This is a genomic window from Bradyrhizobium sp. SSBR45G (genome assembly GCF_030159255.1).
Classification (GTDB): Bacteria; Pseudomonadota; Alphaproteobacteria; order Rhizobiales; family Xanthobacteraceae; genus Bradyrhizobium.
In genome coordinates this window covers 1-56,335 of the sequence record NZ_BSCT01000041.1, presented here as the reverse complement: position 1 = coordinate 56,335, position 56,335 = coordinate 1, and the positions used below count along the sequence as shown (strand labels likewise).

Here is a 56,335-nt window from a genome sequence, read left to right as displayed (position 1 = left end):
CGGCACGCGTTCCGGCCAGCTGATCGGCTTCGGCGCCTCGGTCGTCCTCACCGCGATCCCGTTCCTGCTGGTGATGACCGGCTCGCTCGACAAGCAGGCCACGGCGCTGATCATCATGGCGTTCGCGGCCGTGCAGGTCGTCGTCCACATGGTCTTCTTCCTGCACATGAACACCAAGGCCGAAGGCGGCTGGACCATGATGGCGCTGATCTTCACCATCATCATGGTGGTGATCGCGCTATCAGGCTCGCTGTGGGTCATGCATCATCTGACCACCAACATGATGCCAGTTCACGAGATGGGCCAGACGCCGTGATGTCAGCACCTGCCAGCGGGGCAGGGGAGAGAGGCGAGCCGGGCCGCACGCGGCCTGGCGCGCTGCGGCCGGCGGCGCTCGCGATTCGCGTGGCGTGGGTCGCCAGCGTCGCCATTCTGCTGGCGCTCGGCGTCTGGCAGGTCGAGCGCCGGGCCTGGAAGCTCGATCTGATCGACCGGGTCGAGCGCCGCGCGCATGCCGAGCCGGTGCCTGCCCCGGGACCGGCCGCGTGGCCCGCGATCAATCGGAGCGATGACGAATACCGGCGCGTGACCATCAGCGGTCGCTTCCTCAACGATCGCGAGACGCTGGTTCAGGCCGTGACGGTCGCCGGCCCCGGCTATTGGGTCGTGACGCCGCTGCAGACCGCCGACGGCACCATGCTGGTGAACCGCGGCTTCGTGCCGGCAGAGCGCCGCGAGCCGGCCACCCGTACTGCGGGGAACCCCGATGGCGCCGTCACCATCAGCGGCCTGCTACGCATCTCGGAACCGGGCGGCGGCTTCCTGCGCCACAATGATCCCGCCGGGAATCGCTGGTATTCACGTGACGTTGCCGCGATTGCCGTTGCGCGCGGCCTGTCGGGCGTCGCACCGTTCTTCGTCGATGCCGATGCAAGGCCGAATCCGGGCGGCTTTCCGGTCGGCGGACTGACCGTGATCGCGTTTCCGAACAACCATCTGGTTTACGCGCTGACCTGGTTTACATTGGCCTTGATGCTGGCCGGCGCCGGGCTGCAGCGGCTGCGCCGCCCGCGCCGCGACGCCGGCGCTTCGGCAGCGCAGGACACGGAATGGGATCATCGTCAGCAGGACATGCGGTCGTAGGCTCTGCCATCTTGAGCAGATGCGCCTCGCTGCAGGTCTGCACGCCAATCGCGGATGCCGCCGCATGAGGAATGAGGCGCCGAACCTGCCGATCGGCGCGGTGGCCGCGCTCGCGACACCCGAGATCAACGCCCCGCTGCCGACCAAGGATGCGACCAACCGCAAGAACATGGTGCTGCTGATCCAGCTGCGCTGGATCGCCGTGGTCGGGCAGATCGTCACCATCGCCTTCGTCACCTCCTGGTTCGGCATCGCGCTGCCGCTGGTGCCGATGGCGGCGATCATCTGCGCGCTGGTGGCGCTGAACGTCGCCAGCCACATCTGGCTGCGCTACAGGGACGACGTCAGCAATCGCGACCTGCTGCTTGCCTTGATGCTCGACGTGGTCGCCCTGACGGCCGAACTCTATCTCACCGGCGGCGCGTCCAATCCGTTTACCTGTCTCTATCTGCTGCAGGTGACGCTGGGCGCGGTGCTGCTGGACGCGCGCTCGTCCTGGTCGCTGGTTGCGCTCACGGTGCTCAGCTTCGCCTGGCTCACCATCGAGTACCGGCCGCTGGCGCTGCCGCAGCATCACGTGAGCGATCCGTTCAGCCTGCACATCACCGGCATGTTCGTCGGCTTCGTGCTCGACGCGGTGCTGCTCGTCGTGTTCGTGACGCGCATCAACCGGAACCTGCGCGAGCGCGACGCCAAGCTCGCCGACCTGCGCCAGCATGCCGCCGAGCAAGATCACATCATCCGCATGGGCCTCTTGGCCTCAGGCGCCGCGCATGAGCTCGGCACGCCGCTGGCGTCGATCTCGGTGATCCTGAACGACTGGCGGCGCATGACCGCCATCTCGGCCGATCCGGCGCTCGCGGAGGATTTCACCGAGATGCAAGCGGCCGTGCAGCGCTGCAAGTCGATCGTCACCGACATCCTGGTCTCCGCCGGGCAGGCGCGCGGCGAGGGCTCGGCGCCGACGACCTTGACGGCGTTCCTGACCACGCTGGTGGCCGAATGGAGCACGGCGCGCTCGGCGCGCAATCTGATGTTCCGCAACGAGTTCGGCTCGGATCCCGCGATCGTCTCCGACGTCGCCCTGAAGCAGGCCATCGTCAACGTGCTCGACAATGCCTTCGAGGTGTCGCGCGAGTGGGTCGAGTTCGTCGCCGAGCGCGACGGTGACCAGCTGCTGCTCAGCGTCAGCGATCGCGGGCCGGGGTTCGATCCGGCCATGCTGGCGCAGATCGGGCGCCCCTATCAGTCGAGCAAGGGCCGTCCTGGCCGCGGCCTCGGCCTGTTCCTGGTTGTCAACGTGATCCGCAAGCTCGGCGGCGGCGTTTCGGCCTGGAACCACCGGGGACGCGGGGCAACCGTGCGGCTGTCGCTGCCGCTGTCGATGCTTGCGATTGGAGAGCCCAGTGGAGATTGAACGCTCTCTTCTCATCGTCGAGGATGACGATGGCTTTGCCCGCACGTTGAAGCGCTCATTCGAGCGGCGTGGCTACGACGCGGTCATCGCCAGCGCGCTCGAGCAGGTCGACGAGATCATCAAGGACAAGACGTTCGGCTATGCCGTCGTCGACCTCAAGCTCGGCGGGGCCTCAGGCCTCGTCTGCGTCGAGAAACTGCATGCGCATGATCCCGAGATGCTGATCGTCGTCCTCACCGGCTTCGCCAGCATCGCCACAGCGGTCGAGGCGATCAAGCTCGGCGCCTGCCACTATCTCGCCAAGCCGTCGAACACCGACGACATCGAGGAGGCCTTCCGCAAGGCCGAAGGCAATGCGCAGGTCGCACTCCCCGAGCGCTCCACCTCGATCAAGACGCTCGAATGGGAGCGCATCCACCAGACGCTGATCGAGACCGACTTCAACATCTCGGAAGCGGCGCGGAGGCTCGGCATGCATCGGCGGACGCTCGCACGCAAGCTGGAAAAGCGGCCGGTAAAGTAGTCGCCTCGTCTTGTTTTTCAGTGATGGAAGTTACTGCCTCGGCATGAACGGTCTGCTCCCTCTCCCCGTTCTTACGGGGAGAGGGTTTGGGTGAGGGGCAGCCACGCGCACCGACCGTGCGGAGAGTCCCCCTCACCCGGATTGCATCTGACGATGCAATCCGACCTCTCAGCGCGACCGAAGCTCGTCGCGCCCCCGCAGGCGGGGCGAGGTGCACCGAGCAAGCCGTGAGATATTGGATTACTTCAGCGTAGCGGCCGATGGCTCACATCGGATGATGCGACATGTAGGCAGCGGTTTTCAGGATGACCAGCAACGTCAGCAGGCCGCTGGCGCCGGTCAGCACCAGGGTGAAGCGTGCGATCTGGCCGAGCAGGGCACGCGTCCGGTCCTCAGTCCGCTGGTCGCGACGCGACCATGACGCGCGGTGAAGGTGTTCGTTGGGAGCAGTGAGAAGCGACATCTGATCCATCCACCGGAGAGGGCCGGCGATCCGGCCGTTGATGGAATGGATATGCCTCGGCGAACCATAGGAATGCGAGACGCGGCCGCGTGCGGCCGCATAGGAAAACCATAAAGGCGTGACGGTGCAGGGCTACTGCGCGAGCGCGCGGTGCGCCGCGCTACTCCGCCGCCTCGCTCTTGCCCTCGATCAGCAGGATGTCGAGGCTCTCGATCTCCTGCATGGCGCGGCCGGCGATGCCCTGCAGATCGCCATACAAGCCCGCCGTCGAATCCAGCACGCCGCGCAGCTGCTCCTCGCGCTTCGCCCACAGACGCATCATGGTCTTGCGCTCACGGTCGAGGTCGGTCTGCATCTCGGTGAAGCGCTCGACGATGGCGTCGATGCGATGGCGGAAGCGGGGCCCGGTGAGATAGGCGTAGACCAACTCCATCTTGGTCTGCTGGCCCTTCTGCGCGAGCTTGCTCGAGGCGACGTCGATCAGCGACTGCCGCAGCGCGAGCGACAGGGGCAGCGCGAAGCGCGGCTCGGCGACCCAGACGCCGTCGATCAGGTCGAAGCCGTCGACGCCCTTGGGTAGCGCGGTGGAGACGATCAGCGCGATGTCGGCCTTGGCCGCGCGCAAATCGTCGCGCAGCTTCACGAGCCAGCCATCGCTCCAGTTCTTGGTGCGCTTGGATTCCCACAGGATCGCGCCGCAGACCTGGCCGCTGGGGGCCACGACCCGATGGATCACGTCGCCACCGAACTCGCCCTTCGGCACCGGCTCGACCAGGTCGCGCGGAAAGCGCGCGCGCAATTGCGACTCCAGCTCGATCTCGAGCGCCTCGCCCTGCAGCTGCTGCGAACCCTGCTCGGCCTTGCGGCGGAGCTCCTCGATCTGGCGCTGCATCCCGGCGATCTGGGTCTCCTTCTCGGCGACCTTGGCCTTCAGCGATTCCTCGCCTTCCAGCCGCGCCTTGTCACGCACGGCGACGAGACTCTCCTGCACCTTCTTCTCGATCGTGAGATCGATCTCGCGGCGGGCCTCGTCGAGCTCGCGCTGCTTGCGCATCATCTCGGCCTGCGCCTTCTGTGCATCGGCGAGCTTGGCGTCCTTGCTGACGATGGCCTGATGCAGCTCGGCGAGCTGCCGGTCGCGATTGCCCATCTCATCGGCGACGGCCTGGCGCGCCTTCGCCGCCTCGGCCTGCGCGATTCCGGCGCGCTCGGCCCTCAGCTTGGCGGCCACCTGCTGGTCGATGTCGGCCTTGGCCTGCGCGATCTGCTCCTGCGCCGCCTTGAGCTGCGCTTCGCGACGGCCGAAATCGGCCTCCTTCGCCTGGAGCTGCTTCTCGAACTGCCGGCGCGTCTCCGCAATCAGGGGCGCTGCGAGCTGCTCGGTCAGCTTGATCTCGGTGCGGCAGGAGGGGCAGACGATCTGAGGATCGGTCATGATTCGCATCCTTGCATGGGATGTGAATCTAACCGGCCGCCGCGTGGTGTTGAACCCACGCGAGCGGCTTATCCCGCGCAATTATCTGCGATTCCCGCCATTCGACGCCTCACGCGCCGTGCGGCGTGGCCTGCGGAGCCGCAGTCTTCTCCGGTGCCTTGATCCGGAACCAGGCGACGTAGAGCGCCGGCAGGAACAGGAGCGTGAGCACGGTGCCGACGATGATGCCGCCCATCATCGCATAGGCCATCGGGCCCCAGAACACCTCGCGCGCGATCGGGATCAGCGCGAGCGAGGCCGCCGCCGCCGTCAGCATGATCGGCCGCATGCGGTGCTCGGTCGCTTCCATCACGGCCTCCCATGGCGGCCGTCCCTCTTCGCGCAGATGCTCGATCTGCACGATCAGGATGACGGAGTTGCGGATCAGGATGCCGATCAGGGCGAGCACGCCGAGGATGGCGACGAAGCCCAGCGGCGCGCCGCTCGGCAGCAGCGCCGCGACGACGCCGATCAAAGCGAGCGGCGCCACCGCGAACACCAGGAACAGACGCTGGAAGCTCTGCAGCTGCAGCATCAGGATGGTGGCCATCGTGAACAGCATGATCGGCACGACGGCGACGATCGGCGCCTGGCTCTTGGCGCTCTCCTCGACGCTGCCGCCGGTGACGACCTTGAAGCCGGCCGGGAGCTTGGCGTTGAAGTCTGACATCGCGGGCTTCAGCTGATCGACCACCGTGTTCGGCTGCACCTGATCTTTCACGCTGGCCTTCAGGGTCAATGTCGGCAGCCGCGAGCGACGCCAGATCTCGGGCTGCTCGATCTGGTAGCGAAGGGTCGCCAGCGCTGCGAGCGGGATCGACTGGCCGTTCGATCCCGACAGCTGCAGGTCGCGCAGCGTCTCCAGCGATTGCCGCTCCGTGGCCTGGGCGCGGCCGCGGACGTCGATCAAATAGATGTCGTCGCGCACCTGGGTGATCGAGGTGCCGTCGAGCACGCTGTTCAGGGCGTTGGCGATGTCGGAGGAGGTGACGCCGAGCTGGCGCGCCTTGTCCTGCAGCACGTCGACCTTGACCACGCGCGCCGGCTCCATCCAGTCGAACACGACGGCGCCGAGATGGCTGTTGCCGCGCATGATGCCGGCGAACTCCTGGGCGATCTCGCGCACCTTGGCGGTGTCGGGGCCGCTGACGCGGTACTGCACGGGACGGCCGACCGGCGGGCCGATGTCGAGCAGATGCACATAGGCGTCGGTGCCGGGGAAGGTCTTGGTGAGATAGGCCTGCAGCCTGGCGCGGGCGCGGTCGCGCGCCTCCAGGCTCTTGGTCACGATGATGATCTGGCCGAACGACACGTCGGCCGGCTGCACGTCGAACGACAGCACGAAGCGCTGCGCGCCCGAGCCGACATAGGTCGACCAATGGTCGATGTCGGGATCGCCCTTCAACGCCTCCTGCTCGAACTTCGCCATCTGCGCATTGGTCTCGGCGATCGACGAGTTCTGCGGCAGGTTGAAGTCGATCACCAGTTCGTTGCGGTCGGAGGAGGGGAAGAACTGCTGCTGCACGAAGCGCATGCCGAACACCGACAGCGCGAAGATCAGGACGGTCGCGACGATGGTCGTCCAGCGATGCCGCATGCAGGCGTTCAGCATGCTGCGGAAGATGCGCGCCAGCCTGCCGCCCTCGGCGTGATGGCTGGGCAGCGAGGCGGGCAGGATGGTGACGCCGAGCAGCGGCGTGAACAGCACCGCCACGATCCACGACACCACCAGCGACACCGCGATCACCACGAACAGCGTGAAGGTGAACTCGCCGGCGGCGCTGTTGTTGAGGCCGATCGGAATGAAGCCGGCCACCGTGACCAGCGTGCCCGTCAGCATCGGGAACGCCGTGGAGGTGTAGACATAGGTCGCGGCCTTGCGCAGGGAGTCGCCGACCTCGAGCCGCGCCACCATCATCTCGACGGCGATCATGGCGTCGTCGACCAGCAGGCCGAGCGCGATGATCAGCGCGCCCAGCGAGATGCGCTGCAGCGAGATGCCGCTATAGGCCATGACCAGGAAGGTGATCGCGAGCACCAGCGGGATCGAGATCGCGACGACGAGGCCGGCGCGGACGCCGAGGCTGACGAAGCTGATCGCGAGCACGATGATCACGGCCTCATACAGCGCCTTGGTGAAGCCGCCGACCGCCTCCTCGACGATCTTGGGCTGGTCCGAGACGAGGTGCACGCCGACGCCGACCGGCAGATCGGCGATGACCTTGGTCATCTCCTCCTTCAGCGCCTCGCCGAAATCGAGCAGATTGGCGCCGGCCTTCATGCCGATGGCAAGCCCGATCGCCGGCTGGCCGTTGAAGCGGAACAGCGACGTCGGCGGATCCTCGTAGCCGCGGGTGATGGTGGCGACGTCGGTCAGCGGGAAGAAGCGGTCGTTGATGCGCAGGTTGATCGCCTTGACGCTCTCCTCCGAGGTGAACTGGCCGGAGACGCGCACCGCGATCCGCTCCGGGCCGGCCTGCAGCACTCCGGATGGCGACACCGCGTTCTGCGCCTGCAGCGCGTTGAGGATGGTGCGCTGGTCGATGCCGAGCGCGGCCACCTTGCGCGGTGAGAATTCGAGATAGATCACCTCGTTCTGGGCGCCGACGATGTCGACGCGGCCGACATTGGGAACGGTCAGCACCTTGGCGCGGACCTCCTCGACGCGGTCGCGCAGCTGGCGCTGGCTCAATCCGTCGCTGGTGAAGGCGTAGATGTTGCCGAACACGTCGCCGAAGCGGTCGTTGAAGCCGGGCCCGACCACGCCCGACGGGAAGTCGCCCTTGATGTCGTTGATCAGGTTGCGCACCTGCAGCCAGGTCGGCACCACGTCGCGCGCCTTGGTGGTGTCGCGCAAATTGACGAACACGGTGGTCTGGCCGGGCACGGTCAGGCTCTTGGTGTAGTCGAGCGCCGGCAGCTCCTCGAGCTTCTTCTCGATGCGGTCGGTGACCTGCCGCGTCATCTCCTCGGCCGAGGCGCCCGGCCATTTGGCCTGGATCAGCATCGTCTTGATGGTGAAGGAGGGATCCTCCTCGCGTCCGAGATGCAGGTAGGAGTAGAAGCCCGCCAGCATGAAGGCGATCATGAAATACCAGACGAGCGAGCGGTGCTCGAGCGCCCAGTCGGAGAGGTTGAAGGACTTCACGGCTGAGATTCCTGATCGATGCGGACGGACTGGCCATCCTTGAGACTGTTCACGCCGGCGGTGACGACGCGCTGTCCGGCTTCGAGGCCGCCGGTGACGCGGACGCTGCCGTCCTCGTTGGTGGCGATCGTGATCTGCTGTCGCTTGACGGTCTTGCCGGCGTCATCGACCAGCCACACGAAGCTCTTGTCGTTGTCAGTGAGGATCGCCGAGCGCGGCAGCCGGATGACGGTCTTCTGTTCGGTATCCAGCGTCGCGGCCACCGTGGTGCCGAGGCGCATGATCTCGGGCGGATTGTCGAGCGTGATGCGGATGCGGCGCGTGCGCGTCGTGGCATCGGCACGTGGTGCGATCTCGCGCACCCTGCCGGCCACGGCGACAGCGGGATCGACCTGCGGCCGCACCGTGAATGGCGTGCCGGCCTGCAGCCCGCCGGCGATGTCGTCGCCGACATCGATGACCGCCTCGCGGATGTCGGGCCGCGCGACGGTGACGACGCTCACGCCCGGCGAGACGACCTGTCCGACCTCCGCGCCGACGGCCGTGACGATGCCGGCGAAATCCGCCTTCAGCTGGGCGTAGCCGAGCTGCTCGCGCGCCTTGGCGAGATTGGCCTGCGCCTTGATGACGGAGGCCTGCGCGGCCGCGCGCGATTGCTCGGCGCTCTCCAGGGTGGCCTTGGTGGTGGCCTCGGTCTCCAGCAGGGTGCGCTGCCGGCCCTCGGTCCCGGTCGCATTGGTCAGCTGCGCCTGGCTGCGCGAGACCTCCGCGGCCGAGGCGCGGACCGCAAGCTCGAGGGCGGCCGGATCGATGGCGGCCACGACCTGACCCTGCTTGACCATGTCGCCGACATAGACCGGCCGCGCGATCAGCCGCCCCAGCACCCGGAAGCTCAGGTCGGCCTTGAACCGCGGCTCGATGGTGCCGGTCACGGTCGAGCCGTTGGCCGCCTGCGGCTCCACCTTCATCGACAGCACCGGCCGGACCGGATCGGGAGCGGCGGCCTTCTCGTTGCAGCCTGCGAGCACAGCGAGCGGAACAAGCGGAAGGATACAACGCATCGGCGTCATCACGACCGGGCCTCCTCGTTGAAAGTGATCTGTTGTCCGACGCTCAGCAGCTTGCCGCCCTCGGTCACGACGCGGTCGCCCGGCTTCAGCCCGGCGGAGACGACGATCGCGCCGGTTTCGTAGTCCTCGATCGTGACCGGCTGGAGCGAGACGGTCTTGTCGGCGGCATTCACCAGCCAGACGGCGGGCGCTTTCCCTGCGGCCGTCAGCGCACTCCATGGCAGCACGATGCGCTGCTCCGGCTTGATGAAGCCGGTGGCACTGACGGCGCTGCCGAGCGTCATCTCCGGCGGCGGATTTTCGATCGCGATCTTGATGCGGACGGTGCCGGACTTGGCATCGATGGTCGGCGAGACCTCGCGCACCGTGCCCTTGGCGGTCACCGAAGGATCTGACAGCAGCGCCAGCGCGACCTTGACGTCGTCGAACTTGAACGACAGCGCCCTCTCGTAGACGTCGAGCACGGCATCGCGGTCGCCATCATGCGCGAGCGTGAACACCGATTGCGCCGCCTGGGCGACCTGGCCGGCTTCGACGTTGCGCGCGGTGATGGTGCCGTCGGCGTCGGCGCGCAGCTCGGTGAAGGTCAGCGCGTCCTTGGCGGTGTCGCGCTGGGCCTTGGCGGACTCCAGCGATCCTTCCGCGGTCCGCAGGTTCTCCTGCGCCTGGTCGAAGGTCGCGCGGGTGGTGAAGCCGCTCGACAGCAGGGTCTGCTGCCGGTTGAAATTGGAGGTCGCGACCCTGACCTGGGACTCGGCTGCCGTGACGGCAGCCTCCGCCGAATCCAGATCGGCCTGCTGCTCGGCCGGATCGATCCTGGCAAGCAACTGGCCTGTCTTCACATGGGCGCCGACCTCGACAAGCCGCTCGGTGACGCGGCCGCTGACGCGGAATGACAGCTCGGCGAGGACGCGTGCCTGCACGTCTCCGGTCAGCGTGATCGATTGCCGCCGCTCCGACAGCTTCACGATCTGGGTCTGCACCAGCCGCGCCGGCTGTGCGGTCACGGCCGCCTTCTGGTCACAGCCCGCAAGCAGCAGCCCGATCGCGGTGCAGCCGGCCAGCGTCAGCAGGCGCGCGCCGGACGCGCGGGCAGGAGGTGGAGATCGCATGAGTGAGATCATGGTTGCACGTTCGAGCCCAAAGGAATGGTTCACGGATCGTCAATCCGACCGGGATCGAGAGCCGCCGGTCGTCTCTCGCGTCCGAAATTGCGGGGGACGGTGGCTGTCAGTCAGCCGTGAACCCGGCCGGCGGTCGCCGGTTGGAAGGATCACGGCCGTTGGGACCAGCACAGCATGTTCCCCTTGACAGCACCTGAACTAGACAATCATGTCTAGAAAAAAATGTCTAGTAACATTCGCGTTGGCGCGGTTAGAATTCCGTATGCCAGGAGTTGGCGTCGGCGGCCCGGCGTCCGGCGTCGTCTTTCGGCGTCGTCCCCGGACAACAGAACATGAGCTTGAGCGAGACGTGCGACGGAAAGATGTGACCAGCCGGGAAGCTGCTGCGCGGGCAACGGCTCGCGCGCCGCGCCAGGCGCGCGGGCGCGAGCGCCGCGAGCAGCTGCTCGACGCGGCTGCCGCCCTGATTGCGGAGTCCGGCCTCGGTGCCGTGAGCATGCATGCCGCCGCCGAGCGCGCCGGCGCATCGATCGGCTCGGTCTATCACTTCTTTCGCGACAAGAAGCAGATGCTCGATGCGCTCGCCGAGCGCCACGATGCCGAGCTGCAGCCGGCGTTCGATCGCGTGCTGCAGCGGAGCGATGCGGAGTGGGCGGACTTGTCGGCACCTGAGATCATCGAGCAGCTGATCGGCTGGGCGATCCGCTACTTCGTTCGTCATCCCGATGCGCTGGCCACGCTCGATCTGAGCGACCAGACCGTGCATGCCGAGTTCAAGGCCGTCATCTGTCGCGTCATGCGCGCCAGGCTCGGCGACGAGCTGGGTCCGCAGGCGGCCGCCACCTTCGATGCCGTCGTGCTCGGAACCTTGCTGTTCACGCGCGAGCAGGACCCGCGCAGCCGCGACGTGGTCGTTGCCGCTTTGCCGGAGATGATGGCCACCTATCTGATGGCGCTGGAGGCGAAGCGGAGGCCGGCGAAGCGGTGAGGTATGGGCGCCGGATCGACGCGATCAGTGCGGCTATTTGAACAGCCACTCGCTCTTCTTCCGATGGATCGCCACCGGGCGCGGTGGTGCCGTGTCCTCGAGGGGCTTCGCCGAGAGCACGATCTGGTCCTCGCTGTCCCAGCGGTCGAACTCGTAGCGCCATTTGCCATCCTCCGGCGTGCGATAGTGCCAGTCCTTCAGCGTCCGATCACGTTTGGCAGGAATGATGTCGATGCCGTCGGGCAGGCTCGACCCATCGAGGCGGGATGCGACCGACACCAGCCAGCGCCTCTCGGGTGAGTAGTGCGGCGGAGCGACGATGCCGATCTCGTCGCCCATGTCGGCGCGGACCAGGAGCCAGTCGATGCCTTCGGGACGGCCGCGCTCGAGCAGCAAGAGGTCATGATCGGGGAAGTATCCCGTCAGCTGATATTTGACGCAGGCTTTGTCGTCGCTGGCGCATTTGGCGTCCTGATTGCGATAGACGCGTGTGCGGCCGTTGCGGAACGTCAGTTTGAGTGCGCCGTCGCGGCGTTGCGCCAGATCCGGGATCTGCTCGAGGCAGGCGGCCTCCGATCGATCGAGGTCGCCCTTTCCGTTGTCACCGTTGCAGCGTCCATCCTGCGAGGGCTGATCGACGACCGCGAAGGCCGGCCGTTCAGCATGGGCCGCGCTGCCGAGCAGACAGCAGAGCGATGCCAGTCCGAGTGCAAGCGGCTTGCGCATTACAAGCTTCCCGCTGCCGTCGGCGCGTCGGGGCGATCCACTGTCGTCATCGACAGCTGCTGACTGCCATCGATGAGAGACGGACAGCGGCGACGACGGCCCCGGCGTCTTTCAGGCCCGCGGTGGCGTTTGCGGGCGAGCCTTTCCACCAGCCATGCCACGACGCCGACCACGGCAAAACTGAGCAGCAGCGAGATGCACAGCAGTCCCAGATACAGCTTGAGTACCGAGCCTGCGAAACAGGCAAGCGCGATGAGCGCGACAATGGCCAGCCGGCCTTTGACGGAGATCGACATTATGAGTGCGTTTCGCTGAGAGCTGATTGTGAGGTCACTCTAGCGTGAACTTCTGTGCGGCCAAGCCGCGTCCAGATCGGTGGTAAATTTTGCCGCAAGGACCTGCCGACAATCGAACGCGCTGGAACTCGATCGTATTCGTCGGTGCGAATGCTCAACTACACGTTGCGGATGTGCGGTTGTCCGGCCGGGTGCTTCACGCGTGCGGGATGAGATTTGTTCGATGATAGAACATTGCACTCGCGTGAACGCCGTCTCTGTCCACAACGTCATCGCGCGCGAAGCGACGCGAGCCAGTCGGTCGTCCACGAAACACTCTCAAGCGCTGCGGCGCAGCAGCGCCTCGCAGGGGCGACTTCGTCTGCCTGCGCGCAGCGACGGCGCGCCCGCGCCAGACCGCGAATATCGCGAATGCTTTCAAGCTGATTTGGCCTGTCCAGTCCCTCGCGAAAAAATAAATAGCTTTCGCTTTATCGGAAATCATGATTGTATCTCCACAGCCCGCCTCATGCAGAGGGACGTACGCGTCGTCACGATACGTGGAGGTGGGGAGCGGTGGCCGTGAACGGCAGGGCGTGACGAGCGCTGTCGGCGCGGACATGAAAGCGCGTGGTCCTGGCGCCCCGAAGCTGGCGCCAAGTCTTCGGGGGATGATGATCCCGAAGGCGACGGTGGCTCAAAAGCCGGACACCGGGGAGAGCGCGCCATAAATGTGAAAACCATCGCGCAGGGAGGGCCGGGTCTGTCCGGCTGTACCTGTGGTTCCTGCCCCGTGCATTTCTTTCGCACGGGGGCCACGGGCCTCAGCCGAGGTCCGGCCTTCCCTGCGCCCTCTGCATTTGAGAGAGGGACAAAATCGATGCATCACCCGGGCGCTGAGCGTCGCGGGACGACGAAGTCATGTCACGTGCTGAATGGCCAGGCTTGCGCTCTTTGAGATGTGAATCGACTGTTCCTCCATCGTCGTCCCGGGCAAGCCGCGACGCGCGCCAGCGCGGTGCGGCGCCGACCCGGGACCCATACGCCGCAGCAGTCGTGATGGGCAAAATGCCAAAGACCAGCGTGCCTCAAATCGCTCTCGGGGGGTATGGGTCCCGGCTCGGAGACCGGGACGACAGCGAGTTCGTAGCTGCGTCCGTTCAAGCAAAGCAGCAGCCTCCTGGACAGCTGCAACGGTCGCTCTTATTGCCCGCCGGCCCAGGCCGCGAGCACGGCGCGTTCGTCGGCGGTGATCTCGGTGATGTTGCCGGGCGGCATGGCGCTCGACCATGCCGCGTTGCGCGCGATCAGCCGCGCATTGCGCTGGATGTTGTCGGCATTGTCGAGCAGCACGCCCTTGGGCGCGGTGACGATGCCGTCCCACACCGGTTCGGCGGCATGGCACATGCTGCAGCGGGAGGTCACGATCTCCTCGACCTGCGCGAACGCCGGCTGCGCGCTCGCGGCCGCCGTCTTGGCGTCGCGCGGACCGGCGGCCGACAAGAGCAGGATCGCGATCATGCCGGCGGCGGCGACGCCCCACACCCACCACGGCGAGGCGTTGCCCTTGTGGCCCTCGTTGAAGAAGTGGCGGATGACAGGACCGAGCGCCAGCACGATGGCGACGATGGCCCAATTGTAGCGGGTGCCGAACAGCAGCGGATAATGATTGCTGATCATCAGCACCACGACCGGAAGGGTGAGGTAGTTGTTGTGGACCGAGCGCTCCTTGCCGGCCTTGCCGAGCTTGGGGTCGGGCGCCTCGCCCGCCAGCAGCGCGGCGACAATCTTCTTCTGGTTGGGGATGATCACCGTGAACACGTTGGCGACCATGATGGTGCCGATGATGGCGCCGATCTGGTTGAACGCGCCGCGGCCGCTCAGCACATGGGTGAAGGCGAAGGTCAGCGCGACCAGAAAGATGTAACCGCCGATCGCGAACGGCAGCTCATGTCTGGCAAGACCGCTGCGGCAGGCCGCCTCGTAGAGCAGCCACGCGAGCGCGAGCGAGCCCAGGCTGAACAGGCCGGCCTGGACGGGGCTGAGATCGAGGATCGACTTGTCGACCAGGAACAGGTCGGCGTTGAGATAATACACCACGATCATCAGCACGAAGCCGGACAGCCAGGTGGTGTAGGCCTCCCATTTGAACCAGGTCAGCTCGCTCGGCATCTGCGCCGGCGCCACCAGATATTTGACGATGTGGTAGAAGCCGCCGCCATGGACCTGCCAGGCCTCGCCCATCACGCCCTTCGGCAGACCCTCGCGCGGCTTCAGGCTGAGGTCGAGCGCGATGAAGTAGAACGAGCTGCCGATCCAGGCGACCGCGGCGATCACGTGCAGCCAGCGGAAGATCAGGCTCAGCCATTCCGATATGATCGAAGCCCACATCGCGCGCTCATCTCCTTACTTTGTTTGTTCGAGCCCACATCGCCCGGCCGGCGCGGTGCTCACCTCCCCCCGCTTGCGGGGAGAGGTCGGATTGCATCGCCAGATGCAATCCGGGTGAGGGGGATTCGCCGCGAGGTCGGTGTGCGTGGCTGCCCCTCACCCCAGCCCTCTCCCCGTAAGAACGGGGAGAGGGAGCGCACCGTCCGCGTGGCGCAGGACGCAGATCTTCAGAAATGTTCGTTGCGGTGGACTTCCGCAAAGCGATTGCGTTCAATGAGTTTGAAAGCAAAGCGGGACGGTAGTGATGAAGAGACTGGGTCTGATGATTCTCGTAGCGGCACAGGTGGCCCTGGCACAAGCCGCATTGGCCCAGACCGCTCCGAAGGGAGGCGCCAAGCGCGCCGATGCCTGCGCGCCGATCGGGCGCACCGAGGACGGCAAGCTGGTCTATTCGATGAAGTGCGAGAGCATTCCCAAGCCGGTCGCGCCCGCCGCGCCACAGGCGGCTGCGCAGCCGGCGCAGGCCGCGCCGGCCGCCGAGCCGGAGCCCGAGACCGAGCGCAGCGGGCTGTTTGGATGGTCCTACGACCGCCGGTCCAAGCAATAGCTCGGCCATCCGCCGCCTCAGACGTGCTGCGCGGACGACGCGGCGGCCGCAGCATCCGCTTCCGCGGCCTTGCCGCTGCCGAGGCCGTTGAAGAAGGCGTTCAGCAGCACGGCGACGACCGCGCACAGCAGGATGCCGGATTCCAGCAGCGGCTGCAGGTCATGCGGCAGGTTGGCGAAGAAGCGGGGCGCAACGAGCGGGATCAGGCCGAAGCCGACCGAGATCGCGACGATGAACAGGTTGAAGCGGTTGGTCTTGAAGTCGACATTGGCGAGAATGCGCGCGCCGGTCGCCGCCACCATGCCGAACATCACGAGACCGGCGCCGCCGAGCACGACCTGCGGTACGGCCTCCACCAGCGCCGCCATCTTCGGCAGCAGCCCGAGCAGCAGCATGATGCAGCCGCCGGTGATCGTGACCCAGCGCGTGCGCACGCCGGTGACCGAGACGAGACCGACATTCTGCGAGAACGAGGTGTAGGGGAAGGTGTTGAAGATGCCGCCGATCAGGGTGCCGACGCCGTCGGCGCGCAGGCCACGCGACAGCGCCTCGCGATCGACGGTCTTGCCGGTCATCTCGCCGAGCGCCAGGAACATGCCGAGCGATTCGATCATGACCACGATCATGACGATGCACATCGTGACGATCGGCACGAACTGGAATTGCGGCACGCCGAACTTGAACGGGATCACCAGCGCGCCCCAGGACGCGGCCGCGACCTTGTCGAAATGCATCACGCCGAGCACGGTCGCGAGCACCGCGCCGGCGACGATGCCGAGCAGCACCGAGACATTGGCGACGAAGCCGGTGCCCCATTTGATGAGGCCGAGGATGAACAGCAGCACGAACAGCGCGATGCCGAGGCCCTGCAGCTGGCCGTAGTTCGGATTGGGGAAGGCGCCGGGCACGCCGTCGACCACCTTGGTGATCGTCGGCAGGCCGCCGCCGGCCCAGTTGATGCCGACGCGCATCAGCGAGATGCCGATGATCATGATGATGGTGCCGGTCACCACGGGCGGAAACAGCGGCAGCAGCCGGCTGATGAAGGGTGCGACGATGATACCGAAAACGCCGGCGGCGATCACCGAGCCGTAGATGCCGAGCAGGCCGATCTCGGGCGAGGCCGCCATCGACAGCATCGGGCTGACCGAGGCGAAGGTGACGCCCATCATGACCGGCAGGCGGATGCCGACGCCGGGGAAGCCGATGCACTGCACGAGCGTGGCGAGGCCGCAGGCGAACAGATCGGCGCTGATCAGGAAGGCGACATCCTCGGGCGGCAGCTTCAGCGCGCGGCCGATGATCAGCGGCACCGCGACGGCACCCGCATACATCACCAGCACATGCTGCAGCCCGAGTGCCAGCAGCTTCGGGACCGGCAGCATCTCGTCGACCGGATGAATCTTGTCGCTCATGGTTCCCCCCACTTGATCCCCAGATTGTCGTCAGTCGCCGAACGTCTCCTGCAGGAGCGGAAACAGCCGGTCCGGCTTGAACGGCACGGCCGTGAAGCGAATGCCGGTTGCCGCGCGCAGCGCGTTGCCGAGCGCGGCGGCGACCGGATTGTACGGGCTCTCGCTCATGGACTTCGCCCCCAGCGGGCCGATGGCGTCATTGGTCTCAGCGAACAGCACCTCGGTGCGCGGCACGTCGGCATAGGACGGCAGATGATAGTCGCGGAAGCGCGGATTGACCACGCGTCCTGCATCATCGATCACAACCTCTTCGTAGAGGGCGGCGCCCAGCGATTGCGCCACGCCGCCCTCGATCTGGCCGCGGCACTGCATCGGGTTGGCGACGCGGCCGGCATCCGCCGCCTGCACGCTCTTGAGGATCCTGACCACGCCGGTGTGCTTGTTTACCGCGACGCGAAAGCCCTGGACGTTGAACGCCACCGAGCGCGGCGTCCCTTGCGAATTGCCGCTGGCGACGAGTGTCGCACCGCTCGTCTTGGCGAGGTCGGTGAAGGAGAGGCGGTGTGTGCCGCAGCTGATCGTATCGTCGGCGATCATGCAGTCGGCCGGAGCGACGTTCCAGCGCGCTGCGACGAACTGCTTGATGGTCTCCGCCAGGGCCTCGGCCGCGGCCTGCGTGGCGCGGCCGGCGACGAAGGTGCCGGTCGAGCCATAGGCACCGGTGTCGTGGCCGCCATGCGCGGTGTCGGATTGTCGGAGGGCAATGCGATCGACCGTCGTTCCGAGCACGGTGGCGGCGATCTGGCGATGCACGGTGCTGGTGCCATTGCCGAACTCGGCGGTGCCGACGGTGAGTGTGAAGCCGCCGTCGTCGCGCAGGCTGATCACGGCATCGGCGAAGTGGCCGTCGGGCGGCACGGTATCGATCATCGTCAGCGCGATGCCGTCGCCTGTGAGCCACTCCGCCGACAGCTCCGGCGCCGGCGTCGCCGCGGCCATGGCGCGCTCGACCAGATCGAGGCACTGGTCGAGGCCGTAGGAGCCGTACAGCACGTCGCTGTGCTCCGCGCCCGGCGGCGCCAGCATGGGATCCCCGGGCCTGACGATGTTGCGGCGGCGCATCTCAAAGGGATCGATGCCGAGCTGCAGCGCGAGCTCGTCGATCGCGGCTTCGACCGCGAAGGTCGTCTGCGGCAGGCCGTAGCCGCGGAAGGCACCGGCCGGCACCGTGTTGGTGTAGGCGACGACGGCGTCGACCTTCTTGTTCGGACAATTGTAGACCGAGATCGACTCGCCGCAGGCATGAAACAGCACGGGACCGGCGTGATTGCCATAGGCGCCGGTGTTGGAGAGCACGTCGAGCTGCAAGGCGGTGAGCTTGCCGTCGCTGTCGGCGGCGGCCTTGACCGTGACGCGCATCGGATGCCGCGTCGAGGTCGCGATGAACTGCTCCTCGCGAGTGAATTCGAGCTTGACCGGCCGCTTCGTCTTCAGGGCCGCGAGCGCCAGAATGTCCTCGACGAACATCTCCTGCTTGCCGCCGAAGCCGCCGCCGACGCGCTCGCAGAACACGCGGACCTTGTCAGAGGGAAGTTCGAAGATCTCGCTCAGCGCCCGCCGCGTCAGGAACGGCACCTGGGTGCTGGAGCGGACAGTGAGAACGCCGGCCTCATTGACCCAGGCGAGACCGCCATGCGTTTCCAGCGCGGCGTGCTGGACGCGCTGCGTGGTGAAGGTGCCTTCATAGGTCGCTGCGGCGGAGCCGAGCGCGGCCGCGACGTCGCCGAACTCGCCATGGGTCTCGGCGACGATGTTGCGGCTGACGTCGGCGATGCGATGCTCGCTGCCGCGGCCGGCGTGGATAACCGGTGCGCCGGGCACGATCGCCTCAGCGGGATCGACCACGGCCGGCAGGATCTCGTAGTCGACGCGGAGACGCCGGCAGCCTTCCTCGGCCGCGGCTTCGCTATCCGCGACGATGGCGGCGACCTTCTGGCCGATGAAGCGGACGACATCGTCGAGCACGCGGGTATCGGCCGGGTCCATCCAGGCCTGCTCGTGGCGCGCCGTCGAGAACAGCACGCTCGGTGCATCCTCGTGAGTCAGCACCGCGTGCACGCCGGGGACGGCCAGCGCCGCCGCCTTGTCGATCCCGGTGATGCGCGCATGCGCATGCGGGGAGCGCACCAGCTTGACGTGCAGCAGGCCCTCGATCGCGGTATCGAACGTGTAGCGGGCCCGGCCTCGCACGACGTCAGGGCCTGCAGGCGCGGGAAGGCTGCGGCCGAAGGCTTCGCCGGCTGCGACCTCCTCGACATTGGTGCGGCCGAGCAGCGCGTCCTCGATCGCGCGATAGCCGGTGCAGCGGCACAGATTGCCCTTCAGCGCCGCGCCGAGATCCTTCTTCTGCGCCTGGTTCAGCGAGGCGCAGGTGACGATCATGCCGGCGGTGCAGAAGCCGCACTGAAAGGCCTGCGCATCGAGGAAGGCCTGCTGCATCGGATGCAGGCCGTCGTCGGTGGCGAGACCTTCGACCGTCGTGACCGCCTTGCCGTCGGCGCGGAACGCGGGGATCAGGCAGCTATGCACCGGCTCGCCGTCGAGCAGCACGGTGCAGGCGCCGCAATCGCCGGCGTCGCAGCCCTTCTTGACACCGAAATGGCTGGTGTCGCGCAGGAACGTGCGCAGGCATTGTCCCGGGCGCGGCGCGGCATCGACCGCTTTGCCGTTGACGATCACGCTCATGGCCGGATGCCACCTGCGAGCTCGGCGCGGATCTCCTCGGCGAGGCGCAGCGTCATCGCCTTGCGCCAGACAGGCTTGCCATGGACGTCGTCATGATAGAGCGCATCGGGGATCGTGCTCTGAATAGCAGAGCGAAGCGTGGCCGCGTCGGGCATCGTGGCGAAGCGCAGCTGCAGCGGTTTCACGGTCGATCCTGTGACCGTCAGCAGCAGGTCTCCGTCGCGCCCTGCAGTGCCGATCAGCAGCGCGCCGGAGCGACCGACCGGAGTCAGCGCAATCTGGCGGAACGCCGTGCGCCGTCTCAGCGCGGAAAGCGGGACGTCGATCTGGCGCAGCAGGTCGCCGGGCGCGAGCACATTGCTGTTGTTGCCGGTGACGAAGTCCGCCACCGCGATCCGCTGCTCGCTGCCGTCGGTCTTCCAGATCGTGCAGAGGCCTTCGAGCGCGGCGAGCAGCGAGATCATCGGCCCGGCCGGCAGCGACATGCAGAGATTGCCGCCGACGGTGGCGGTCTTCCAGATCTTGAACGAGGCCAGGAACGCGCGGCAGCATTGATCGATCAGCGGCGCTGCGACCCAGTCGGCCGGGCATGGCAGCGCATCGAGTTCGGCGACGCTGCAGGTCGCAGCGATGGACAGGCCCTGATCGTTGATCGCGAGCGGTGGCCAGGCGAGATCGCTGAGATCGATGAGGCGCGACAGCCGCGCCTGCGGTTCCGAGAACAGCCAGGTGCCGCCAGCCAGCCAGGCATCGCCTGCCTTCCAGCTGGGCAGATCGGCCCTTGTCCGTGGGCGCACGACCTCGGTGATGGTGTTCAGGTCCATGGTGACGCAAGCTCTTCGGCAAGGACTATCGCCGGTGAAATCCTTGCAAGACCGGCGCCAACTGGCAATAGGATGACGTTGGCCTTTCGCTTGCAAGTTACTTTCACATGCGAACGCCCCAGCACCGAGACGAGACCGCCATGAGCAATACGCCGATCTGGATCAAGGACCCGCTCGCCATCCTGGCCGAGGGCGCCGCGCGCGGTGTCGTGGTCAAGGATGGCCGCATCGTCGAGCTTGTGCCAGCCGGCGCCGAGCCGGCGACCGAAGGCGCGCTCGCCTATGATGCGAGCGGCCATGTCGTGATTCCCGGGCTGATCAACACACATCACCACTTCTATCAGACGCTGACACGGGCGCTGCCCGCGGCCATGGACCGCGAGCTGTTCCCATGGCTGAAGGCGCTCTATCCGGTCTGGGCGAAGCTGACGCCGGAGGCGCTGGATGCGTCCGTCACGCTCGCCATGGCCGAGCTGATGCTGTCGGGCTGCACCACGACGACCGATCATCACTACGTCTTTCCGGCAGGCCTCGAGGATGCCGTCGGCATCGAGGTCGCGGCGGCGAAGCGGCTCGGCATCCGGGTGCTGCTGACCCGCGGCTCGATGAACCTGTCGGAGCGCGACGGCGGCCTGCCGCCGGACAGCGTGGTGCAGGACGAGGACACGATCCTGGCCGACAGCGAGCGGGTGGTCGCGACCTATCATGAGCGCGGACCGGACGCGATGGTGCAGATCGCGCTGGCGCCGTGCTCGCCGTTCTCGGTGACGGGATCGCTGATGCAGAAGACGGCCGATCTCGCCGACAAGCTCGACGTGCGGCTGCACACCCATCTGGCGGAGACCGAGGACGAGAACCGCTTCTGCGAGCAGATGTTTGGCTGCCGTCCGCTCGACTATCTCGAGAAGAACGGCTGGCTCGGCCCGCGCACCTGGCTCGCGCACGGCATCTTCTTCAACGCCGAGGAGATGAAGCGGCTCGGCAGGGCCAAGACCACGATCAGCCATTGCGCCTGCTCGAACCAGCTGCTCGCCTCGGGCTGCTGTCCGGTCTGCGAGATGGAGGAGGCGGGCGTCGGCATCGGTCTCGGCGTCGACGGCTCAGCCTCGAACGACGGCTCCAATCTGATGCAGGAGGTGCGCGCCGCCTTCCTGCTGCAGCGGGCACGCTATGGCGTCGGCCGCATCAGCCACAAGGATGCGTTGCGCTGGGCGACGAAGGGCTCCGCGGCGTGTGTCGGCCGGCCGGAGCTCGGCGAGATCAGGGCCGGCAATGCCGCTGATCTGGCGCTGTTCAAGCTGGATGAGTTGCGCTTCTCGGGGGCCGGCGATCCGATCGCGGCGCTGGTGCTGTGCGGTGCGCATCGCGCCGATCGCGTGATGGTCGGCGGCCGCTGGACCGTGATCGACGGTGCCATTCCGGGGCTGGATGTCGCGGGCCTGATCGGCCGTCACAGCGCCGCGGCCAAGGCGATGCGGGGAGGGTGATACGCGGACGAATGTCAGTCGTTGGGATCGAAAGCTCTCTCCCTCTGGCGAGGGAGAGAGCTGAGCTCAGAGAGAGGCGCCTACTTGCCCGGCAGCTTGTCGTCGACGCCCTTGACGTAGAAGTTCATGCCGAGAATCTGACCATCGGCGAGATTGGCGCCGCCCTTGCACTCGACCTCCTTGCCGTCCTGGCCGACCACCGGGCATTTGAACGGGTGCAGCTTGCCGGCGGTGATCGCAGCCTGGGTCTCCTCGGCCATCTTCTTCACGTCGTCAGGCATGTTGGTGTAGGGCGCCATCTCGAACATCTTGGAGTCGAGGCCGCCCCAGGTGTCCTCGGACTTCCAGGTGCCGTCGAGCTCGGCCTTGACGCGGGCGATGTAGTAGGGGCCCCAGGTGTCGAGGATCGAGGTCAGCTGCGCCTTGGGGCCGAACTTGATCATCTCGGAATCCTGGCCGAAGGCGAGCTTGCCGCGCTCGGCCGCGACCTGCATCGCCGCCGGGCTGTCGGTGTGCTGCATGATGATGTCGGCGCCCTGGTCGAGCAGCGCCTTGGCGGCGTCGGCCTCCTTGCCGGGGTCGAACCAGGTGTTGACCCAGATGATCTTGACCTTGATGTTCGGGTTGACCGACTGCGCGCCGAGCATCGTCGCATTGATGCCCGAGATGACCTCCGGGATCGGGAACGAGCCGATATAGCCGAGCACGCCGGCCTTCGACATCTTCGCTGCGATCTGGCCCTGGATGTAGCGGCCCTGGTACCAGCGCCCCGAATAGGTCGACATGTTCTTGTCGCGCTTGTAGCCGGTAGAGTGCTCGAAATGCACGTTCGGATACTTCTTGGCGACCTTCAGCGTCGGATCCATGTAGCCGAACGACGTCGTGAAGATCAGCTTGTTGCCGGCGCGGACCAATTGCTCGATGGCGCGCTCGGAGTCCGGGCCTTCCGGCACGTTCTCCAGATAGGTCGTCTCGATCTTGTCGCCGAGCTCCTTGACCAGCGCCTGACGGCCGAGCTCGTGCTGATAGGTCCAGCCGAGGTCGCCGATCGGGCCGAGATAGATGAAGCCGACCTTCAGCTTGTCAGCGGCATGCGCCACACCGGCGATGCTGCCCGCCAGCACCAGCGCGGCGGCAGCGCTCAGAAGCCTTTTCATCATCGTCAATATCTCCAAACAGTGAGGGGAAAACGTGGTGATCCAGAGCGTCGCGCCCCATCGCAGGCGCTCCGGATGAAATCGTCAGCGGTCCGGCACGAACACAGTTCCGAGCGCCGCCGGTGCGGTCGAGCCGCCGGTGCGGGCGCGCGACAGCAGCACCAGCACGATCACGGTGGCGAGATAGGGCAGCGCCGACATGAACTGCGAGGGGATGCCGACGCCGGCGCCTTGTGCGTGCAGCTGCAGGATCGTCACCGCTCCGAACAGATAGGCGCCGATCACGAGCCGGCCCGGCCGCCACGATGCGAACACGACGAGCGCCAGCGCGATCCAGCCGCGACCGGCCGTCATGCCGGGGATGAAGAAGGGCGTATAGGCGAGCGGCAGATAGGCGCCGGCGAGCCCGGCGCAGCCGCCGCCGAACAGCACCGCCAGCATCCGGATGCGCAGCACGGGATAGCCGAGCGCGTGCGCGGAGACGTGATTGTCGCCGCAGGCGCGCAGCACGAGGCCGGCGCGGGTGCGGTAGAGGAACCACCAGACGGCGACGATCAGGGCCAGCGACAGATAGACGAAGGCGTCCTCGCCGAACAGGATGCGGCCGACCAGCGGGATGTCGCTCAGCCCAGGAATGTACAGATGCGGCGCGGTGGTGATGCGCTCGCCGACGAAGCGCGCACCGATCAGGCCCGACAGCCCGATGCCGAGGATGGTCAGGGCGAGCCCGGTTGCGACCTGGTTCACGGCAAGGCCCAGGGTCATGAACGCGAAGATCAGCGACAGCAGCATGCCGGCGATGATGCCGCACAGCGCGCCGACGATGATCGAGCCCGACAGCCAGGCTGCACCGAAGCCGCACGCGGCGCCGACGATCATCATGCCCTCGACGCCGAGGTTGAGAACGCCCGCGCGCTCGGTGACGAGCTCACCGGTTGCTGCGAGCAGCAGCGGCGTCGATGCGGCGAGCACCGACAGGATGATTGCTTCAACCAGCACCACTTTGCACCTGCCGCGAGGCGAAGACGAGCTTGAAACGATAGAGGATGAGGGAGTCGCAGGCGAGCACGTAGAACAGCAGGATGCCCTGGAACACCTTGGTCACATCGAGCGGAATCTTCATCGTGATCTGGGCCTGCTCACCCCCAATGAACGTCAGCGCGAGAAACAATCCTGCAATTAATATTCCAACCGGATTGAGCCGTCCGAGGAAGGCCACGATGATCGCGGTGAAGCCGTAGCCGGGCGAGATGCCAGGCTGCAGATGTCCGATCGGTCCCGCCACCTCGATGATGCCGGCGAGGCCCGCCAACGCGCCAGACACGGCGAAGGTCAGAAGGACGAGCTGGTTGGAATTGAAGCCGCCGAAGCGGGCGGCCCGAGGGGCAACGCCGACGACGCGGATCTCGAAGCCCTTGATGGTCCGGTCGAGCAGCACGAAGGCGCAGGCGACGACAACCAGCGCGATGATGCTGCCGAGATGCAGACGGCCGCCTTCAATGAGGACCGGCACGGTCGCGACGGGATCGAACTCCGCCGTGGTGGGAAAGTTGAAGCCGGCGGGATCACGCCACGGGCCGCGCACCAGATAGTCGAGAATGAGATCTGCGACATAGACCAGCATCAGGCTGGTGAGGATCTCGCTGGCGCCGAACTTCACGCGGCAGAGTGCCGGGATCAGCGCATACAGCGCGCCGGCGACGGCGCCCGCGACCAGCATCGCCGGCAGCACCCAGTGCCCGGCCTCGGTGCCTTGCGTCTTCACCGCGATCCAGCTCCCGGCGACGGCGCCGATCAGGAACTGGCCCTCGGCGCCGATATTCCAGGCGTTGGCGAGGTAGCACAGCGACAAGCCGATCGCGATCATCACCAGCGGCGTCGCCTTGACCGCGATCTCCTGCAGCGAATAGCTGTCGGTGAGCGGCGCGATGAAGTAGACGCCGAGTGCCGTGATCGGGTTCTTGCCGAGCACGGCGAACAGCACGCTCATGGTGACGAGCGTCAGCCCGATCGCGATCAGCGGCGAGATCAGCGCGATGGTGCGCGAGCGCTCGGCGCGTTTCTCAAGCACCAGCTGCATGCGCGGCCTCCTTCTGGTCGAGACTGGCGCCGCCCATCAGCAGGCCCAGCTTCTCGCGCGTCGCCTCGGCACGCGGCAGCGCTTCAGAGAGATGGCCGTGAAACATTACCGCGATGCGGTCGGCGATCTCGATCAGCTCGTCGAGATCCTGGCTGGTGACGAGCACGGCCGCGCCGGCGCTGGCGAGATCGATCAGCGCCTGGCGAATGATCGCGGCAGCCCCCGCGTCGACGCCCCAGGTCGGCTGGTTGACGACGAGCACGGCCGGCGTGCGCAGGATTTCGCGGCCAACGACGAATTTCTGCAGATTGCCGCCGGACAGGCTCGCAGCTTCCGGGTCGCGCTTGGCCTTGCGGACGTCGAAGGTTTCCGTGGTGCGATCGACGGTCCGCAGCGTCGCTGCGGCGTTGATGAAGCCGTGGCGGACCATGTCGCTGGCCGCGTGTCCGGTCAGCAGCGCATTCTCCGACAATCGCATCCGCGGCGCGGTGCCGTGACCCAGCCGTTCCTCCGGCACGAAGGCCGCGCCCATCTTGCGCCGCTGGGTGATCGAGAGGTTGCCGCAGGCGAGCCCGTCGATGATGATCGTGCCAGGCTCCTTGACGAGGCGTTCGCCGGAGAGCGCGGCGAACAGCTCGTCCTGCCCATTGCCGGCGACGCCGGCAATGCCGAGGATCTCGCCGCCCTTCAGCTCGAAAGAAACATTCTGCAAGCGCACGCCGTGCAATTCGGCGGGCGCGACCGTGAGATCGTTGACCACGAGCCGCGGCACGGTGGTGCGCCGCTCGGCCGGCGGCTTCACCTCCTTGATCTCGGTGCCGACCATCATGCGGGCGAGCGAGGCGGCCGTCTCCAGCTTCGGATTGCAGGTCGATATCTTTTTGCCGCCGCGCAGGATGGTGGCGGTGTCGCACAGCCGCTTCACCTCATCGAGCTTGTGGCTGATGTAGAGGATGGCGCGGCCTTCGGCCTTCAGACGCTCGAGCACCACGAACAGCTGATCGGCCTCCTGCGGCGTCAGCACGGCCGTGGGCTCATCCAGGATGAGGAATTTCGGATTCTGCATCAGGGCGCGGACGATCTCGATGCGCTGCCGCTCGCCGACCGACAATTGCCAGACCTCGCGATTGGGATCGAGCGGCAGGCCGTAGTCCTGGGCCACCTTTGCCAGGCGGGCCGACATCGCCTTGAAAGGCTCTTTGCCGTCCAGCCCGAGCGCGACGTTCTCGGCCACCGTGAGATTGTCGAACAGTGAGAAATGCTGGAACACCATGCCGATGCCGAGCGAGCGCGCTTCGGAAGGTCCCGATAGCTTCACAGGAGCGCCTTGCCAGCGCAGTTCGCCGGCACTCGGCTGCACCAGGCCATAGATGGTCTTGACCAGGGTCGACTTGCCGGCCCCGTTCTCACCCAACAGCGCATGGATCTCGCGCGGGAAGATCTCGATGTCGATCTTGTCGTTGGCCAGGAAATCGCCATAGCGCTTGGTCAATCCGACCGTCTGCAGGAGCGGTTGGGTGGTGCGAGGAGCGGCCGGGCCGGGGTCAAGCATTGTGCTGCGTCATGAGCAGTGATTGGAATGGGCAGTGAATGGAACTGCCTCAATTGTGAGCTAATTTGCGGCGGCACGTAAGAGCCGAAAAGCGCCATCCTCTGCCCAACTCTTGCTCAGCAGCCGATCAGTTGACAACAAAACACGTGGCCGAGTGGCGAGTTGCAGAATGCCGCGTTGCAACGAGACCTCGAAATGAGCGTGTGGCACTTTTGCGACAGTCGCCGGAAATACGCCGCTTGAGGCAGCCTGCCCGTTGAATGAGCAGCATCATTCCATGCGGACGTCGCGCTTCGATCGCGCAACGGAATGAAGCTGAAAATCCATCGCATGTTGCGTCGTGCCGTTTCGAAAAATGTCAGCAATCTGAAGCGGCAACATCGGATTGAGTGCTCCACTGGCCGCGACCGATCGTCCCACGCCCTGGAACCCGATGACCGCAGCCGTCGCCGCAATCGGGCGGAACCTTGATCAAACTACGTGCAACATCTGGAGAAAGTTGAGGCTTCTCGTGCCGGGAGAACGGCGCAAGTGTGCATGCAAGTCGGGAATCGGCGCTTGTTAACTGGGGGTGTTTGAGATGTCGTTCTATAAAACCATTATGGCTGCCATCGCGCTCGGCGCGGCGGCGCTTACGTCGGCCGGGGTCGCCGGCGCGGCTGATCTGCCGGCCAAGGCGATCGCCAAGAAGGCGCCGGCGGACCTGCCGTTCTTCCTCGTGGTCGATAACCGCGTCAGCTTCTCCTACATCTTCAATGCCCGACAGCCGGGCGCCTGGACCGCCAACGCCAACGGCACCTTCAACCCAAACACCGCCAAGCAGGTCTATTCGTTCACTCACTTCGACGTGTGGGGTTACGGCACCAACTTCTTCACGATCTCGCTGTTCAAGTCGGACCATAACGATCCGGCCGGGCCGTGCACGCAGACCGGCGGCATCGTGTCGCCGAACGCGGGCTTTGCGTTCACGCCGGCAAGCTGCGCCGGTGCGACCGAGATCTACGGCCTGTTCCGCTCGACCTTCGGCTGGAACCAGATCTTCAACACCAAGGCCTTCACGATGGGCCCGCTGCAGAACATCTCGTTCGAAGTGGGCATGGATGCCAACACCGAGAACCGCTATTTCGGTGCGGCCAAGCGTGACGTCGTTGCCGGTCTGCAGTTCGCGTTCAATCTGCCCTACAAGGGCTATTTCAACGTCGCTCCCCTGATGTACTGGGAGTTCGCCAACCACAACTCGTTCTCGCAGTGCGGCGCCGGCTGGTCGAACCCCTGTATCGCCGACGGCAATACATCGTTCAAGCCGACCTGGGCGGTCGAGACGAACTACTACATGGATCTCGGCTTCCTGCCCGAGAACATGCAGTTCTTCTCGATCTCGGGCCGCGCCGGCTGGTATGGCAAGAAGGGCACCGACACCGAGCCGCTCCCGGCCAGCGTCGCGAACGGCGTGTATCCGACCAAGATCGAGTTCAACTCGGAGCCGATCCGTCTGACCTTCGACGCATCGAAGGCGATGTGGGGTGAAAAGCAGAGCCACATGATCGACGTCTGGGTGGCCTATCGCTACTGGCAGAACAAGTTCGGCCTCGACCACAACAACGCAGTTGGCTGCTCCGTTGCCGGAGCCGGCGGCACCCGCGTCTCCACCGGCGCCTGCACCGAGTCGTCGCTGTACTCGGGTGTGACCGTCAAGTTCTGATCGGTTGATCACGATCCAGGGCGCCGCGGCTTCGTCGCGGCGCCCTTTTCATTTGAAGACGATTACTTGTGCCAGACGCCGACGTGAAGCATGGCCGCTTCGTCCTCCAGCAGCGGCCCTACGACCTCGGTCGCGCGCTGACCGCTCGCAAAGACGTCGCGGCAGGGCAGGTCAAGCGTCGGATTCTCGGGATGGTTGCCGGTGAAGTCGCGCAGCCGCCGTTCGCTCAGGCCGTAGACCACGCGCCCGATGCCGGCCCAGTAGATCGCGCCGGCGCACATCGCGCAGGGCTCGGCGGATGAATAGAGCGTCGCCGCCGTCCTGATTTCGGGTGAAATCGTCGTGCTGGCCTGTGTTGCAACCAGTCGTTCCGCATGGGCCGTGGCATCGTGCGCCGGCATGTAGCCGTTCTCGGCCTCGATCAGCACCTGGCCGTCGGCGTCGACGAGGATGGCGGCAAACGGATGATTGCCGTGCGCCATCGAGCGGCGGGCGACTGCGAAGCTGTGGCGCAGGAAATGCGTATCACGCGCTTGCCCATGGGCCAAATGTCCATCACTTGCCTGGGTCTCGCCGTCCTTCATCATCGCGCTGCTCCATTGCCGTCGGGTGATCCTGAGCCCTCTGGCTGAGCTTCGCAAGGGAACCGATCCTTGCAGGATGCGTTGCCCGGCGCACAATGAATGCAACCGTGCGGGCAGGGGCGATGGCGGCGAGCACGGATTCCAAGATTGCCGTCTATGCCGCGCTCGCCGGCAATCTGCTCGTCGCCTGCACCAAGATTGCAGCTGCGGCCTGGACGGGCAGCTCGGCGATGATGAGCGAGGCGATCCACTCGGTCGTCGATACCGCGAACGAGCTCGTTCTGCTCTACGGCTTCCACCGGGCCAGTCGTCCGCCCGACCGCCAGCATCCCCTGGGCCACGGCCGCGAGCTCTACTTCTGGAGCTTCATCGTCGCAGTGCTGCTGTTCGCGTTCGGGGCCGGCGTGTCGCTGTACGAGGGCGTCCTGCACCTGATGGAGCCGCGGCCGATCGAGGACCCGACGGTGAACTTCATCGTGCTCGGCCTGTCGTTCGTCTTCGAGGCAGCTTCCTGGTGGGTGGCGGTCCGGCAGTTTCGCAGGGCCGCCCCAGGCCTCTCTTATGTCGAGGCGTTCCGGCGCAGCAAGGATCCGCCGGCCTTCATGGTCGTGTTCGAGGACAGCGCCGCGCTGGTCGGCATCGTCATCGCGGCCGCAGCCACAGCGGCGGCCGTCGTGTTCGAGCAGCCGGCGTGGGATGGCATCGGCTCGATCCTGATCGGGCTGCTGCTCGCAGCCACGTCGATGGTGCTGGCGCGCGAGAGCAAGAGCCTTCTGATCGGCGAGCCGGCGGACCCGGAGCTTGCGAGCTCCATTCTCGAGATTGCCCGGACATCGGAAGGCGTGCTCGCCGCCAACGGCCTGCTCACGGTACAGCTGTCACCGCAGCAGGTCGTGGTCGCCCTCAGCATCGAGTTCAGCGATCATTTGCGGGCCGACGACATCGAGCGCACCGTCGTCGCGATCGAGGCCGCGTTGCGCGCCCGTCATCCGGTCATCGCCGCGCTGTTCGTGAAGCCGCAGACCAACGTTCGCTATCAGGACGTGCGCGCGCGCCAGCTGCAGGGCGGTCCGGCTCCCGCGTAGGCCTATCGCGGTGCCCTCGCCACCAGCGGGGCGCTCGCGAGGACGATGACGAGCAGTCCGGCGAGGATCCAGAACGCGGTCGGCAGGCTGGTTGCTGCGGCGACGAAGCCGATGCCGGCGGGCCCGAGCAGCACGCCGGAATAGCCGGCGGTGGTGACCGCGGCGACCGCAAGACCAACGGGCATGGTGGTCTGGGCGCCGGCTCCACGGAACAGGACGGGGACGAGATTGGACGCGCCGATGCCGATCAGGGCAAAGCCGGCCATGGCGGCCACCACGAAAGGAACGGTCAGCAGCACCACGAAGCCGATGATGGCGATCGCGCTGCCCCACAGCAAGGTCGCGCGGTCGCCGATCCGTGCGACGACCGTGTCACCGACCAGGCGGCCAGCCGTCATCGCGATCGAGAACATGATGTAGCCAAGCCCCGCCTGTGCGGCGGGCAGGCGGCCGGAGCCGGTCAGCAGCAAGGCGCTCCAGTCGAGCATGGCGCCTTCGACGAGAAACATGATCGCCGCGAGCGCGGCCAGCAGCAGCACGGCGCCGTGGGGCAGCACGAGCAGGGGCCCGGACTGAGCCGGTCGGCTCGCGATCAGTCGCGGCGCAGCGATGAACATCGCGACGAAAGCGAGTGCGCAGCAGGCCAGCGTGCCGAGCAGCGGTGCAACGTCGACGGCGAGCAGCAAAGTCATCACGCCCGAGCCCGCAAAGCCGCCGATGCTGAATTGGGCGTGAAAGCCGGACATCAGCGGCCGCTCGCTCAGCCGCTCGACCTCGATGGCCTGGATGTTCACGGCGACGTCGAGCGAGCCGAGCGCTGCACCGAACGCGAACAGGGCCAGCGCAAGGGCGAGCGGCGTTGCCGCGATCGTCAGCGGCGGCAGCAGCAGGCTGAGGGCGATGCCACTGACGACGACGACGGGCTTGCTGCCGAAGCGGGCGCTCAGCAGGCCGGCGGCCAGCATCGACGCGACCGAGCCGACGCCGAGCGAGAGCAGCAGGAGCCCGAGCGTGGCGTCGTCCACCGCCAGACGCTGCTTGGCGAACGGCACCAGCGGTGCCCAGCAGGCGATGCCGAAGCCGGCAACGAAGAAGGCCAGGCGTGTCGCGAGCTGCGCCGCGCGGTGATCGGTCATCTGGATGATTCCTGAAACTCGGGGAGGGGCGCCGCTCATGCGGGCGGGTCGGCCATGACGATCGCGGCGCCTGCCCGCTTGAGCAGGGCCAGCCGCGCTGCCGGGGCATCATGCTCGACGGTCATCTGGCTGATGGCCTTGACATTGGCGATGCGGTGCGGCGCCCGTGTCTCGAGCTTCTCGCTGGTCACCATTGCGACGCTCACCCGGCTCAGCGACAGCAGGGTTCGCTTGAAGGCGGCGTCCGCCGGATCCACCGCGCTGACGCCGGCCTGAGCCGACACCGCGCAGGCGCCGATGAAGCAGCGGTCGATGTTCAACCGCTGGACCTGCAGCAGGGCGTCGGCATCGACGCAGCCACCGACCGCGGCATCAACGCAGCCGCCGATCATGATCAGGCGCAGATCCTGCCGGTGCAGCACCGCCGCGGCAATGTCGATGGCATTGGTTGCGATCCTGAGGTCGAGGTCCTCGGGCAGGAATCCGGTCAGCGCCAGATTGGTGCTGCCGCTGTCGAGGAACAGCAATTCGCCGCGCATGATGCTGCGGGCTGCCGTCCGGGCGAGCGCCAGCTTGCGCTCGCGATCCTTTCCGATCCGCGACGCCATCGGGGTGACGCCGCCGGCGATAGGCAAGGCGCCGCCATAGACGCGGCGGCAGCGTCCCTCGGCGGCAAGCGCGCGCAGATCGCGCCGGATCGCATCCTCGGAGACGCCGAACTCGGCCGCCAGGGCGGCGGCGATCACCGCCTGCCCCGACGACAGACGACCGGCGATTTCGTCGCGACGGGCCAGTGGAAGTTCATCCGACATGTCTCCGGGTATCATGCATAAACAAGAATAATAACGTGCATAATCGTGCATCATCCAGTTTTTGGTTTGCGCCACGCGCCGGGCATGCCATTGCGGAGCTGTCGAACTGTTCGGGAGCAGGATGTGTCCGCCGCCAACGCCGCAACGCCGGCCTTTGTTGCCGTCGACTGGGGAACCTCGAGCTTCCGCGCCTGGCTGATGGCTGCCGACGGGACGGAGCTGGCCGAGAGTCGCGGCGGCGAGGGCATGTTGCACTGTGCGACATCGGGCTTTGCGCCGGTGCTGCGCGATCATCTCGGCAAGCTCGGTGCGTCGGCCGATCTGCCCGTGCTGATCTGCGGCATGGCCGGCGCGCGGCAGGGCTGGGTCGAGGCACCCTATCTGCACACGCCGACCCGCCTCGATGCGCTGCATGCCGGTGCCGTCAGCGTCGAAACGGACGGCGATGTTCGGATCCTGCCGGGGCTGGCACAGGCGCGTAGCCATCAGCCGGACGTGATGCGCGGTGAGGAGACCCAGCTGCTCGGCGTGACCGAGTCGGACTTCTCCGGACTCGTCTGCATCCCCGGCACCCACAGCAAATGGATCCGGATCGACGCCGGCGCCGTGATCGATTTCGCCACCTACATGACTGGCGAGCTGTTTGCCGTCATCTCTCAGCACAGCATCCTGATGCATGCGGTCGAGCCGGGAGCTGCTGCCGAGGACGGCGCGCCGTTCCGGGCGGGCCTCGCTTCAGCGTTGGGCGCGCCGACCGCCTTGACCAACGCGCTGTTCCGGCTGCGCGCGGCGCAACTGCTCGGCTTCTCGCAGCGCGCCGATGGGGCTGCGCACTTGTCCGGGCTCTTGATCGGCAGCGAGATTGCCGATGCCCGCGCGCAGTTCGGTGATCACCTTCCGCTCCGCTTGATCGGCGCGGGCCGGCTCGGCAGTCTCTATCGCGAGGCGCTCGTCGCGAGCGGTTTCAATCTAAGTGAATGCGATGCCGAGCAGGCGTCACGCCGCGGGCTGTTCAAAGCCGCGCGGCAGATCTGGGGAGCGCGTTTCTGACATGACACAGTCCGTTGCCTGGCCCTCCGTGAAGCGGTCGCTCGTTGCGATCCTGCGCGGCATCAAGCCTGACGAGGCCGAGCCGATCGTCGATGTCCTGATCGAGGCCGGCTTCGAGATGATCGAGGTCCCGCTCAACTCGCCCGACCCGTTCGTCTCCATCGAACGACTGGCGACGCGGTTCGGCGGGACCTGCCTGATCGGCGCGGGCACGGTCGTCAACGCCGCGGACTGCGTGCGGGTCGCCGAGGCCGGCGGGCGGCTGATGGTCAGCCCGAACGTCGATGCGGAGGTGCTGGCGACGGCGCAGGCCTATGACATGGTGACCATGCCCGGCGTGCTCACGCCGACCGAAGCGTTCCTTGCTTTGCGCTGCGGCGCGTCGGCGTTGAAGTACTTTCCCGCCTCGGTGCTCGGCCCCTCGGGAATTGCCGCGCAACTGGCCGTGCTGCCGAAGGGCGTGGTGGTCGGCGCCGTCGGCGGTGTGTCGGACAAGAATCTCGCTACCTACGTCGCGGCGGGCGTGCGCGCGTTCGGACTCGGCTCGAGCCTGTACAAGCCGGGCATGACGGCCAGCGACGTGCGCGAGACCGCATGGGCCTCGGTGCATGCCTACGACGCCGCGGTGGCGGCCGCAGGCTGAAGGTCGGCGGTCTTCTGGGACCGCCGACCGTTGCTCGTCAGCTCGCCGCGGCGTTGATCTCCGGCGAGCCGCTCTCTTCGGCGGGCTGCGTGAACGCCTGCAGCGCCTCCGCCATCTGGATGCGGCCACCGACGCCGGTGATGACGACATCGACCATTGTCAGCGATGAGTGGAAGTGGCCGCGGGCCTTCAACTGGCCCACCGGTACGCCGGCCGCAGCCAAGGCCTCCGCATAGGCTACGCCCTCATCGCGCAGCGGATCGAACTCGCAGGTGGCGATATAGGCGGGCGGCAGCCCTTTGAGCTGGCCGCGCAGGGGCGACACCCGCGGATCGGTGCGATCCGCCGGCGAGCAGTAGATGTCCCAGAACCAAAACATCAGCCCGCGCGTCAGGAAGTAGCCGGCCGCATTTTCCACGTAGGACGGCCGATCGAAGCTGCAATCGGTCACTGGGCAGACAAGCAATTGGCCGCCGATCGCGGGCCCGCCGCGGTCACGCGCCAGCTGGCAGGTGACGGCCGCGATGTTGCCGCCCGCGCTCCAGCCGGCGACCAGCACGGGGCCTTCGCGACCGCCCAACTCGGCGGCGTGCTCGGACACCCACTTCGCTGCGGCATAGCCGTCCTCGGCCGCAGCCGGGAAACGGTGCTCCGGCGCGTGGCGATAGTTCACGCTGACGAAGATCATGTTGGAGCGGCGGCACATGTCGCGGCAGAACGGATCGTCGGACTGCTCGTCGCCGAGCACCCAGCCGCCGCCATGGAAGTACACGACGATCGGATGCGGCCCGGGCGTCGCCGGACGGTAGAGCCGATAGGCGAGGGGCCCATCGGCGCCCTGCAGGGTGCCGTCCTTGACCTCGCCCACGGGGCGCCCCGGCGGCCGGGCCTTGTTGAACTCGGCGATGAAGTCGCGCGCGCCTTGCGCGCCCATCGATTCGATCGGCGGCAGGTTCATCTCGGCGAGCATGTTCAGCACCAGCCGGACATCCGGCTGCAGCTTCACGATCTCGCCGTCATTGCACTGTGTCGCGCCATTCGGGCCCGTCAGCTTGAAGCCGAGCATGCCGCGGCTGACGATCTCGTTGCAGATGCCGCGATAGGGCCCGACGCCGCCCGTATATGGCATCAGCGTCTGCGGCTTGCCGGGCACGTTGGCTCCCGTGTACCAGGTGTTGGCGAGCCGGTGCAGCGTGACAGTGGAGCAATCCGCCATGTGACGCATCCAGCCGGCCTGGGCGGTCTCCGTCGGCTCGATGGTCGTGAAGCCGGCGTCGCGCATCTCGGCCAACCGATCGACCACGAAGTCGACATGCTGCTCGATCGACACGGCCATGTTCGACAGCACTGACGGGCTGCCGGGGCCGGTGATGAGGAACAGGTTCGGGAAGCCGGCAACGGTCAGTCCGAGATAGCTCTCCGGGCCGCTCGCCCAGGTATCATCGAGCGATTTGCCATCGCGCCCCTTGATCGGATGCACGGCGCGGATCGCGCCGGTCATCGCATCGAAGCCGGTCGCGAACACGATGACGTCGATGTCGAAGCTGCGCTTGTCGGTCTTGATGCCGTTCGCGGTGATCGATGCGATCGGCTCCTTGCGCAAATTGACCAGGGTGACGTTCGGGCGGTTGAACGTCGCATAGTAGTTGGTGTCGAGACACGGACGCTTGGCGCCAAACGGATGGTCGTGGGGCGTGAGCGCCTCGGCCGTCTCGGGGTCCTTGACGATCTCGCGGATCTTCTCGCGGATGAGATCGGCGAGCACGGCGTTGCCGTCAGCGTCGACGCCCTGGTCGGCCCAGAGCTGCGTCAGCATGCCGACGAGATCGCCCGACGCCCACATTTTTTCGAAGCGCTCGCGGCGCTCGGCCTCGCTCAACGCCCAGCTGAACTCGGTCGCCGGCGGGATCGGCACGCCCGTCAGCGACCAGCGGGCCTGCTCGCGGACGGCCTTGCGATCCTGCGCGAGCTGTGCGGCCCGCTCCGCCGGGACGGGGCCGTTATGCGCCGGCAGCGCGAAGTTCGGCGTCCGCTGGAATACTGTCAGCTGCGCCGCCTGCTCGGCGATGATCGGGATCGACTGGATGGCGGAGGAGCCGGTGCCGATCACCGCGACACGCTTGCCGCGGAGGTCGACGCCGTCATGCGGCCAGCGGCTGGTAAAATAGATCGCGCCCTTGAAGTCGTGGACGCCGTCGATTTCCGGCGGCTTCGGCTGCGACAGGCAGCCGGTCGCCATGATGTAGTGGCGGCAGGAGACGGCAGGGCCGTTGTCCGTCGTCAGCAGCCAGCGCTCTTTCGCCTCGTCCCAGGCGGCGCCGAGGACACGGGTGCCGAATCGGATGTCGCGGCGCAGGTCGTAGCGATCGGCCACGAAGCCGAGATAACGCAGAATCTCGGGCTGGGTGGCGTATTTCTCCGACCACTGCCAGGCGGTCTCGAGCTCGGGATCGAAGGTGTAGCTGTAGTCGATGGTCTGGATGTCGCAGCGTGCGCCGGGATAACGGTTCCAATACCAGGTTCCGCCGACATCGTTCGCTGTATCCAGCGCGACTGTCGAAAATCCGGCCTTGCGCAGCCGATGCAGCAGGTACAATCCCGCAAACCCGGCGCCGACGACGGCGACATCGACCGTCTGGGTTTCGCCGCGAGTCGATTCCGATGCGCGTGCCTCGACCAACCCGTCTGACATGCTGACCTCCCGATGATTTTGTGATTGCCGGGAAGGCTAGCCCTGCTCGCGTGGTTTGTCATTAGGTCAAATGACCATCTGCGGTTGCTGCAGTGCAGAGGTTGCGCCGCACCGCCGACTCGAGGCGCTGTTTTTGCATCGCCGGTCAAAATGCCGGTACGGAGTGGACAAGACCCTGAGAAAGCGACAGAAAGCGCTCCTGCCGCGTCGCATTCACCAAGTTTCAACCGATCGCGACTGTAACAACCGCTACACTACGACACACCCCGACTGATTCAGGCCAGGCCCATGCCGTTATCGCTGCCCAAGCAAAAGATCCGCGTTCTGCTCCTGGAGGGCGTGAACGACTCGGCCGTCCGCATGTTCGAGGCCAACGGCTATACGGAAATCGAGCGACTGCCGAAGGCGCTCGGCTCGGCGGAGCTGAAGCGGATGCTCTCCGGCGTGCACATGCTCGGCATTCGCTCGCGCACGCATCTGACCGAGGACGTGCTGCAGGCGGCGGACCGCCTGATGGCGGTCGGCTGCTTCTCGGTCGGCACCAACCAGGTGGAGCTCGACGCGGCGCGGCGGCTTGGCATTCCCGTCTTCAACGCGCCCTATTCGAACACCCGCAGCGTCGCCGAGCTGACCATCGCCGAAGTCGTGATGCTGATGCGCCGCATCTTCCCGCGCTCGGTGTCGGCGCATGCCGGCGGCTGGGACAAATCGGCCAATGGCAGCCGCGAGGTGCGCGGCAAGACGCTCGGCATCATCGGCTACGGCAACATCGGCTCGCAGCTGTCGAACCTCGCCGAGGCCATGGGCATGCGGGTGATCTTCTTCGATCTCACCGACAAGCTGCGCCACGGCAATACCGAGCCGGTCGAGAGCCTCGACGAGCTGCTCGCCAGCAGCGACGTCGTGTCGCTGCACGTGCCGGAGACGCCGGCCACCGCCAACATGATCGGCGAGCGCCAGATCCGCCAGATGAAGGACGGCGCCTATCTGATCAACAATTCGCGCGGCACCGTCGTCGACATCGAGGCGCTGGCCAGCGCGCTGCGCGAGGGCAAGCTCTCGGGCGCGGCGGTCGACGTGTTCCCGGTCGAGCCCGCCTCGAACGCCGACCCGTTCGTCTCGCCGCTGCAGGGCCTGCCCAACGTGATCCTGACCCCGCATGTCGGCGGCTCGACCGAGGAGGCGCAGGACCGCATCGGCGGCGAGGTGGCGCGCAAGCTGATCGATTATTCCGACGTCGGCTCGACCTTCGGCGCGGTCAACTTCCCGCAGGTGCAGTTGCCGGCGCGCCCGACCGGCACGCGCTTCATCCACGTCCACCGCAACGTCCCGGGCGTGCTGCGCCAGGTCAACGAGGCGGTGGCGCGGCACAACATCAACATCCTCGCGCAATATCTCCAGACCGATCCCGAGGTCGGCTATGTCGTGCTCGAGACCGACGTCGTCGGTGGCGAGGGCGAGGAGCTGCTGGCGGAACTGCGCGCCGTCGAAGGCACGATCCGCGTCCGCGTGCTGTACGACCACGACCGTCCCTGAGGCGGTGGAGGCTGCTTGCGCGATGACGGCCCAACCTCCATCGTCTCCAGCCTCGTCCGTCGTGCTCAGCACGACGGTTCCGGCACGCGTGCTGCGCCATGATCCGCAATACGGCCTGTCGACGCTGTTCTTTGCCGATGGCGAATTGCGCGTTCCGATGGTCGATGCCGCCGTTGATGCCGGCGTGTCCGTGACCATCGAGGCGCGCGACGTCTCGATCGCGCTATCGCGGCCGATGGACGTGTCGATCACCAACCGGCTGCCGGGACGGATCGAGGAGATCCTGCCGCTCGATCCGCCTTACGTGCGCGTCACCTTTGATCTCGGCGCGACGAAGCTGCACGCGCTGGTGACGCTGGAATCCGTCGAGCGTCTGGCGCTGGAGCCGGACCTGACGGCCTGGGCCATGATCAAGAGCGTCGCGATCGGGCCCGGCGCGGTTCGGCCTTCGGAGCTGCCTCGGCCGCGCCACTGGCCCGCTTCTGATAGCGGGAATCGGTAGCGTTCTGCAGCTCGCCGAGCGCGGCCGCCGTCGCCGTGCGCGTGCGCCGCTCCATCGAGCGATACAGCGCGATCAGCCGCTCGCCGAACGGCGTGATCTCGGCGCCGCCGCCGCGGCGGCCGGGATGCGTCTCGAAGACAGGCGTCTCGAAGGTGCGGTTCAGCGCATCGACCATCAGCCAGCACTTGCGGTAGGAAATGCCGCTCGCCCGCGCCGCGCCCAGGATCGAGCGCTCCTTGCGGATGTATTCGATCAGCAGCAGATCCTCGGGCGACAGGCTGCCGCCGTTGCCGAAGTTGATGGTCAGCTCGATCTGCGCCGTGCCCTTCATGCTATTCCGATCCGCTCGCGACTGCGGGCGATCATGTCATGGGCGTGCTGCGATGTCACCCTGCGGCCCGCCCACGCCTCGATCCAGCCCGGGCTGCGCGCGGTATCCGCGTGCACGCATTCAGCGTACGGACCAGCGAAGCCTCTCCAAGCCTCCATCATCGCCGGCGACACGGCGGTGATGATCGGTATCCCCGCGGCGATGGCCGAGCCGAAGGCATCGGCCAGGCCACCTCCCGCGGCTTCCTGCTTGCCGAACTTGCTGAGGATCACGACATCGGTGCCGCTGATGATCGACTGCTGCACGGCGGCGCAGGCGAGCACCAGGCCTTCGGGATCGAGGTTGCAGGCCTGTGACCCCGGGCCGAGGTCCTGCGAGATCGAGAACAGCCTGTCGTCATCCAGACTGCGCAGCATCATGGCTTTGCACGGCTTGGCCTTGTCGGCGCTGCTCTCGATCACGCCGGACACGCGCAAGCCGGCGCCTGCGAGCCGTACGGCGAAATCCGCGAGCAGCTCCTGGATCACGGTGGACGCCGCACCTTGCAGCGCCACGATCTGGCACGTTCCGACCTCGGCGACACCCATGGCAGTCCTCCTCACACGATGGCGGAGACGCGGCCCGCCTTCCGACCGGTTTGCATGATCTCGTGAACGGCCGACGCGACGCTCGCCGCGATCGCCTGGCCGCGCTCATCGGTGCCGGTCCAGGCGGCGTGACGGCCGCGCGGATCGATCTCGAGCAGCTTGACATTGGTGGGCACGCGCACGCCGTCGCGCGCGATGCCGCGCAACGCGCCGTCGAGCGGCGCGAGCACCGGCATGCCGCCGAGCGAGCCCAACTGCATCCCCTTGTAGACGCGGGTGCCGATGTCGAGCGGCGTGTGCCACACGGCCTCTTGATCCGAATAGACGAAGCGCTCGCGCCCGGCGCCGCCGAGATCGCGCGCCTTGCCGTCGGCGTTGCGCGTGGTGCCGTGCGCGAGGATTGCGCCGGTCTCGCAAGGATGTGTCTCGATCGCGATGTCGCAATTGTGCCCGATCGCAAAGCGAGGGCCGACGCCGACGGCGATGCCCGCCACGCCGCGCAGATCGGGCGTGACGACATGCTTCTGCATGCGTGCGTCGACGATGACAGCAGGATAGCGGAAGGCGATGATGTCGGTGAGATGCATTCCGGTGACGGCGACCTGGCCGGGCTCGCGATGAATCCGAACGACGTCGGCGATGCTCTCGGCGCGGCAGCCGATCACACCGTCGACGTCGCGGGCCTCACCGAACAGGACGTCATGGAACGCCATGCCACGACGGATCACCGGCGGGAATGCGTCGTGACAGAGCACGATCGCGAAACGGGCGTCGCTCAGCTTCGCCGCAACGGCGGAGGCGATCTCATTGGTGCCCAGCACCAGCGCAAGCGGTCTAGGTGCGTTAGGATGCCAGGTGACGGCGGCGGCGTTCATGCTGATGACCTCGTGTTGCCAAACCGAATGAGCAAGCGGCGGGCCAGTCGGCTGTTCGCCGGTCAACTGCTTCATTACCTTCAGGAATCCAAGGCAGGCCGTATTCCGAACGATCCGAACCTGTATTGTTTAAGATATAACATCAGGCGCTATATTGTCGCGTATACAACATCGTCCGATTTTGCGGATGCCGTCGGGGCCGATCAGGCGGCGGGCTCTTCGCGGCGGACCAGCGCGACGCCCTTGACCTGGGCGTAGACGGAAAGTCCCGCCTGCAGGCCGAGCTCGTTCCACGAGCGCTGGGTGACGCGCGACAGCAGCCGAGCGCCTTCGCCGTCCTCGCCGAGGCCGAGCAGGGCGGTGACGCGGTGGTCCGACTGGCTGCGGATCTCCAGGATCTTCGCCCTGAGCACGTTGACGATGGTGCTGCGGCTCGGCGTTTCCAGCGCGAGGCTGACGTCATCGGCGAGGACGCGCAGGCGGCGCTTGGTCCCGGACGCGAGCGGCTCCGCCGGCAGCAGGAACTGCCCGCCCGGCACCGCCAGCGTCGCCATGCCGTCCACCGCGTCCTGCGCCATGACGGTTGCATCGAGGCTGACGGCGGCATCGCGCGACAGCGCGAGCGGCAGCGACAGGTCGGCCTGGAGCTCCGACAGCGGGCCGCAGGCCAGCACCATGCCGCTGCGCATCAGCACCAGCTCATCGGCGAGCCGCTCGACCTCGGCGATGTCGTGGCTGATGTAGAGGATCGGCAGATCGAGCGCGGCATGCAGCCGCTCCAGATAGGGCAGGATCTCGTCCTTCGTCATCTGGTCGAGCGCCGACAGCGGCTCGTCCATCAGCAGGAGCTTTGGCTGGCTGAGCAGGGCGCGGCCGATCGCGACGCGCTGCCGCTCGCCGCCGGAGAGATGGCGCGGGGAACGATCGAGCAGCTTGGTGATGCCGAGCAGAGCTACGATCTCATCGAAGCTGATCGCGGCTGCGCTGCTTTGACCGGGATGGCCGTACATCAGATTGCGGCGGACCGAGAGGTGCGGAAACAGATTGGCTTCCTGAAACACGTAGCCGATCGGGCGCTGGTGCACGGGGCGGAAGGTCTTGTCGTCCTGCCAGACGTCGCCGGCGACGGAGCACAGCCCGTCCAGGCGGTTCAGCCCGGCAATGCAGCGCATGACGGCGGTCTTGCCGCAGCCGGATGGGCCGAAGATCGCGGTCACCCCGCGCGCCGGCACTTCAAAGCGCGCATTCAGCTCGAAGCGTCCGAGCGTGCCGCGGAAATCGACCTTGACGCTGCTCATGACGCGCTTTTCGTCATCTTCTTCTCGATCAGCATCATCGTGAGAATGACCGAGAACGAGAACACGACCATGCCGAGCGCGAGCACGGAGGCTTCGGTCCATTGCGAGGTCTCGACATAGTCGTAGATCGCAACCGACAGCACCTTGGTCTTGCCGGGAATGTTGCCGCCGATCATCAGCACGACGCCGAACTCGCCCACCGTGTGGGCGAAGCCGAGGATCGCGCCGGTGAGGAAACCCGGGCTCGCCAGCGGCACGGCGATGGTCCAGAACGCGCGCCACGGCGAGGCCCGCAGGGTGGCCGCTGCCTCCATCGGCTTCTCGCCCATCGCCTCGAACGCATTGCGGATCGGCTGCACCACGAACGGCATCGAGAACAGCACCGAGCCGATCACGAGGCCGGGGAATGTGAAGGCCAGCGTGCGCGCGCCCCACAGCGAGGCCAGCGCCCCGCCGGGGCCGCTGGGGCCGAGTGCCACCAGCAGATAGAACCCGAGCACGGTCGGTGGCAGCACCAGCGGGATCGCCACCAGCGCCGCGACGGCCTCCTTCCACCACGCCCGTGACCGCGCCAGCCACCACGCGATCGGCGTGCCCACGATCATCAGGATGACGGTCGTGAGCGCCGCGAGTTCGAGGGTCAGCCGGACCGGTTGCCAGATGTCGGCCGAGACGTGGAGGTTCATCCTTGGCGCTTCATCGATGCGAGAGCTCAGGTGCCCGACTTGGGATCCAGAGCATAGCCGAACTTCTCGATGACGGCACGGGCTTCCGGGCTCTTGAGGAAGGTCAGGAACGCGATGGCCGCCTCGTTGCTGGCGGACGCCTTCAGCAGCACGGCATCCTGACGGATCTCCGTATAGAGACTCTGCGGCACCAGCCAGCGCGAGCCGCCCGCATTCGGCATCAGCTGCGACAGCGCCACGAAGCCCACCTCGGCATTGCCGGTGTCGACGAACTGGAACGCCTGCGAGATGGTGTTGCCCTGGACGATCTTGGGCTGGATCGCCTCATAGAGCTTCAGCGCCTTGAGTGCTTCGATCGCGGCGGCGCCATAGGGGGCGGCGGTCGGATTGGCGATCGACAGCTTGTTGAACGCATTCGCCTTCAGGGTCTCCTCACCCTTGACCATGCTTGGATCCTTGCTCCACAGCACGAGCTTGCCGATCGCATAGGTGAAGCGGCTGTCGGCGACGCCGAGTCCGTCGTCGACCAGCTTCTTCGGCCGCTCGTCGTCAGCGGAGAGCAGGATCGCGAAGGGCGCGTTCTCCTTGATCTGGGTGTAGAACTGCCCGGACGAGCCGAAGCTCAGCACCACTTCGTGTCCGGTCTTGGCCTTGAACAGGCTCGCGATCTCCTTCGCCGGCTCAGTGAAATTGGCGGCGACGGCGACGTTGGCGCTGGCTGCGAACGCATTCGCGACGCTCAATAGGGCAACGGCCGCGCACAGAGCGGCGGTGGCGAAGCGCATCGATCTCATCACATTGTCCTTGTTCATATCCACCTCGAGGGGGCTCGGATCGGTGAATTGCAAGTCCTATTCCGTCGCATCGGCCAGGGCCGAGGTCATGCTATATCCATTCGTATATATCAGAATAGACAGCTCGGCCCGTTCCCGTCAACACGATGGCCGCTTCGTGCCAGCGCGATGCGTGTGAATGTTCGACTTTGGACAATCGATGCGGCGCGGTGTCGCAAACGCGACGGCCCGAGGCGCTTGATCCTCGGGCCGTCGTGAGACTAGGCCATCCGTTCCCAGAGCTGCCGTACCAGCATTCCCGCGCGCTTCTCGATCGCTGCGGCGGCATCGAGCGCGAGGTCCTCGCGGTAGCGGCCGGCGATCAGCTGCACGCCGATCGGCTGCCCATTGTGAACCGCGACCGGCACGACGGCGCCGGGCAGGCCGAGCACGTTGATCGCCGAGATGAAGCGGATCTCGTTGAAGAAGATCTCGCGCACGCGCTCGGCGCTCACCGCATCGTCGCGCGGACCCGGCGTCGGCTTGACCGTGGTCGGCGCCAGCACCACCGGGTACTCCTCGAAGAACAGCTGCCAGGCGCGGATATGCGTCGAACGCTGCGCCGTCGCGTTCATCCAGCCGGCGAGATCAAGGATCTCGGCCTTCGCCCGCATGCCGCCCCAGGCCTTGTGGAAGTCCTCGGAGGTGACGGCCAGCATCTTGGCCTCCTGCATCACGACGACTTCCGTGGTGATGACATCGCACCAGGTCTGCCAAACGCCGGAGATGTCGGGGACCTCGACTTCGCTGACCCGGTAGCCCGAGCGCTCCAGATGATCGGCTGCCTGCCGAAGTGCCGCGTTCACGGCGGGATCGACCTCCATGTCATCCGGGATTTTGGCGAGCGCAACCTTGATCGGCCGCCTCGGTTTCTCGCCTTCGAGCGGGGCCGGCACCCACCAGGGATCGCGCGGATCGCGCCGGCTCATCACGTCGAGCGCCAGCCTCACATCGGCGACGCTGCGCGCCAGCGGGCCCTGCGACGACATCAGATGCGCCAGCATCGGCCGCTCGGTCGCGGCGCTTTCATTATAGGCCGGGATGCGACCCTGCGTCGGCTTGATCGTCACGATGCCGTTGCAATGCGCCGGCCAGCGCAGCGAACCGCCGATGTCGTTGCCGTGCGCGATGGTGCCGATACCTGCTGCAACGGCGCTGCCGGCGCCGCCCGACGAGCCGCCGCAGGTGATCTCCGGATCCCAAGGATTCAACGTCAGTCCGTGCAGCGGGTTGTCGGTGAAGCCGCGGAACGAGAATTCCGGCGTGTTGGTGAGGCCGAGCACGATCGCGCCGGCCTTCCTGAGGTTGCGCACGACGGGCGCGTCCGACGGCGCGATGATGCCCATCTGCGCCGGAACGCCGTTGGGATTCGGCCGTCCCTCGTAGTCGACATTCTCCTTGATCGTCACGGGCACGCCATGCAGCAGGCCGCTCTTGTCGCGCGCCTTGTCGGCCGCGCGCGCCGCCTTCAGGGCGTCCTCGGAGAGATCGACGACGACGGCGTTGAGCTTCGGATTGACCTGATGCATGCGCGCGATATGCGCTTGCGTCACCTCGACCGATGAGATCGCGCCGGAGCGGATCGCGACCGCCGTGTCGACCGCGGACCACTGCCAGACCGGCCCCTTCGGCAGCCGCGGCTTGGGGGCCGCGGCTTTTGGCCGGGTCTTGGACTTTGCGCCGGCGTTCGCCGCCGCCTTCTTCTTGCCCGCCTTGCTCGCGGCCGCACGTGTCGTCTTCGGCTTGGCCGCCTTTGCAGGCGGCCGCTTCGCTGTTGTCTTCGCCACGATCTGATTCCCCCGTTCGTCGTTCTCAGGCCACCGACATCAGCAGCGGCGGCTCGACATCGTCAGGCAGCGGGCTGACATAGGGCGTGCGCGACGTCCGCTTCTTCAGGTCCGCCTTTGCGGCCGCGATCAGTTCCGGCTCGTTGAGCGCCTTGATGCCGAGACCGGCCATCGCCTTGGCGGCCTGAACCATGGCCTTGTGCGCACCCGGGGACTTGCCCTGGGCGACCACCTGCCAGGTGTGGAACGGCGTTCCGATCGCCACCGTCGGTGCATGGACCTGCACGGTCGGCACCACCCAGCTGACGTCGCCCACATCGGTCGAGCCGATCTGCGGATTGCGCTTGGCGTCGAGCGGCACCAGGAAGTCGGCAAGCGGCTTGCTCGTCGGCTCCATGCCGATGCTGTAGTAGACGGATTCGATGTCCTTGTCGGTCAGAGTCCCCTGGATCTGACCGGCGAAGCTCTTGTCGGTCTCGTCGAAATGCGGCGGTCCGAGCTCTTCCATGATGCCGTACAGCGCCTCTTCGAGCGGTGTGTTGGGGAGAATGTTCGAGACCGCGGAGATGATCTTCATCTCGACCTTGGTCTCGGTCATCATCGCGGCACCTTGCGCGATCTTGTGCACGCGCCCGACCAGTTCGTTCATGCCGGGCAGGTCGCGGGCGCGGATCGAGTAGCGTACGCGCGCATGCGCCTGAACGACGTTGGGCGCGATGCCGCCGGTGTCGAGCAGCGCGTAGTGCACGCGGGCATCGCTCGGCATGTGCTCGCGCATGTAGTTGACGCCGACATTCATCAGCTCGACGGCGTCGAGCGCGCTGCGGCCGAGATGCGGCGAGGCCGCGGCGTGCGACGTGCGGCCGGTGAAGATGAAGTCGGCGCGGGTGTTGGCGAGCGACGGCGTCATCACCACTTCCCAGAAGCTCGACGGGTGCCAGGTGATGGCGATGTCGGCATCCTCGAATGCGCCGGAGCGGACCATGAAGGCCTTCGCCGCGCCGCCCTCTTCGGCCGGGCAGCCGTAGTAGCGCACGCGCCCCGGCACCTTGTTGGCCGCGAGCCAGTCTTTCACGGCGGTGGCGGCGAGCAATGCAGCCGAGCCCAGGAGATTGTGACCGCAGCCGTGGCCATGGCCTCCGGTCTCGATGGGACGGTGCTCGGCGACGCCGGCTTCCTGGCTGAGGCCGGGCAGCGCGTCGTATTCGCCCATGAACGCGATCACCGGACCGCCGTCGCCCCACTCGCCCATCAGCGCGGTGGGGATACCGGCAACTTTTTCGGTGATTCGAAAACCCTGATGCTTCAGCTCGGCGAGATGTTCGGCAGATGAGCGGGCCTCGGTGTAGCAGACCTCGGGCATGCCCCACACCCGGTTGCTGAGCTCGATGAAACGGGTCTTGATCGCGTCGACGCCGCGCCAGATCTCGCTGCGGTTATCCATCTCCGGTCCTTGTCCTCTGCTGCCGATAGGAAGCCGCTATGGTTATCAGCTAAGTTCCACCGCGCCTAGCGATCCCCGGCGGGAGCAGCCATGCGGCCCGTGCCAAGTCGCGGGGCGCGCGCGTCATCCGTTGGGCAGATGATGCCGCGATTGAATGCAGTGCGGTGCTTTCGGCGGCGCAACGTGATGGCGGCGGCCGGGGACGTCTCATATTTCGGAACAGTCGCTCCGGATTGCGCGGGCGCCGGAGATGGCGCTGCTCGTCCGTCCCAATTGCTTAGGCGAGGCGCTTCGGCCGCAGCTAGGGCCGACGATCGTTGCTATTGGACGGTCTCAAGCCGGGCGTGGCGGGTGCTGCGTGCGCGGGTGACGGTCATGCAACAATTTCGCAAGGCTGTGGCGCAGATCGTCGTGCTCGCGGACTGCGGTCTCGAACAACGCTTCCTGGATATCGCGCGGCATGTCGCCCCAGACGCTGATGGCAGCGGCGCCGAGCAGTTCGGCAAATCGGTTCTCGTCCATGAGGCATCTCCCGACAAGGTGACGTTCGGGGATGGCGAAGGTTCCAAAGCCTGCGGCGGCCCGGTGACGGCAGGGCCCGCAATCGCGACGGAGCGCGATCGCGATTGGGCCCCGTGTCCCACCGATGGGCCTGCCGCAGTGCTCCGGACGTCAGCCGCTCACGTCGCCGGCTCGCGCAGATTCCGCAATGGCACCGGCAGATGGCCCATCAGCTTGTCGAACTCGCCGGGGTCGAGCTTCTCCCAGAGGATTTCGAAGATGCCGCGCGCCGCCCTGAGCGGATCGACCGGGAATTGCGGCGGCAGCTGGCGGAAGATGTCGTCGACGAATTCTTCGAGATGGCGGTCCTTGGTCGGCGTCGCCGCGTGATGCCAGCCTTCGTAGTAGATGCCGCGGATGAGCATCGGCAGCTGGGCGCCCAGGTTCACTGCGGTGGCCAGCGGCACGCGGTCACGCAGCACATGCAGGACGGCGCGCAGCGCGTTGTAGGCCTGCTGCCGGCTTGCCAGCGCCAGCCTCTGCTCGATCGCCTTCAGCCAGATGTTGGTTTCCTGGACGGTGTGATCCAGGGCCGTCACGCCGATCTCGCTCATATGATTCTCCATGACAATGCACAGGACCGTTCGCGGGACGCCGAACGAGGCAACAGAAACGCGTGATTCGCTTGGACGTTGGTCGAATAGGTGGCGCCCCCGCCTCGACGATGTTGATCTGCATCAACGTCACGCCATTATGCGCGCCTGAGAGGTAAACAACGGGTCAATCGCCCGCGTCGGCGCGTGTCGCCGCCGCAAGGGATACCAGCGGAACCGATCTTACCCGGCCCCTTGCGCTGGCGGCGCGATGGCATCGCACGCAGATCGTGCGGCCCGTGATCACCAGCTTCACCTGCGAAAACACCAGGACGGCCTGTTGCTGCGCGCTCGCGCCCGAGGCTTGCAAGACGTGCCCCTTGTTCGAAAACGAGGGGCGCAGGAAAGGCCGGAACTCGCCGCCCGCAGTGGTTTGTTTTCGACCGACGGGCACGACGGGCAATTCGCGCATGCGGCCATGTTGTTTAGCAGGCGTGATTCGGTGCGACACCCTCGAGTGATCGTGCGGCATTGGCACGCTGCCCGGTTGAACCGTTATCGCTCCGCTTGTGCAGAACGCGTCTTCGCTTGCTCCGCGCGACAGACTCACCTTACATCGGAGTCGTTCGAGGCGGAGAGATCACGCACTCGGCGCTCCCTCAACTCACGAATCGACGTCGGCTCGCAATGCTCAAGTCTGCCCAAGAGAAGTCTGTTCACAACAAGCCTGCTCAAGACAAATCCGGCAACGACCTGCCGCTGACCGGCTACGCCGTCGTGGTCGATGGTCAGATCAAGACCGAGTTCAAGACCAAGGAGGGTGCGCATAACGGTGCGCATGATCTCAAGCGACGCTTCCCGATGCTGCAGATCAAGGTGTACGACGCGGAGACGAAGCAGACGCATGATATCGAGCTGGCCCGGGCGTGATCGGCGCTACAAGGGGCAATCGCTGCTAACGAGACTCCGGCTCGCATTCCGCAACTCGCCGCGAAACGTCTTCGCCAGATTCGATAGCGGCCGTGCTTCCGACCACAGCACATAGGCGGAGACCGTCGTGCTCGGCGTGAACGGGCGGACCACGAGATCGTGGCCGCCCTGGCGCGGTGAGAACGGATCGACCACAGCGACGCCGACGCCGGTGGCGGCGAGCACGCAGGCCGTGTTGCAATAGCGGACCTCGACGGTCGGCTGGAAATCCGCATCGGCCTCGCGAAAGCTGTCGCGCACGGCCTCGCCGAGCCGCGTGCCGCGCTCCAGCCCGATCAGCGGGAAACCGGCGAGATCCCGCGCCGAAATCACCTCGCGGTCCGCCAGCGGATGCTGCGGCGGCATCACACACACCATCTCGCCGGTGTGCACGACCTCATGGGCGATGCCGGGATGATCGGACAGGCCGAGCGCGAAGCCGAGCTCGGCAACATTGCCGAGCACGCCCTCGATGACGCCCTCATAGCGCCGGACGTCGAAGAACATCCGCGTCTGCGGCCGCCGTCGCAGGAAGCCCGACAAGGTCGGCGGAATGATGCTGTAGGCGAGCGGCGGCGTGGCGACGATCGACAGATGGCCGGTCTTCTGCTCGCGCAGGTCGCGCACGCGATTTTCCAGGCGCGCATGCAGGGTGAAGATCGCCTCGCTCTCCTCGTACAGCGTCATCGCCTCCGGTGTCGGAAACAGCCGGTTGTTGACGCGCTCGAACAGCGTGAAGCCGGCCTGCGCCTCCATCGCCTTCAGCGCGTTGCTGATCGCCGGCTGCGACAGCGCCAGTTCCTCGGCCGCGGCGACGGTGGTGTGATGGCGGATGACGGCCCGCAGGATCTCCAGCTGGCGCAGGTTCATGTGAACGCCCTATAAGCCCGGGTGATGGTCTCGGCCAAAATATCATAGCGCAGGCCGGCATCGGCAGATTGCAATTCCCGCGCCGCTTTCGCCTAATGAGCCCTTGTTTCGGTGCGCGCATCCAGGCGAGTTTCGCCTGATCATTCGGCATGGCGCACAGATCGGAGGCAATGTTGAGCCGTCAATTCCGCGCCGCCGCCGCCCAGATGGGACCGACCCAGCGCGCCGACAGTCGGGCGCACACGCTGTCCCGCCTGATAGAACTCCTGGAGCAGGCCGCTCGCCAGGGCGCCAAGCTGGTGGTGTTTCCCGAGCTCGCCTTCACGACCTTCTTTCCACGCTGGGTTCTCGAGGGCGACGCGCTCGACAGCTATTTCGAGCGGTCGATGCCGAACCCGTCCGTCGCCGCGCTGTTCGATCGCGCGCGCACGCTGAGGGTCGGTTTCTATGTCGGCTATGCCGAGCTGACGCCGGACGGGCGGCGCTTCAACAGCTCGATCCTGGTCGATCCCGATGGTGAGATCATCAGCAAGTACCGCAAGGTTCATCTCCCGGGCTCGGTCGAGCCGCGCGAGGGCGCCAAGTACCAGCAGCTGGAGAAGCGCTATTTCGGTTACGGTGATCTCGGCTTTCCCGCGGTGCGCGCTGGCGGTGACTGGGGCGGCGCCATCATGGGCATGATGATCTGCAACGACCGCCGCTGGCCGGAATCCTGGCGGGTGCTCGGGATGCAGGGCGTCGAGCTGGTCTGCGTCGGCTACAACTCCGCGGCCTATGATCCGAACGGCGGCACCACCGAGGATGCGTCGCTGCGCACCTTTCACTCCACCTTGGTCGCGCAGGCCAATGCCTACATGAACGCGACCTGGGCGATCGCGGTGGCCAAGGCGGGCGACGAGGATGGCAGCGGGCTGATCGGCGGCTCCTGCATCGTCGATCCCAATGGCGTCATCGTCGCGCAGGCGACGACGCTCGCGGATGAAGTCATCGTTGCCGACATCGATCTCGATCTGTGTCGCCAGGGCAAGGATAAGATGTTCAACTTCGCCGCACACCGCCGGCCCGATCAGTACAGGGTCATCACCGAGCGCGCCGGCGTCGTCGAGCCGGTCGCGATCGATTAGCGGAGCCGCGATGAGCCGCAGCGAGACACTGGCCGACGGCTTCCCGGATCTCTCCGGGCATAAGATTGCGCGCGAGGCGTATTGGGGCCGCTGGCTGACGGCTGCGATCATCGTCGTCATTCTCCTCGCGATCGGCCGCGCCTTCGCGCGCGGCCAGATCGAGTGGGTGTTCGTCGAGCGCTTCATCACCGCGCCAGTGATCCTGCGCGGCATCGTCAACACCATGATCATGGCGGCGGCGGCGATGGCCTTGGGCATCGCGCTCGGCGTCGTCGTCGCGATCATGCGGCTGTCGCCCAATCCGGTGCTGCGGTCGGTCGCAGGCGGGTACACGTGGCTGTTCCGCGGCACGCCGCTGATCCTGCAGCTGCTGCTGTGGTTCAACCTGGCGCTGGTGTTCCCGACCATCGGCATCCCCGGCCTGTGGAGCGCGCGCGCCGTCGACGTGATGACGCCGTTCCTGGCGGCGCTGCTCGGCCTCGGCATCAACCAGGGTGCGTACACCTCGGAGGTGATGCGTGCCGGGCTGCTGTCGGTCGACATCGGCCAATACGAGGCGGCGCAGGCGATCGGCATGAACAGGCTGCAGGCGCTGCGCCGGATCATCCTGCCGCAGGCGATGCGGGTGGTGATCCCGCCGCTCGGCAACGAGTTCATCGGCCTGGTCAAGGCCACCTCGCTCGCCAGCGTGATCCAGTATCCGGAGGTGCTGCACTCCGCCGAGAACATCTACTACGCCAACTCCCGTGTCATCGAGCTGCTGATCGTCGCCGGACTCTGGTATCTACTTGTGGTGTCAATCCTGACGCCGCTGCAGATGCTGCTCGAACGCCGCTTTGCCCGCGGCATCGCGCGGGGCCGCTGATGAGGCCGCTGGTCGCGATCCGCCAAGTCAGCAAGCGTTTTGGCGAATTCCAGGCGCTGAAGCAGGTCTCGCTCGACGTGTTCGAAGGCGAGGTGGTCTGCCTGATCGGGCAGTCCGGCTCCGGCAAGACCACGTTGCTCCGCTGCGTCAACCAGCTCACCAGCGCCGACAGCGGTGGCATCTGGCTCGATGGCGAGCTGCTCGGCTTTCGCGAGCAGGATGGCCGGCTGCATCGGCTGTCCGAGCGCGAGATCGCGCGGCAGCGGCTCGCCTGCGGCATGGTGTTCCAGCGCTTCAACCTGTTTCCGCACATGACGGCGCTGGAGAACGTCATCGAGGGCCCGGTGCAGGTGCAGAGGCGTGCCGTTGCCGAGGCGAAGGACGAGGCCATGGCGCTCCTGCGCCGCGTTGGCCTTGCCGACAAGGCCGGCTCCTATCCGTCGCAATTGTCCGGCGGCCAGCAACAGCGCGTCGCCATTGCACGCGCGCTCGCCATGAAGCCGAAGCTCGTGCTGTTCGACGAGCCGACCTCGGCGCTCGATCCGGAGCTGGTCGGCGAGGTGCTCGGCGTCATGAGAGAGCTCGCGACATCCGGCATGACGATGCTGGTGGTCACGCATGAGCTCGGCTTCGCGCGCGAAGTCGCCGACCGCGTGGTCTATATGGACCAGGGCGTCATCGTGGAGAGCGGTCCGGCCGGCGAGGTGCTGCGTGCGCCGCGCGAGGCGAGGACGAAAGCATTTCTGGCAGCTGAAGTGGGGTGAGATCATGGACTTCAAGTCAATCATGTTAGCCGCCGTCGTGAGCACGGCCATGGTGGGCGGGGCAGCCGCCGCCGAGCCGCCGGCCGATATCAAGCAGAACGGGTTGCGTATCGCCGTCGTGCCGAACTATCCGCCGATGGAGTTCAAGGATCCGGCCACCGCCACGCTGACCGGCTTCGACGTCGAACTCGGCGAGGCGCTGGCCAAGAAGCTGGGCGTCAAGGCCGTGTGGCAGGAGACCAGCTTCGACCAGCTGATGCCCGGCCTTGCCACGCAGCGCTTCGACATCATCCTCACCGGCATGACCGACTACAAGAGCCGGCAGGAGACTGCGACCTTCATCGACTATCTGCGCAGCGGCCCGCGCTTCTTCGTGCAGGCCTCGCGCGCGGCCGAGTTCAAGGAGCCGGCGGCGCTGTGCGGCAAGAAGGTCGGCGCGTCCAGGCGCACGATGTTCCCGAAGGACATCGCCGCCTGGAGCGAGAAGAACTGCGGCGCGAGCGGAATCGAGTTCGTCGGCACCGAAGGCTCGGCCGATGCGCGCACGCAGCTCAAGCAGGGCCGCATCGACGCCGCCGTGCAGGGCAACGAGACCTTGCCCTACATCATGGACCTCGAGCCGAACACCTATGTTCCGGTCGGCACGCCGATCGCGTATCAATATACGGGGCTGGCAACGCCGGTGAAGGCGGAGGAGCTGCGCGAGGCGCTGCGCGGCGCGCTGGAGGCGCTGGTCGCCGACGGCAGCTACACGGCGCTGCTGGCGAAGTGGAAGCTCAGCGACAACGGAATCGAGAAGGTGCTGATCAATGCCGGACAGTAAGGCGCTCGCGGGCATTCCCCTCATTCCCTCCAACACGGCGCCGCCGGCGCCGGACTATCCCTGGCCTGCGCCGTACAAGGCGGCGATGTTCCTGTCGTTCGACATCGACGCCGAGAGTGCCTGGACATCGAAGGATCCGGCGCATGCCGCGCGCCTGGTGACGATGAGTTTCGGTGGCTTCGAGGCCCGCGTCGGCACCCCGAAGCTGCTCGAGCTGCTCGCCGACCTCGATCTCAAGGCGACGTTCTTCATCACCGGATGGGCGGTCGATGCGCATCCGGCCATGGCGGAAGCCGTGCTGAAGGCGGGCCATGAGATCGGCCATCACGGCTATCACCATCTGCTGCCCGATCCCGGCGATCCCTTCATCATCGAGGAGATCGAGCGCGGCTTCGAGACGCTTCAGCGCCGGCTCGGAGTCCGGCCCATCGGCTATCGCGCGCCGTTCGGCGAGTTCTGCGAGGAGCTGCGGGTAGCGCTCGTGCGCCAGGGCATCGTCTACACCTCGTCGTTCCGCGACGACGTCCGCCCCTATCGCCACCGTCTCGCCGACGGCAAGCCGGGCACGATCGAGATCCCGGTGACCGCGAGCTATGACGACTGGATGCACGGCCTGTCGGCGCGCTTCTCGCCGCGGTCGATCTTCCCAAGGGAGCACGTGCTCTCGATGTGGAAGGACGAGCTCGACGAGGTCCGCGACTGGGGCGCCATGGTCACCACCGTGCTGCATCCGCAGGTCTCCGGGCGGCCGATGCGCTTCCGGCTGCTGCGCGAGTTCCTGACCTATGCCAAGTCGTGCCAGGACGTCTGGATCACGACTGGGGCTGAGATTGCCGCGAACTATCAGCATCACGAGGCGGCGGAAGCGAAGGGCGCATGAGCACGACCGCGATCTTCGGCAGCTATGTGCTGACGCGCAAGGACGGTGCGCAGGACGTGCTGCGCGATCACTGGGTGCTTGTCGAGGGCAGTCGTATCGCCGCGGTCACGCCGAGCAGGCCGGCGGCCGACGAGGTGTTCGACCGTCCCGGCCGCTTCGTGCTGCCGGGCCTCTTGAACCTGCACAACCACATCTTCAGCGAGGCCATCGCGCGCACCCTGACCGAGGACGGCAACGGCCGCCGCAACAACAAGAGCATCGTCTACACGGTGCTCTTGCCGCTCTCCAAGCGTGGCGCTGAGATCCTGACGCCTGAGGAGCGGCTCGCGATCGGCCGCATGGGCGTGCTGCAGCTCTTGAAGGGCGGTGCGACCACGGTGATGGAGCCGTTCCGCAACACGATCCCCGAGCTGTTCGACGCGGCCAGCGAAATGGGTTTGCGCTTCTATGGCGCGCCCTATCTGTTCTCGACGTCGGATGCCAAGGCGGATGCCTCGGGTGTCGTGCATTATGCCGGCGATGACGGCGAGGCCGACATGGCGATCTGGAACGCGCTGCATCAGCGTTGGCACGGGCAGGGCGATGGCCGCATTCGTCTCGCGATGAGCCCGCATGCGACCGACACCTGCGGTCCTGACCTGCTGCGCGCGGCCGCAAGCCGGGCGCGCGAGCTCGACGTTCCCATCACGACGCACATGGCGCAGAGCGCAGGCGAGGTCGCGACCATCGCGCAGCGTTACGGCGGCCGAACGCCGGCCGAATATCTCGACTGGCTCGGCCTGCTCGGTCCCGACCTCCTCGCCGCGCATTGCCATGCCTCGACCGATGCGGACCTCGCGCTGATGGCAGCGCGCGGCGCCGGTGTGCTGAACTGCCCGCGGGTGTTCGCCCGCGCCGGCGTCACCGCCGCGTTCGGCCGCTTCGCCGCGCATGGCGTGCGCACGGCGGTCGGCACGGACGGCTACAACATGGACCTGCTCGGCGAGCTCAACGCGGCATCGTTGATTTCCAAGATCGCGCTCGGCAGCGCCGAGACGGCGAGCGCGCCGGAGCTGATCGACGCGGTCACCTCGACCGCGGCCGCGATGATCAAGCGCGACGATCTCGGCGTGATCGCGCCGGGCGCGACCGCCGATCTCACCATCGTCGACATGACCCATCCGCATCTCCAGCCGTTGCACGATCCCCGCCGCGGCCTGATCGCGCTCGCCAACCGCGCCAACATCGACCAGGTGATGGTCGACGGCCGGCTGCTGATCCACGACGGGCGCTATCTGCATGACGACGAGGCGGCGATCACGGCGGCAGGCGCGGCGGCGATCGAAAAGATCTGGGCGCTGCCGGAGGCGCAGGCTGCGTTCGCGGGCTGAACGCAGGCCTCGGTGCTTCATCTCATCGAGCCTTGTCAAACAACTGGGCATACCGCGTCGTTGCCGCGGCACTGAGTGTGCCCGGGTGATGCTGCAGTTTCGCCCTCTCAATTGATGAGGGCGCAGGGAAGGCCGGGTGCCGATCGCACCCATGGTCCGCGTGCAGAAAAAAAGCACGCGGCAGAACCACAGGTACGGACCGGAGCATCCGGCCTTCCCTGCGCGATGGTTTACGGGCTTATACGCGCTCTCCCCGGTGCCCGGCTTGTTGGCCACCGTCATCGGCACGATGCATGGCAACGGCCGATTTGATACCAGCTTCGGGATATCAGGACCACGCGACTTCGCCGTCCGCAGAACACCGCTCGTCCGCGCAAGCGCTTTACGATGCTCCGACGTCCACCGCATTGCCGATCCAACGTTTCGTGACGACGCGTACGCCCCTCATCCGGACCGGAACGGGGGGAGCATAGATCAGGTATTCTGATTTGCGGAAATGATTTATTTTTCCCGGAAGGTCTTGAAATCGGACTTGTCGTTGAACCTGCTAGCGAAAACAGCTTTTCGGCGCACGGCAACGTCGTTGGTCCACGAGGCAATGTCGGTGCCGGCGCACCGTAGATTCCGCCCGTCGGGCAAATCAGTGTATGTGGACGAGGCGCTTGCCTCTCGCTGGGCATCGCGTCGCTTGAGGCTGCAATGAGCACTGAACGCTATTTCGAAGGACAGATCGACATGCTGCTCGCGGATGGCTCGCGGGTGCGCGCCATGGTGACGGCGGACGAAATCATGACCGAGGGACGGGAGGTCTACTGCATCTCGCTTGTTCAGGGCAGCGAGGTCGAGACGGCGCAGTCCGACGTCGACTTCTTCGAAGCCTTGATCGAACTCAGGCTGGAGTTGGAAAAGCGCGGCGCGCTGCTGTGCTGCTTCGGTGCGAGCGAGAACGTCTATCCGTCGGGAATGCAGCGCGACATGGGACCGGCGATCCTAGCCTACAAGATGCGTCTCGGCGAGCCGAGTCGGACGAAGGACATGGTCAACATCTTCCAGGCCGACGAGACGGTGGTGCCCGCCACGGTGGAGCAGCAGGCGCGCTTTCATCGGCAGTGGGCCGATGGCTTCAGGCGGCGATGATCAGGCGGCATCGGGGCCTCATGGTTCGAGACGCGTCGCAAGGGCGACGCTCTTCACCATGAGGAGGGACAGCCGGGATCGGCACTGCACATTGGCCACGAGGTCGCTGCCGGCTTCCGACAGCAACTTCATAGAGAGGGGCTGGGCTCTCGCATATGGCGTCTTCCGTATTGCGCTCGTCTGTTTCCACGCCGTCATGGCCGGGCTTGTCCCACGGCTGTCCGGTTGAGGCTTTTAACATATACTG

At 66.4% G+C, this 56,335-nt stretch carries 52 protein-coding genes (1 of these 52 cut by a window edge); 21 read left to right on the top strand and 31 right to left on the bottom strand.

Going from position 1 to position 56,335, the window contains the following annotated elements:
• The 4 genes from cyoD to QQL87_RS31850 all read left to right on the top strand — a co-directional run.
• On the top strand, positions 1 to 316 hold the 3' portion of the coding sequence (gene cyoD / locus QQL87_RS31865; protein WP_284423035.1) for a cytochrome o ubiquinol oxidase subunit IV. The gene continues 56 nt to the left of window position 1, outside the view; only the last 316 of its 372 coding nucleotides appear in the window; its start codon lies beyond the left edge, outside the window; its stop codon occupies positions 314 to 316.
• Positions 316 to 1,143, top strand: coding sequence for an SURF1 family protein (locus QQL87_RS31860; RefSeq protein ID WP_284423034.1), 828 nt, complete (start codon positions 316 to 318; stop codon positions 1,141 to 1,143). The genes cyoD and QQL87_RS31860 overlap by 1 nt, the downstream gene beginning before the upstream one ends.
• A 64-nt stretch (positions 1,144 to 1,207) precedes the next feature.
• Positions 1,208 to 2,560: an ATP-binding protein gene (locus tag QQL87_RS31855; protein WP_284423033.1), complete on the top strand. Its 1,353-nt coding sequence runs from the start codon at positions 1,208 to 1,210 to the stop codon at positions 2,558 to 2,560.
• Positions 2,550 to 3,083 carry a response regulator transcription factor gene (locus tag QQL87_RS31850; protein WP_284423032.1) on the top strand — a complete coding sequence of 178 codons (534 nt, stop codon included), beginning with the start codon at positions 2,550 to 2,552 and terminating at the stop codon, positions 3,081 to 3,083. Before QQL87_RS31855 ends, QQL87_RS31850 begins: the two co-directional genes overlap by 11 nt.
• 265 nt (positions 3,084 to 3,348) lie before the next feature.
• Here the strand turns inward: QQL87_RS31850 and QQL87_RS31845 are convergent, their stop codons facing one another.
• From QQL87_RS31845 to QQL87_RS31825, 5 genes are all read right to left on the bottom strand, one after another.
• Entirely contained in the window at positions 3,349 to 3,546 is a 198-nt protein-coding gene (locus QQL87_RS31845; RefSeq protein ID WP_284423031.1) for a hypothetical protein, read from the bottom strand.
• A 160-nt stretch (positions 3,547 to 3,706) separates the two neighbouring features.
• Entirely contained in the window at positions 3,707 to 4,981 is a 1,275-nt protein-coding gene (locus QQL87_RS31840; protein ID WP_284423030.1) for a DUF2130 domain-containing protein, read from the bottom strand.
• Positions 4,982 to 5,090: 109 nt separating this feature from the next.
• Entirely contained in the window at positions 5,091 to 8,168 is a 3,078-nt protein-coding gene (locus tag QQL87_RS31835) for an efflux RND transporter permease subunit (RefSeq protein ID WP_284423029.1), read from the bottom strand.
• Positions 8,165 to 9,238: an efflux RND transporter periplasmic adaptor subunit gene (locus tag QQL87_RS31830; RefSeq protein WP_284423047.1), complete on the bottom strand. Its 1,074-nt coding sequence runs from the start codon at positions 9,236 to 9,238 to the stop codon at positions 8,165 to 8,167. The genes QQL87_RS31835 and QQL87_RS31830 overlap by 4 nt, the downstream gene beginning before the upstream one ends.
• Complete coding sequence (locus QQL87_RS31825; protein ID WP_284423028.1) at positions 9,238 to 10,362, bottom strand: efflux RND transporter periplasmic adaptor subunit; 1,125 nt, start codon at positions 10,360 to 10,362, stop codon at positions 9,238 to 9,240. Before QQL87_RS31825 ends, QQL87_RS31830 begins: the two co-directional genes overlap by 1 nt.
• Positions 10,363 to 10,711: 349 nt before the next feature.
• Here QQL87_RS31825 and QQL87_RS31820 point away from each other — a divergent pair, with 349 nt between their 5' ends.
• Positions 10,712 to 11,350 (top strand): TetR/AcrR family transcriptional regulator, encoded by a 639-nt coding sequence (locus QQL87_RS31820; RefSeq protein WP_284423027.1) that lies wholly within the window; start codon positions 10,712 to 10,714, stop codon positions 11,348 to 11,350.
• Between the two features lie 33 nt (positions 11,351 to 11,383).
• On the opposite strand, the gene QQL87_RS31815 is transcribed toward QQL87_RS31820, so the two are convergent.
• The 3 genes from QQL87_RS31815 to QQL87_RS31805 all read right to left on the bottom strand — a co-directional run bounded on the left by QQL87_RS31815 (position 11,384) and on the right by QQL87_RS31805 (position 14,742).
• Positions 11,384 to 12,076 carry a hypothetical protein gene (locus QQL87_RS31815; protein WP_284423026.1) on the bottom strand — a complete coding sequence of 231 codons (693 nt, stop codon included), beginning with the start codon at positions 12,074 to 12,076 and terminating at the stop codon, positions 11,384 to 11,386.
• Positions 12,076 to 12,372: a hypothetical protein gene (locus tag QQL87_RS31810; RefSeq protein WP_284423025.1), complete on the bottom strand. Its 297-nt coding sequence runs from the start codon at positions 12,370 to 12,372 to the stop codon at positions 12,076 to 12,078. Before QQL87_RS31810 ends, QQL87_RS31815 begins: the two co-directional genes overlap by 1 nt.
• A gap of 1,182 nt (positions 12,373 to 13,554) precedes the next feature.
• A complete protein-coding gene (locus QQL87_RS31805) occupies positions 13,555 to 14,742 on the bottom strand; it encodes a urate hydroxylase PuuD (RefSeq protein ID WP_284423024.1) in 1,188 nt (395 codons plus the stop codon).
• A 304-nt stretch (positions 14,743 to 15,046) separates the two neighbouring features.
• Between QQL87_RS31805 and QQL87_RS31800 the strand changes: the two genes are divergently transcribed.
• Complete coding sequence (locus QQL87_RS31800; RefSeq protein ID WP_284423023.1) at positions 15,047 to 15,349, top strand: hypothetical protein; 303 nt, start codon at positions 15,047 to 15,049, stop codon at positions 15,347 to 15,349.
• Positions 15,350 to 15,366: 17 nt separating this feature from the next.
• Here the strand turns inward: QQL87_RS31800 and QQL87_RS31795 are convergent, their stop codons facing one another.
• From QQL87_RS31795 to QQL87_RS31785, 3 genes are read right to left on the bottom strand one after another with little or no spacing between them, the layout of a single operon-like run.
• Entirely contained in the window at positions 15,367 to 16,764 is a 1,398-nt protein-coding gene (locus QQL87_RS31795; RefSeq protein WP_284423022.1) for a nucleobase:cation symporter-2 family protein, read from the bottom strand.
• 30 nt (positions 16,765 to 16,794) lie between these two features.
• Positions 16,795 to 19,509, bottom strand: a complete 2,715-nt coding sequence (locus QQL87_RS31790) for a molybdopterin-dependent oxidoreductase (RefSeq protein WP_284423021.1) — start codon at positions 19,507 to 19,509, stop codon at positions 16,795 to 16,797.
• Positions 19,506 to 20,333 (bottom strand): FAD binding domain-containing protein, encoded by an 828-nt coding sequence (locus QQL87_RS31785; protein WP_284423020.1) that lies wholly within the window; start codon positions 20,331 to 20,333, stop codon positions 19,506 to 19,508. The genes QQL87_RS31790 and QQL87_RS31785 overlap by 4 nt, the downstream gene beginning before the upstream one ends.
• A gap of 140 nt (positions 20,334 to 20,473) precedes the next feature.
• On the opposite strand from QQL87_RS31785, the gene QQL87_RS31780 reads away from it, so the two are divergent.
• Entirely contained in the window at positions 20,474 to 21,820 is a 1,347-nt protein-coding gene (locus QQL87_RS31780) for an 8-oxoguanine deaminase (RefSeq protein ID WP_284423019.1), read from the top strand.
• An 80-nt stretch (positions 21,821 to 21,900) separates the two neighbouring features.
• Here QQL87_RS31780 and QQL87_RS31775 read toward each other — a convergent pair whose 3' ends face one another.
• The 4 genes from QQL87_RS31775 to QQL87_RS31760 form a co-directional block, all read right to left on the bottom strand.
• On the bottom strand, positions 21,901 to 22,980 hold the full coding sequence (locus tag QQL87_RS31775; protein ID WP_284423018.1) for a BMP family ABC transporter substrate-binding protein: 1,080 nt from the start codon (positions 22,978 to 22,980) through the stop codon (positions 21,901 to 21,903).
• A gap of 81 nt (positions 22,981 to 23,061) precedes the next feature.
• A complete protein-coding gene (locus QQL87_RS31770; RefSeq protein ID WP_284423017.1) occupies positions 23,062 to 23,979 on the bottom strand; it encodes an ABC transporter permease in 918 nt (305 codons plus the stop codon).
• Positions 23,966 to 25,057 (bottom strand): ABC transporter permease, encoded by a 1,092-nt coding sequence (locus QQL87_RS31765; protein WP_284423016.1) that lies wholly within the window; start codon positions 25,055 to 25,057, stop codon positions 23,966 to 23,968. Before QQL87_RS31765 ends, QQL87_RS31770 begins: the two co-directional genes overlap by 14 nt.
• Entirely contained in the window at positions 25,041 to 26,609 is a 1,569-nt protein-coding gene (locus tag QQL87_RS31760) for an ABC transporter ATP-binding protein (RefSeq protein ID WP_284423015.1), read from the bottom strand. Before QQL87_RS31760 ends, QQL87_RS31765 begins: the two co-directional genes overlap by 17 nt.
• A 580-nt stretch (positions 26,610 to 27,189) precedes the next feature.
• Here QQL87_RS31760 and QQL87_RS31755 point away from each other — a divergent pair.
• On the top strand, positions 27,190 to 28,311 hold the full coding sequence (locus QQL87_RS31755; protein ID WP_284423014.1) for a hypothetical protein: 1,122 nt from the start codon (positions 27,190 to 27,192) through the stop codon (positions 28,309 to 28,311).
• 62 nt (positions 28,312 to 28,373) lie between these two features.
• On the opposite strand, the gene QQL87_RS31750 is transcribed toward QQL87_RS31755, so the two are convergent.
• Positions 28,374 to 28,895 (bottom strand): nucleoside deaminase, encoded by a 522-nt coding sequence (locus tag QQL87_RS31750; RefSeq protein WP_502871242.1) that lies wholly within the window; start codon positions 28,893 to 28,895, stop codon positions 28,374 to 28,376.
• 122 nt (positions 28,896 to 29,017) lie between these two features.
• Between QQL87_RS31750 and QQL87_RS31745 the strand changes: the two genes are divergently transcribed.
• Positions 29,018 to 29,980 (top strand): cation diffusion facilitator family transporter, encoded by a 963-nt coding sequence (locus QQL87_RS31745; protein WP_284423013.1) that lies wholly within the window; start codon positions 29,018 to 29,020, stop codon positions 29,978 to 29,980.
• 2 nt (positions 29,981 to 29,982) lie between these two features.
• Here QQL87_RS31745 and QQL87_RS31740 read toward each other — a convergent pair whose 3' ends face one another.
• Both QQL87_RS31740 and QQL87_RS31735 read right to left on the bottom strand, forming a co-directional pair.
• Entirely contained in the window at positions 29,983 to 31,122 is a 1,140-nt protein-coding gene (locus QQL87_RS31740) for an MFS transporter (RefSeq protein ID WP_502871241.1), read from the bottom strand.
• A gap of 29 nt (positions 31,123 to 31,151) precedes the next feature.
• A complete protein-coding gene (locus QQL87_RS31735; protein ID WP_284423011.1) occupies positions 31,152 to 31,928 on the bottom strand; it encodes a DeoR/GlpR family DNA-binding transcription regulator in 777 nt (258 codons plus the stop codon).
• 123 nt (positions 31,929 to 32,051) lie between these two features.
• On the opposite strand from QQL87_RS31735, the gene QQL87_RS31730 reads away from it, so the two are divergent.
• Both QQL87_RS31730 and QQL87_RS31725 read left to right on the top strand, forming a co-directional pair.
• On the top strand, positions 32,052 to 32,978 hold the full coding sequence (locus tag QQL87_RS31730) for a 2-dehydro-3-deoxygalactonokinase (protein WP_284423010.1): 927 nt from the start codon (positions 32,052 to 32,054) through the stop codon (positions 32,976 to 32,978).
• Position 32,979: 1 nt separating this feature from the next.
• Entirely contained in the window at positions 32,980 to 33,621 is a 642-nt protein-coding gene (locus tag QQL87_RS31725; RefSeq protein WP_284423009.1) for a 2-dehydro-3-deoxy-6-phosphogalactonate aldolase, read from the top strand.
• Positions 33,622 to 33,658: 37 nt separating this feature from the next.
• Here QQL87_RS31725 and QQL87_RS31720 read toward each other — a convergent pair whose 3' ends face one another.
• The gene (locus QQL87_RS31720; protein ID WP_284423008.1) at positions 33,659 to 36,313 is read right to left on the bottom strand and encodes a flavin-containing monooxygenase; all 2,655 of its coding nucleotides are present in this window, start codon (positions 36,311 to 36,313) and stop codon (positions 33,659 to 33,661) included.
• A gap of 288 nt (positions 36,314 to 36,601) precedes the next feature.
• Here QQL87_RS31720 and serA point away from each other — a divergent pair, with 288 nt between their 5' ends.
• Both serA and QQL87_RS31710 read left to right on the top strand, forming a co-directional pair.
• Positions 36,602 to 37,849: a phosphoglycerate dehydrogenase gene (serA, locus tag QQL87_RS31715; RefSeq protein WP_284423007.1), complete on the top strand. Its 1,248-nt coding sequence runs from the start codon at positions 36,602 to 36,604 to the stop codon at positions 37,847 to 37,849.
• Between the two features lie 22 nt (positions 37,850 to 37,871).
• A complete protein-coding gene (locus QQL87_RS31710; RefSeq protein WP_284423006.1) occupies positions 37,872 to 38,351 on the top strand; it encodes a TOBE domain-containing protein in 480 nt (159 codons plus the stop codon).
• On the opposite strand, the gene QQL87_RS31705 is transcribed toward QQL87_RS31710, so the two are convergent.
• From QQL87_RS31705 to QQL87_RS31655, 11 genes are all read right to left on the bottom strand, one after another.
• Positions 38,260 to 38,682: a winged helix-turn-helix domain-containing protein gene (locus QQL87_RS31705; protein WP_284423005.1), complete on the bottom strand. Its 423-nt coding sequence runs from the start codon at positions 38,680 to 38,682 to the stop codon at positions 38,260 to 38,262. The two genes, QQL87_RS31710 and QQL87_RS31705, sit on opposite strands and share 92 nt — an antisense overlap.
• Positions 38,679 to 39,269, bottom strand: coding sequence for a DUF2478 domain-containing protein (locus tag QQL87_RS31700; protein ID WP_284423004.1), 591 nt, complete (start codon positions 39,267 to 39,269; stop codon positions 38,679 to 38,681). The genes QQL87_RS31705 and QQL87_RS31700 overlap by 4 nt, the downstream gene beginning before the upstream one ends.
• 11 nt (positions 39,270 to 39,280) lie before the next feature.
• The gene (locus QQL87_RS31695) at positions 39,281 to 40,144 is read right to left on the bottom strand and encodes a xanthine dehydrogenase (RefSeq protein ID WP_284423003.1); all 864 of its coding nucleotides are present in this window, start codon (positions 40,142 to 40,144) and stop codon (positions 39,281 to 39,283) included.
• Positions 40,145 to 40,347: 203 nt separating this feature from the next.
• A complete protein-coding gene (gene modC, locus QQL87_RS31690; RefSeq protein ID WP_284423002.1) occupies positions 40,348 to 41,442 on the bottom strand; it encodes a molybdenum ABC transporter ATP-binding protein in 1,095 nt (364 codons plus the stop codon).
• A complete protein-coding gene (gene modB / locus QQL87_RS31685) occupies positions 41,439 to 42,128 on the bottom strand; it encodes a molybdate ABC transporter permease subunit (protein WP_284423001.1) in 690 nt (229 codons plus the stop codon). The genes modC and modB overlap by 4 nt, the downstream gene beginning before the upstream one ends.
• A gap of 26 nt (positions 42,129 to 42,154) precedes the next feature.
• Positions 42,155 to 42,922 carry a molybdate ABC transporter substrate-binding protein gene (gene modA, locus QQL87_RS31680; RefSeq protein WP_284423000.1) on the bottom strand — a complete coding sequence of 256 codons (768 nt, stop codon included), beginning with the start codon at positions 42,920 to 42,922 and terminating at the stop codon, positions 42,155 to 42,157.
• Positions 42,923 to 43,182: 260 nt separating this feature from the next.
• Positions 43,183 to 44,748 (bottom strand): amidase family protein, encoded by a 1,566-nt coding sequence (locus QQL87_RS31675; RefSeq protein ID WP_284422999.1) that lies wholly within the window; start codon positions 44,746 to 44,748, stop codon positions 43,183 to 43,185.
• Positions 44,749 to 44,773: 25 nt separating this feature from the next.
• Positions 44,774 to 46,192, bottom strand: coding sequence for a M20 family metallopeptidase (locus QQL87_RS31670; protein ID WP_284422998.1), 1,419 nt, complete (start codon positions 46,190 to 46,192; stop codon positions 44,774 to 44,776).
• A 333-nt stretch (positions 46,193 to 46,525) separates the two neighbouring features.
• Positions 46,526 to 46,714 carry a hypothetical protein gene (locus QQL87_RS31665; RefSeq protein WP_284422997.1) on the bottom strand — a complete coding sequence of 63 codons (189 nt, stop codon included), beginning with the start codon at positions 46,712 to 46,714 and terminating at the stop codon, positions 46,526 to 46,528.
• Positions 46,715 to 46,872: 158 nt separating this feature from the next.
• Entirely contained in the window at positions 46,873 to 47,307 is a 435-nt protein-coding gene (locus QQL87_RS31660; protein ID WP_284422996.1) for a DUF2267 domain-containing protein, read from the bottom strand.
• Between the two features lie 166 nt (positions 47,308 to 47,473).
• On the bottom strand, positions 47,474 to 47,758 hold the full coding sequence (locus QQL87_RS31655; RefSeq protein ID WP_284422995.1) for a hypothetical protein: 285 nt from the start codon (positions 47,756 to 47,758) through the stop codon (positions 47,474 to 47,476).
• Between the two features lie 215 nt (positions 47,759 to 47,973).
• Here QQL87_RS31655 and QQL87_RS31650 point away from each other — a divergent pair, with 215 nt between their 5' ends.
• Positions 47,974 to 48,216, top strand: a complete 243-nt coding sequence (locus tag QQL87_RS31650) for a hypothetical protein (RefSeq protein ID WP_284422994.1) — start codon at positions 47,974 to 47,976, stop codon at positions 48,214 to 48,216.
• A 6-nt stretch (positions 48,217 to 48,222) separates the two neighbouring features.
• Here QQL87_RS31650 and QQL87_RS31645 read toward each other — a convergent pair whose 3' ends face one another.
• The gene (locus QQL87_RS31645; protein ID WP_284422993.1) at positions 48,223 to 49,125 is read right to left on the bottom strand and encodes a LysR family transcriptional regulator; all 903 of its coding nucleotides are present in this window, start codon (positions 49,123 to 49,125) and stop codon (positions 48,223 to 48,225) included.
• Positions 49,126 to 49,295: 170 nt separating this feature from the next.
• On the opposite strand from QQL87_RS31645, the gene QQL87_RS31640 reads away from it, so the two are divergent.
• The 7 genes from QQL87_RS31640 to QQL87_RS31610 all read left to right on the top strand — a co-directional run bounded on the left by QQL87_RS31640 (position 49,296) and on the right by QQL87_RS31610 (position 56,088).
• A complete protein-coding gene (locus tag QQL87_RS31640; RefSeq protein ID WP_284422992.1) occupies positions 49,296 to 50,249 on the top strand; it encodes an N-carbamoyl-D-amino-acid hydrolase in 954 nt (317 codons plus the stop codon).
• Between the two features lie 10 nt (positions 50,250 to 50,259).
• On the top strand, positions 50,260 to 51,114 hold the full coding sequence (locus QQL87_RS31635) for an amino acid ABC transporter permease (RefSeq protein WP_284422991.1): 855 nt from the start codon (positions 50,260 to 50,262) through the stop codon (positions 51,112 to 51,114).
• On the top strand, positions 51,111 to 51,878 hold the full coding sequence (locus QQL87_RS31630; protein WP_284423045.1) for an amino acid ABC transporter ATP-binding protein: 768 nt from the start codon (positions 51,111 to 51,113) through the stop codon (positions 51,876 to 51,878). Before QQL87_RS31635 ends, QQL87_RS31630 begins: the two co-directional genes overlap by 4 nt.
• Before the next feature lie 4 nt (positions 51,879 to 51,882).
• Positions 51,883 to 52,701 carry an ABC transporter substrate-binding protein gene (locus QQL87_RS31625; RefSeq protein WP_284422990.1) on the top strand — a complete coding sequence of 273 codons (819 nt, stop codon included), beginning with the start codon at positions 51,883 to 51,885 and terminating at the stop codon, positions 52,699 to 52,701.
• On the top strand, positions 52,688 to 53,581 hold the full coding sequence (locus QQL87_RS31620; protein WP_284422989.1) for a polysaccharide deacetylase family protein: 894 nt from the start codon (positions 52,688 to 52,690) through the stop codon (positions 53,579 to 53,581). Before QQL87_RS31625 ends, QQL87_RS31620 begins: the two co-directional genes overlap by 14 nt.
• Complete coding sequence (locus QQL87_RS31615; RefSeq protein ID WP_284422988.1) at positions 53,578 to 54,951, top strand: amidohydrolase family protein; 1,374 nt, start codon at positions 53,578 to 53,580, stop codon at positions 54,949 to 54,951. The genes QQL87_RS31620 and QQL87_RS31615 overlap by 4 nt, the downstream gene beginning before the upstream one ends.
• 699 nt (positions 54,952 to 55,650) lie before the next feature.
• Positions 55,651 to 56,088 (top strand): hypothetical protein, encoded by a 438-nt coding sequence (locus QQL87_RS31610; protein WP_284422987.1) that lies wholly within the window; start codon positions 55,651 to 55,653, stop codon positions 56,086 to 56,088.
• Positions 56,089 to 56,335 lie beyond the last annotated feature (247 nt).

Excerpts from the sequence above, each read along its gene's own strand:
- QQL87_RS31860 (WP_284423034.1), top strand. The coding sequence starts at position 316 with ATGTCAGCACCTGCCAGCGGGGCAGGGGAGAGAGGCGAGCCGGGCCGC.
- QQL87_RS31855 (WP_284423033.1), top strand. The coding sequence starts at position 1,208 with ATGAGGAATGAGGCGCCGAACCTGCCGATCGGCGCGGTGGCCGCGCTC.
- QQL87_RS31845 (WP_284423031.1), bottom strand. The coding sequence starts at position 3,546 with ATGTCGCTTCTCACTGCTCCCAACGAACACCTTCACCGCGCGTCATGG.
- QQL87_RS31840 (WP_284423030.1), bottom strand. The coding sequence starts at position 4,981 with ATGACCGATCCTCAGATCGTCTGCCCCTCCTGCCGCACCGAGATCAAG.
- QQL87_RS31830 (WP_284423047.1), bottom strand. The coding sequence starts at position 9,238 with ATGACGCCGATGCGTTGTATCCTTCCGCTTGTTCCGCTCGCTGTGCTC.
- QQL87_RS31825 (WP_284423028.1), bottom strand. The coding sequence starts at position 10,362 with ATGATCTCACTCATGCGATCTCCACCTCCTGCCCGCGCGTCCGGCGCG.
- QQL87_RS31815 (WP_284423026.1), bottom strand. The coding sequence starts at position 12,076 with ATGCGCAAGCCGCTTGCACTCGGACTGGCATCGCTCTGCTGTCTGCTC.
- QQL87_RS31810 (WP_284423025.1), bottom strand. The coding sequence starts at position 12,372 with ATGTCGATCTCCGTCAAAGGCCGGCTGGCCATTGTCGCGCTCATCGCG.
- QQL87_RS31805 (WP_284423024.1), bottom strand. The coding sequence starts at position 14,742 with ATGTGGGCTTCGATCATATCGGAATGGCTGAGCCTGATCTTCCGCTGG.
- QQL87_RS31800 (WP_284423023.1), top strand. The coding sequence starts at position 15,047 with ATGAAGAGACTGGGTCTGATGATTCTCGTAGCGGCACAGGTGGCCCTG.
- QQL87_RS31795 (WP_284423022.1), bottom strand. The coding sequence starts at position 16,764 with ATGAGCGACAAGATTCATCCGGTCGACGAGATGCTGCCGGTCCCGAAG.
- QQL87_RS31790 (WP_284423021.1), bottom strand. The coding sequence starts at position 19,509 with ATGAGCGTGATCGTCAACGGCAAAGCGGTCGATGCCGCGCCGCGCCCG.
- QQL87_RS31785 (WP_284423020.1), bottom strand. The coding sequence starts at position 20,333 with ATGGACCTGAACACCATCACCGAGGTCGTGCGCCCACGGACAAGGGCC.
- QQL87_RS31780 (WP_284423019.1), top strand. The coding sequence starts at position 20,474 with ATGAGCAATACGCCGATCTGGATCAAGGACCCGCTCGCCATCCTGGCC.
- QQL87_RS31775 (WP_284423018.1), bottom strand. The coding sequence starts at position 22,980 with ATGATGAAAAGGCTTCTGAGCGCTGCCGCCGCGCTGGTGCTGGCGGGC.
- QQL87_RS31765 (WP_284423016.1), bottom strand. The coding sequence starts at position 25,057 with ATGCAGCTGGTGCTTGAGAAACGCGCCGAGCGCTCGCGCACCATCGCG.
- QQL87_RS31760 (WP_284423015.1), bottom strand. The coding sequence starts at position 26,609 with ATGCTTGACCCCGGCCCGGCCGCTCCTCGCACCACCCAACCGCTCCTG.
- QQL87_RS31755 (WP_284423014.1), top strand. The coding sequence starts at position 27,190 with ATGTCGTTCTATAAAACCATTATGGCTGCCATCGCGCTCGGCGCGGCG.
- QQL87_RS31750 (WP_502871242.1), bottom strand. The coding sequence starts at position 28,895 with ATGAAGGACGGCGAGACCCAGGCAAGTGATGGACATTTGGCCCATGGG.
- QQL87_RS31745 (WP_284423013.1), top strand. The coding sequence starts at position 29,018 with ATGGCGGCGAGCACGGATTCCAAGATTGCCGTCTATGCCGCGCTCGCC.
- QQL87_RS31735 (WP_284423011.1), bottom strand. The coding sequence starts at position 31,928 with ATGTCGGATGAACTTCCACTGGCCCGTCGCGACGAAATCGCCGGTCGT.
- QQL87_RS31725 (WP_284423009.1), top strand. The coding sequence starts at position 32,980 with ATGACACAGTCCGTTGCCTGGCCCTCCGTGAAGCGGTCGCTCGTTGCG.
- QQL87_RS31720 (WP_284423008.1), bottom strand. The coding sequence starts at position 36,313 with ATGTCAGACGGGTTGGTCGAGGCACGCGCATCGGAATCGACTCGCGGC.
- serA (WP_284423007.1), top strand. The coding sequence starts at position 36,602 with ATGCCGTTATCGCTGCCCAAGCAAAAGATCCGCGTTCTGCTCCTGGAG.
- QQL87_RS31710 (WP_284423006.1), top strand. The coding sequence starts at position 37,872 with ATGACGGCCCAACCTCCATCGTCTCCAGCCTCGTCCGTCGTGCTCAGC.
- QQL87_RS31705 (WP_284423005.1), bottom strand. The coding sequence starts at position 38,682 with ATGAAGGGCACGGCGCAGATCGAGCTGACCATCAACTTCGGCAACGGC.
- QQL87_RS31700 (WP_284423004.1), bottom strand. The coding sequence starts at position 39,269 with ATGGGTGTCGCCGAGGTCGGAACGTGCCAGATCGTGGCGCTGCAAGGT.
- QQL87_RS31695 (WP_284423003.1), bottom strand. The coding sequence starts at position 40,144 with ATGAACGCCGCCGCCGTCACCTGGCATCCTAACGCACCTAGACCGCTT.
- modC (WP_284423002.1), bottom strand. The coding sequence starts at position 41,442 with ATGAGCAGCGTCAAGGTCGATTTCCGCGGCACGCTCGGACGCTTCGAG.
- modB (WP_284423001.1), bottom strand. The coding sequence starts at position 42,128 with ATGAACCTCCACGTCTCGGCCGACATCTGGCAACCGGTCCGGCTGACC.
- modA (WP_284423000.1), bottom strand. The coding sequence starts at position 42,922 with ATGAGATCGATGCGCTTCGCCACCGCCGCTCTGTGCGCGGCCGTTGCC.
- QQL87_RS31670 (WP_284422998.1), bottom strand. The coding sequence starts at position 46,192 with ATGGATAACCGCAGCGAGATCTGGCGCGGCGTCGACGCGATCAAGACC.
- QQL87_RS31665 (WP_284422997.1), bottom strand. The coding sequence starts at position 46,714 with ATGGACGAGAACCGATTTGCCGAACTGCTCGGCGCCGCTGCCATCAGC.
- QQL87_RS31660 (WP_284422996.1), bottom strand. The coding sequence starts at position 47,307 with ATGAGCGAGATCGGCGTGACGGCCCTGGATCACACCGTCCAGGAAACC.
- QQL87_RS31655 (WP_284422995.1), bottom strand. The coding sequence starts at position 47,758 with ATGCGCGAATTGCCCGTCGTGCCCGTCGGTCGAAAACAAACCACTGCG.
- QQL87_RS31650 (WP_284422994.1), top strand. The coding sequence starts at position 47,974 with ATGCTCAAGTCTGCCCAAGAGAAGTCTGTTCACAACAAGCCTGCTCAA.
- QQL87_RS31645 (WP_284422993.1), bottom strand. The coding sequence starts at position 49,125 with ATGAACCTGCGCCAGCTGGAGATCCTGCGGGCCGTCATCCGCCATCAC.
- QQL87_RS31640 (WP_284422992.1), top strand. The coding sequence starts at position 49,296 with ATGTTGAGCCGTCAATTCCGCGCCGCCGCCGCCCAGATGGGACCGACC.
- QQL87_RS31635 (WP_284422991.1), top strand. The coding sequence starts at position 50,260 with ATGAGCCGCAGCGAGACACTGGCCGACGGCTTCCCGGATCTCTCCGGG.
- QQL87_RS31625 (WP_284422990.1), top strand. The coding sequence starts at position 51,883 with ATGGACTTCAAGTCAATCATGTTAGCCGCCGTCGTGAGCACGGCCATG.
- QQL87_RS31620 (WP_284422989.1), top strand. The coding sequence starts at position 52,688 with ATGCCGGACAGTAAGGCGCTCGCGGGCATTCCCCTCATTCCCTCCAAC.
- QQL87_RS31615 (WP_284422988.1), top strand. The coding sequence starts at position 53,578 with ATGAGCACGACCGCGATCTTCGGCAGCTATGTGCTGACGCGCAAGGAC.
- QQL87_RS31610 (WP_284422987.1), top strand. The coding sequence starts at position 55,651 with ATGAGCACTGAACGCTATTTCGAAGGACAGATCGACATGCTGCTCGCG.